Origin of the sequence: Streptomyces sp. NPDC004542 (genome assembly GCF_040610035.1) — a bacterium.
Taxonomy (GTDB): domain Bacteria; phylum Actinomycetota; class Actinomycetes; order Streptomycetales; family Streptomycetaceae; genus Streptomyces.
Genome location: NZ_JBEXLP010000057.1, coordinates 1 through 48107, shown reverse-complemented (window position 1 = coordinate 48107; position 48107 = coordinate 1). Strand labels below are relative to the sequence as shown.

The following is a 48107-nucleotide window of genomic DNA, read 5'->3' as shown; positions in this document are numbered from 1 at the left end:
GCCGTCGTCGAGACCAAGACCTACGGCTGCACGTACCTCTTCCTCGGCTCCCCCAGCCTTCGGCCGGGGGGACCCCCAGAGCACGCACCTGACGCCGCGCGGCCGCCCTCCGGGCGACGACGGGAAGGGTCAGACAGGCCCTAGGACCCTGGGGGCCCGGCGGTTCACCGACCGGCAGACGTGACAGGGGCGACCACCTCCCGGTGGCCGCCCCTCGCGCATGCCGCGAAGCCCGTGCCCCGTACCCGCCGCAGGGGCTCAGCCCTGCCCGCCCGACGCCCCGCGCGGCGCGGGCCGGGCCGCCGCCATCCGCGCGCCGAGCGACGCCCACCAGGCCGAAGCCGCCCACAGCACCCGTACGGCCGAGCGCGGCAGGAACAGTGCCCGCAACCGCGTACGCCCGCTCACCGTGCTCTCCAGCGCCGCGCTCACCCGGCGCACGTCCTCCGCCAGCCCCGCCGCCGGGCGCGGCCGGGGGGCGTAGAGGACCTGCTCCACCGCGTCCGCCACCCGGTGCACCGCCGCCCCCGCCACCGGGTCCAGCCGCCCGAGCCGGACGATCCGGGCGGCCGCCCTGCGCGGGGTCTGCGACTCGTCGGGCAGGATGCCGAAGTCCCATGCGGTGTCGGTCAGTTCCTGCCAGGCCGCCAGCGTGTGCGCCGCCGCGCCCTCCTCGGTACGGGCATGCGCCCCCAGCCGTACCCCGCGCAGGCGGGCCCGCCACAGCATCGGCGTGAACGGGACCAGCGCGACGGCGAGCCCGCCGAACACCCACAGCGCGTACGCCCACCACGGCCGGGAACGCGGTTGCCCCTGCGGCACGGCCTGCGCGGCCGGGCCGCCGCACCCCTCGAGCTTGCGTTCCTGGACCGTGCAGCTCTCGCTCGGGGAGACCGGCGCGGCGGGTGCCGCGCTCTCCGTCCGCGAGGGCCGCACCTGGTCCGGAAGACTGCTGCCGGGCGTGTCCGAGACGGTGTACGACGGTGTCGTGCCCCGGGTCGGGGTCGGCTCGAAACGGGTCCAGCCCACGCCTTCGAAGTACAGCTCCGGCCAGGCGTGCGCGTCCTTCAGGCCGACCGACACCGAGCCGTCCGCCTGCGGGGACCCGGGCGCGAAGCCCACCGCCACCCGGGCCGGGATACCCAGCGTGCGGGCCATCGCGGCCATCGCGAAGGAGAAGTGCACGCAGAAGCCCTGCTTCTGCTCCAGGAACTTCGCTATGGCGTTCGGGCCCCGTCCGACCTCCACCCGGGTGTCGTACTGGAAGCCGCCGTTCACCGAGAAGTAGTCCTGGAGCTTGACCGCCTCCTCGTAGTGGCTCGACGCGCCCTCGGTGACCTCCTCGGCGGTCCTCGCCACCACCTTGGGCAGCGAGGACGGCACCTTGGTGTACTCCCGCAGCAGGGCCGCCGGCGGTTGTCCGGCCGCGGTCAGCTGCTCGGCCGTCGGCTGCACGTCCACGCTGGTCACCGCGTACGTCGCGCCGCGCGTGGTCTGACCGTGGTCGCCGACGAGCGTCATACCGACCGGCTCGTACCGCCAGTTGCCGCCGATCCGCACGCTGCTCGGCGGGTACGGCATCGGCAGCCAGTCCTGGGCGTACCAGTCCGCCGCCGTGATCGTGGTCCGGACACTGCCGCGCCTGATCCCGGGACCGAGGCCGACCGGCGTGGGGAACTGGTCCGGCACGCCGACGATGTGCCGCTGGGACGGCTTCCAGGTGGTGCCGTCGAAGTCGTCCAGGGAGACGATCCGCAGGTACAGGTCCGAGACGTCGTTCGTGCTCGTCCTCACCGACAGCACCTGGCGGTCCTGGTCCACGTTCAGACTGTCGCGCAACGACACCAGCGGATTCACCGCGGAGATCGTGCCGCCGGACCCGTTGCCCGCCCCGATGCCCGTCCCGGCGGCGTCCAGCAGGCCGCCGCTCATCTCGGGCAGGGTCCACGGCACCAGCAGCGCCACGCCCAGCGCGACCACGCCGATGCGGTGCCCCGTGCGGACCGGCGCCACCGCCCGGTCCCGCGCCTGACCGGGGGTACGCGGCACGCCGCCGAAGAACCGGCCCCACTGCGAGAGCCGGTCGCGGCTCTCGGCGAGCAGCAGCAGCAGATAGCCCGCCGCGGCGATCACGAACCACAGCCCCTCGGCGCCGCCGTCGGACAGGCCGGCGGCGACCGAGTACAGGGCGAGCAGCGGCAGACCCGCCGGGGCCGCGCTGCGGAAGGACACCGCCAGGGTGTCCACCAGCAGACCGATGACCAGGACGCCGGCGACCAGCATCAGCCGGATCCCGTCGGTCAGCGGCGCCGGTATCGCATACCGGCTGACGTCGTCCGAGCCCTGCTGGAGCAGGCCGGCCAGATACCGGAAGGCCTCGGGTCCGGGTATCAGCCCGGCGAACGCCTGCTGACGGGCGAAGACCAGGGTCAGCAGCAGCAGCGAAACCAGGGCCTGCGCCGCCATGGTCAGCGGCCGGGCCAGCGGCACCCGCCGGGTCGCCGCGCCGACGCCCGTCTGCACCGCCACCAGGAAGGCCGCCTGGGGCAGCCACGTCGTCCCGTCCACCAGGGGCAGCAGCGCGCACGACGTCATCAGCGTGGCCGCCGCGGCGAACAGGGCCAGCCGGGAGCGCCCGCTCATGACAGTTCCTCCCCGCCGGTCCTCACAGTGCCTCCCCGCCGCCCACCGCGGCCGCGTCCCGGCGGTCGTGGTCCGCCTGGCGCCACAGGTCGTCCAGACCGGCGCCGCGCGGCGCGCTCACGGTGGTCCAGCCGGCCTCGCGCAGCATCCGCAGGCTCTCACCGTGCGGATCCGCCGGGCCGGGGACGTCGGTCGGCTCGCGCAGCCAGGTGTCGCCGTCCAGCAGGAAGGCGATCGCGCCACCGCTGCGCCGGCGCATCTTGGCGACCACCGTGGCCTGTTCCTCGTCGATGTCGCCCAGGAACGCCACCAGCAGCCCTTCGCTGCCGCCGCGCAGCACGTCGTAAGCGCGGGACAGGCCCCCGCCGTCCGAGTGGTCGATCACCGCGAGCGTGTCCATCATCAGCCCGGCCGCGTCCGCCGTCTCCTGGCTCGCTCCGGCGAACCCGTCGGCGCCTTCACCGGGGACCACGCTGCCGGTGTCCGTCAGCAGCCGTACCGAGAAGCCGCGTTCGAGCATGTGCACCAGCACGGACGCCGCGCCGGCCACCGCCCACTCGAAGGCAGAGTCCGGGCCGGCGCCCGCATAGGCGATGCCCCGGGTGTCCAGCAGCACCGTGCAGCGGGAGCGCTGCGGCTGCTCCTCTCGGCGTACCATCAGCTCGCCGTAGCGGGCGGTGGAGCGCCAGTGCACACGGCGCAGGTCGTCACCGTGGCGGTATCCGCGCGGGATCACGTCGTCCTCGCCCGCCAGCGCCGGCGAGCGCTGCCGGCCGTCGCCGTAGCCCTTGGCCTCGCCGCTCAGCCGCACCGGCGGCAGCGGCTCGACGCGCGGGATCACCGTCAGGGTGTCGTACGAGGAGAAGGAGCGAGTGAGTTCGCACATCCCGAAGGGGTCCGTCAGGCGCAGTTGCAGCGGGCCCAGCGGATAGCGGCCGCGCAGGTCCGAGCGGACCCGGTAGGACACCTCGCGCCGGCCACCCGGCTCCAGCCGGTCCAGGACGAAGCGCGGCCGCGGCCCCAGGACGTACGGCACCCGGTCCTGGAGCATCAGCAGACCGGTGGGCAGCCGTGAGACGTTGTCCACCCGCAGATGCACCCGGGCCTCGCTGCCGGCGGGCACCCGCGAGGGGGCGAGCCGGCGGCTGCCCGCGACCCGGTAGCGCGTGCGGTGCAGGACGGCCACGCAGATCAGCGGCAGGACGGCCAGCAGCACCCCGACCCGGAGCAGGTCGCTCTGGCCGAGCACGAACGCGCAGATCACCGCGGCGACACCGGCGGCCAGGAAGGACCGGCCGCGCGTGGTCAGCCCGGCCAGGGCCGTACGGATGCCGCCCCGCTCCCCGCGGTCCGCCTCCGTCTGCCCCGCCCCCCCGGCGGTCATCACAGCCTCCGCGGGGGCTGCGAGGGATAGGCCGGCACTCCCCGGCCGAGTCCGAGGCCGCCCTGCGGCGCCGCCGTGGGCACCGGCGTGCCCTGCAGGATCTCCTGCACGACCTGCTCCGAGGTGCGCCGGTTGAGCTGGGCCTGCGCCGTGGGCAGCAGCCGGTGGGCCAGCACGGCCACGGCGAGGGCCTGCACGTCGTCCGGGAGGGCGTACTCCCGCCCGCTGAGGGCGGCGGACGCCTTCGCCGCGCGCAGCAGGTGCAGCGTCGCGCGCGGGGAGGCCCCGAGTCTGAGGTCGGTGTGGGTGCGGGTGGCGGCGACCAGGTCGACCGCGTACCGCCGGACCGGTTCGGCGACGTGGACGTTGCGCACCGCCTCGATCAGCTTGAGGATCTCGTGCGCGTGCGCGACCGGCTGGAGGTCCTCCAGCGGTGAGATCCCGCCGTGCACGTCGAGCATCTGCAGCTCGGCCTCGGCGCTGGGGTAACCGACGGAGACACGGGCCATGAAGCGGTCGCGCTGGGCCTCGGGCAGCGGGTAGGTGCCCTCCATCTCGACCGGGTTCTGGGTGGCCACCACCATGAAGGGGCTGGGCAGTTCGTAGGTCTGCCCGTCGATCGTGACCTGCCGCTCCTCCATCGACTCCAGCAGGGCGGACTGGGTCTTCGGCGAAGCGCGGTTGATCTCGTCGCCGATCACGATCTGCGCGAAGACGGCACCCGGCTTGAACTCGAAGTCGCGTCGCTGCTGGTCCCAGATGGACACGCCGGTGATGTCCGAGGGCAGCAGGTCGGGTGTGAACTGGATGCGCCGTACCGAACAGTCGATGGACCGTGCCAGCGCCTTGGCGAGCATCGTCTTGCCCACCCCGGGAACGTCCTCGATCAGAAGATGCCCCTCGGCGAGCAGTACGGTCAGCGAAAGCCGTACGACCTCGGGCTTGCCCTCGATCACTCCTTCCACCGAACTGCGGATCCGCTCCACGGTGGCGGTCAGATCTGTAAGGCTCGCTCGATCGTCATAGGTCGTCACCCGGCCCTCCTCGGCCCGTTCTTACAAGGACCGACGCGCTGCGTGGCCCACCCCGAAACACGGACACCGCGCGGGGGTCCCGCGCGACGTCGCACCCCGCATTCTTGCCGCCGTTACCGTTTCGTGTCACTCGCCTGTGGACAACTGCCCGCACTATGTCGGCCTTGCGGTCTTTTCAGCCAGATTTTCGAGGTCGGGCGACGGGGTGGTTCCGGGGCGGGCGGTCCGGTCAGGCCGCGTCGACCTCGCGCAGCAGGCCCGTCCTGACGTCGAAGACGAAGCCCCGCACGTCGTCGGTGTGCAGCAGGAACGGTGAGGTGCGCACCCGCTGCATCGACTGCCGTACGTCCTGGTCGACGTCCCGGAAGGACTCCACCGCCCACGCCGGGCGCTGGCCGACCTCCAGCTCCAGCTCGTTGCGGAAGTCCTCGGTGAGGGACTCCAGGCCGCAGTTGGTGTGGTGGATGAGGACGATGCTGCGCGTCCCCAGCTTGCGCTGGCTGATGGTGAGGGACCGGATCACGTCGTCGGTGACCACACCGCCCGCGTTGCGGATGGTGTGACAGTCGCCGAGTTCGAGGCCGAGCGCGGCGTGCAGATCGAGCCGGGCGTCCATGCAGGCCACCACGGCGACGTGCAGGACCGGCTGGGCGTCCATGCCGGGATCCGTGAAAGCGGAGGCGTACCGCTTGTTGGCCCCGACGAGGCGGTCGGTGACCCTGCCGCCTTCCCTCATGGCGCCTTCGGATCCAGTGTGAGCTGCTGCGGAAGTCGTCATAGTCACGACGTTACAAGTGCGGAGCTCGGGTGGCCTGCTGTGCAACGGCACAAAGAACGTCATCGTGGCTTGTTGTGAGCTAACCCACACGGAGGGCAAAACGGGGCCGGACGGGTGATTCCCGTCGAATTGTGCCCCGGTCCGGGATGCGGTACGCGACGCGCAGGCCGGTTGATTGACCGCGAGACACGGTGGACTAAAGTGACGCGAAGCGGGAGGCGACGCACTCCCTGCTGGATCGACTTACCCGCGCGGCCCGTACGCACGGCCCGGCCTCCTCCCGCTCCCGGTCGGCTGACGCCTCCGGCGCCGGCAGGCCTCCCCTTCACGAGCGGGCGGGGACCCGGCGGTGCGTGCGGCCGCGCCGCACAGGAGAGGCCCTCGGAATGAATGGGCGCGAAGCGCTTCCGCAGAAGGGTGGTGGCGGGCGACGGGAGGGCCACAGTCGACACGTCCCCGTGATGCTCCAGCGGTGCCTGGACCTGCTGGCGCCCGCCCTGGAGCGGCCGGGAGCGGTGGTCGTCGACTGCACCCTCGGGCTCGGTGGCCACAGCGAGGCCCTGCTGACCAGGTTCCCCGAGGCCCGGCTCGTCGCCCTCGACCGCGACAAGGAGGCCCTGCGCCTGTCCGGCGAGCGGCTGGCGCCCTACGGGGACCGGGCCACGCTGGTCCACGCCGTGTACGACGAGCTGCCCGACGTGCTCGACCGGCTCGGCGTCCCGCGCGTCCAGGGCGTGCTGTTCGACCTCGGTGTCTCCTCCATGCAGCTCGACGAGGCCGACCGCGGCTTCGCCTACGCCCAGGACGCCCCGCTGGACATGCGCATGGACCAGACGACCGGCCTGAGCGCCGCCGAGGTCCTCAACACCTACCCGGCCGGCGAACTCGTGCGGATCCTGCGCGCTTACGGCGAGGAGAAGCAGGCCAAACGGATCGTCTCCGCCATCGTCCGCGAGCGCGAGAAGGAGCCGTTCAGCAACAGCGCGCGGCTGGTGGAACTGATCCGCGACGCCCTGCCGCAGGCCGCCAAGCGCACCGGCGGCAACCCGGCCAAGCGCACCTTCCAGGCCCTGCGCATCGAGGTCAACGGCGAACTCGCCGTGCTGGAGCGGGCCGTCCCGGGCGCGGTGAAAGCCCTCGCGGTGGGCGGCCGGATCGCCGTCCTGTCGTACCACTCGCTCGAGGACCGCCTGGTCAAGCAGGTGTTCGCGGCCGGCGCCGCCACCACCGCGCCGCCCGGCCTGCCGGTCGTCCCCGAGCGCTACCAGCCGCGGCTCAAGCTGCTCACGCGCGGTGCCGAACTTCCCACCGAGGAAGAGATCGCCGAGAACCGCCGCGCCGCTCCGGCACGGCTGCGCGGGGCCGAGCGCATCAGGGAGGACGTCGAGTGAGCGAGCCGGGTCGGTCGGTTCCCCGGACTCACCGGAGGGCAAGTGAGTAGGAAACCGGAACTGAGGGGGCGGGCGGCCCGGCTCGCACAGCTTTTCCCGGCCGGCCCGGGACAGGCGGCGCGCACCCCGTTCGTGCTCCTCGTCGTCCTGCTCCTCGGCGGCGGCCTCATCGGTCTGCTCGTGCTGAACTCCGCGCTCAGCGAGGGATCGTTCAAGCTCGACGACCTGGAGAAGCAGACCAAGAACCTCACCGACCAGCAACAGGCCCTCCAACGGGACATCGACGCCTACTCCGCCCCCGACGCCCTCCAGCGCCGCGCCCGTGAACTCGGCATGGTGCCCGGCGGAGACCCGGCGTTCCTCGATCCCGACGGCACCGTCAAGGGCGTCCCCAGCCCGGCCGCCGCGGACGTGTCCGCCGATCCCGCCCTCCTGCTGCCGGCCGACCCCACCGCCGCGTCCGCCTCCGGCTCCCCGCCCCCCGCGACGACCCGGCCCCCGGCACAGGCCCAGCCCGCCCCCCAGTCCCCGGCCTCGGTACCGGCAGTCCTCCAGCCCGCCTCGACCTCGACCCCCGGCAGGTGACGGAAGTGTCCGACAGGGAACCCCCGCGCCGCCGCGTGCCCGGTCCCGTGAAGCCGCCCGGCCCCCGCAAGGCCGGTGGCGTGAGCGGGGCGGGGCGTCCGGGACCCGGCGCCCGTCCGGTCCGCCGCCCGCCCCGGGCCGGCCGGCCCAAGCCGCCGGCCCCGCACACCATCCGGCTCGGCAGCCCGCGCCCCCGCCTGCGCATGATGAGCCTCGCGCTCACCCTGGTGCTGACCGCCTTCGTCGTACGCCTGCTCCAGGTGCAGGGCGTCGAGGCGAGCGCGTACACCGCCAAGGCCGAGCAGAACCGCTACGTCGTGCACACCCTGGCCGCCGAGCGCGGCGGGATCACCGACCGCAACGGGGTGGCCCTGGCGATCAGCGAGGACGCCTACGACATCACGGCCGACCCCACGATGTTCACCCGCAAGCAGCTGAAGATCGGCGACGGTCCGGAACAGGCGGCCGCCCTGCTGGCCCCGATCCTCGGCCAGGACCAGGCCGACCTGGTGCGCAAGCTGCGGCCCGCGAACAAGAACCTGCGCTATGTGAAGCTGGCGAGCCGTCAGACCCCGGAGGTCTGGAACCAGATCAAGGACATCAGGTCCGCGCTCACCGACAAGGCGGCCGAGGACCACTCCACCGTCAACGTCCTCGCCGGCGTCTTCTCCGACCCCAGCAGCAAGCGCGTGTACCCCAACGGCGACCTGGCCGCCGGGATACTGGGCTGGGTCAATGCCGACGGCAAGGGTGGCGGAGGCGTCGAGCAGCAGCTGAACGAGGCGCTCACCGGCAAGGACGGCAAGGTCCGCTACGCCCAGTCCGGCGGCCGCCAGATCCCCACCGCGGGCTCCACCGAGACGCCCGCCGTGCCCGGCGCCGACGTCGAGCTCACCATCGACCGCGACATCCAGTGGGCCGCCCAGAACGCCATCACCGAGCAGGTGAAGAAGTCCGGGGCCGACCGCGGCTACGTGATCGTCCAGGACACCCGCACCGGCGAGATCCTGGCCATGGCCAACGCTCCCGGTTTCGACCCCAACGACCTGGCGAAGGCCGACGGCGCAGCGATGGGCAACGCGGCCGTCCAGGACGTCTACGAGCCCGGCTCCACCGCCAAGATCATGTCGATGGCGGCCATCCTGGAGGAGAACGCCGCCACCCCGCTGACCCACGTCGTCGTGCCCAACCGGCTGCACCGCGGCGACCGGCTCTTCTCGGACGACATGGACCACCCGACCTGGTACCTCACGCTCAACGGCGTACTGGCCAGGTCCAGCAACATCGGCACCATCCTGGCCACCGGCCAGCTCGGCAGGACCCAGCCGCAGGCCAACAAGGTCCTCTACTCCTATCTGCGCAAATTCGGCATCGGCGGCGCCACCGGACTCGGCTTCCCCGGCGAGACCAAGGGCATCCTGGCCCCGGCCGGCACGTGGTCGACGTCGCAGCAGTACACGATTCCCTTCGGCCAGGGCTTCTCCCTCAGCGCCATGCAGGCCGCCTCCGTCTACTCGACCATCGCCAACGGCGGCGTCCGCGTCCAGCCGACCCTGGTGCGCGGCGAGAAGGGCGCCGACGGCCGCTTCACCCCCGCGCAGAAGCCCAAGAAGAGCCGGGTGATCAGCGAGAAGACCGCCAAGACCCTTGCCCGGATGCTGGAGTCGGTCGTGGACGACGAGCACGGCACCGGCATCAGGGCCCGGATCCCGGGGTACCGGGTGGCCGGCAAGACCGGCACGGCCAACCGTGTCGATCCGGCCACCGGAAGGTACCGCGGCTACACCTCGTCGTTCGCCGGATTCGCACCCGCGGACAACCCGCGCATCACCGTCTACTGCGCGATCCAGAACGCCACTAAGGGCAGCTACTTCGGCGGTCAGATCTGCGGCCCGATCTACAAGCAGGTGATGGAGTTCGCGCTCAAGACCCTGCAGGTCCCGCCGACCGGAGCCAAGCCCGCGAACCTGCCCGTCGACTTCAAGCCCTGATCAGGAACGATTCCCGTGAAACCGATCACTCCCGGCCCCGGGAGCCCCGATGCCTCCCCGCCCTCGCCCGCCCGTCTCCCGTCACCGCCCTCGCCGGACCGCGCTGCGCGCGGGCTCCCCTTTGGCTCCGGAGCGGGTACGCCCGGTACGCTCACCGCCGTGCCACACGCTGATCAGTCCCAAACCACCCAGAAGGGCGCTTCCGTGACCTATCCGGGACCGCCGCGACCGGTTCAGGTCTCCGCCACACCCCTCGCGGAGCTCGCCGATCAGCTGGGTGTCGAACGCCCGGAGAGCGCCGCGCGGGTCACGGGCATCACCCACGACTCGCGCGCCGTCCGCCCCGGCGACCTGTACGCCGCCCGACCCGGCGAGCGCGTGCACGGCGCCGACTTCGTCACCCAGGCCGCCGGCCTGGGCGCAGTCGCGGTCCTGACCGACCCGACCGGCGCCGAGCGCGCCGCGGCGACCGGACTGCCGGTCCTGGTCGTGGACGACCCGCGGGCGTGCACGGGCGAACTGGCGGCCACGATCTACGGCCACCCCGGCCGGGACCTGCTCCAGATCGGCATCACCGGCACCTCCGGCAAGACCACCACCGCCTACCTCGTCGAGGGCGGTCTGAAGACGGTGCGGTCCACCGGGCTGATCGGCACGGTCGAGATGCGCATCGGCGACGAACGCATCAAGTCCGAGCGCACCACCCCCGAGGCCACCGACCTCCAGGCACTGTTCGCGGTGATGCGCGAGCGGGGTGTCGAGGCGGTCGCCATGGAGGTCTCCAGCCACGCCCTGGTCCTCGGCCGGGTCGACGGCTGCGTGTTCGACATCGCCGTCTTCACCAACCTCAGCCCGGAGCACATGGAGTTCCACTCCGGCATGGAGGACTACTTCCAGGCCAAGGCGCAGCTCTTCACGCCGGAACGCAGCAGGCTCGGCGTGGTCAACGCCGACGACGAGTACGGCCGCCGGCTCGTCCGGGAGGCGACCGTCCCGGTGGTCACCTTCTCCGCCGAGGGCCACCCCGACGCCGACTGGCGCGCCGAGGACGTCCAGGTCGGCCCGCTGGACTCGACGTTCACCGTGCTCGGCCCGAACGGCGAGCGGATCGCCGCCAGGTCGCCGCTGCCGGGGCCCTTCAACGTGGCGAACACCCTCGCCGCCGTCGTCGCCCTCGCCGCCGCCGGCCTGGACCCGCAGGCCGCCGCCGACGGCATCGCCGCCGTGCCGGGCGTGCCGGGCCGTCTGGAACGGGTGGACGCCGGACAGCCGTACCTGGCGGTCGTCGACTACGCCCACAAGACCGACGCGGTCGAGTCGGTGCTCAAGGCCCTGCGCAAGGTCACCAAGGGCCAGTTGCACGTCGTCCTCGGCTGCGGCGGCGACCGGGACACCACCAAACGCGCCCCGATGGGCGCCGCCGTCGCCCGGCTCTCCGACACCGCCGTACTCACCTCCGACAACCCCCGCTCCGAGGACCCGCTCGCGATCCTGGCCACCATGCTCCAGGGCGCGGCCTCCGTGCCCGCGCACCAGCGCGGCGAGGTGCTGCTCTTCGAGGACCGAGCCGCCGCGATCGCCGCCGCCGTCGGCCGGGCGCGGCCCGGGGACACCGTGCTGGTCGCCGGCAAGGGCCACGAGCAGGGCCAGGACATCGCCGGCGTGATCCGTCCCTTCGACGACCGCCAGGTGCTTCGCGAAGCTATCCAGAAGACCCAGGGATGAACTTGTGATCGCCCTCTCCCTCGCCGAGATCGCAGCAGTCGTCGGCGGGCAGACGCACGACATACCGGATCCATCCGTCCAGGTCACCGGGCCAGTGGTCCGGGACTCCAGGGAGGCGGTCCCGGGCAGCCTGTTCGTCGCCTTCGTCGGCGAGCGCGTCGACGGCCACGACTTCGCCGCGCAGGTCGTGGCCGCGGGCTCGGTCGCCGTCCTGGCGTCCCGGCCCGTCGGGGTGCCCTCGATCGTCGTCGAGGACGTGCAGACCGCCCTCGGCGCCCTCGCCCGGCACGTCGTACGCCGGCTCGGCGCGACCCTCGTCGCCCTCACCGGCTCCGCGGGCAAGACCAGCACCAAGGACCTCATCGCCCAGGTGCTCCGGCGCAAGGCGCCGACGGTGTTCACCCCGGGCTCGCTCAACAACGAGATCGGGCTGCCCCTGACCGCCCTGTCCGCCACCGAGGAGACGCGCTTCCTGGTGCTGGAGATGGGCGCCCGGGGCATCGGCCACATCCGCTACCTCACCGAGCTCACCCCGCCGCGGATCGGCCTCGTACTCAACGTCGGCACCGCCCACATCGGCGAGTTCGGCGGCCGTGAGCAGATCGCGCAGGCCAAGGGCGAACTCGTCGAGGCCCTGCCCGCCGCCGGGGACGGCGGGGTCGCGGTCCTCAACGCCGACGATCCGTTGGTCCGGGCCATGGCCTCCCGTACCCAGGCGAAGGTGATCCTTTTCGGAGAGTCGGCCGAAGCGGACGTACGGGCCGAGAACGTGCGACTCACGGACAGCGGACAGCCCGCATTCAGGCTTCACACACCCTCCGGTGCAAGCGATGTGACCATGCGCCTGTACGGTGAGCATCACGTGTCGAACGCGCTCGCCGCGGCCGCCGTCGCCCATGAGCTGGGCATGTCCGCGGAAGAGATCGCCACCGCGCTCTCCGAGGCGGGCTCCCTCTCCCGCTGGCGCATGGAGGTCACCGAGCGCCCGGACGGCGTGACCATCGTCAACGACGCCTACAACGCCAACCCCGAGTCCATGCGGGCCGCGCTGCGCGCGCTCGCGGCCATGGGCCAGGGGCGGCGGACCTGGGCGGTGCTCGGCAAGATGGCCGAGCTCGGGGACGAGGCGCTTGCCGAGCACGACGCGGTCGGACGGCTCGCCGTCCGGCTCAACGTCAGCAAGCTCGTCGCGGTCGGGGGGATCGAAGCCTCCTGGTTGCAACTGGGCGCATATAACGAGGGTTCGTGGGGTGAGGAGTCGGTGCACGTGTCCGACGCACAGGCGGCGGTCGACCTGTTGCGCAGCGAGTTGCGCCCGGGGGACGTCGTGCTCGTGAAGGCGTCCCGTTCGGTGGGGCTGGAGGGCGTTGCCCAGGCACTGCTCGAGGCCGGTGCCGAGGGTGAGGTTGCCGCCCGATGATGAAGCAGATCCTGTTCGCAGGTGTCATTGGCCTCTTCCTGACCCTGATCGGCACCCCGCTGCTGATCAAGCTGCTGGCCCGCAAGGGCTACGGCCAGTACATCCGCGACGACGGCCCGCGCGAGCACGCCAGCAAGCGCGGTACGCCGACCATGGGTGGTATCGCGTTCATCCTGGCGACGATCGCCGCGTACTTCCTGTCGAAGCTGATCACCGGGTACCCGCCCACCTACTCGGGTCTGCTGGTCCTCGGCCTGATGTTCGGCATGGGCCTGGTGGGCTTCCTCGACGACTACATCAAGATCGTCAAGCGGCGTTCCCTGGGCCTGCGGGCCAAGGCGAAGATGGCGGGCCAGCTGCTCGGCGGCATCGCCTTCGCCGTGCTCTCGCTCCAGTTCTCCGACTCCCGCGGCAACACCCCGGCCTCCACCAAGCTGTCGTTCATCACCGACTTCGGCTGGTCGATCGGCCCGGTGCTGTTCGTGGTCTGGGCGCTGTTCATGATCCTCGCGATGTCGAACGGCGTGAACCTCACCGACGGTCTGGACGGTCTGGCCACCGGCGCCTCCGTGCTCGTCTTCGGCGCGTACACGTTCATCGGCGTGTGGCAGTTCCAGGAGTCCTGCGCCAACGCGACGACGCTGACCAACCCGGGCGCCTGCTACGAGGTGCGCGACCCGCTCGACCTGGCGGTGGTCTCCTCCGCGCTGATGGGCGCCTGCCTGGGCTTCCTGTGGTGGAACACCTCACCGGCGAAGATCTTCATGGGTGACACCGGCTCGCTCGCCCTCGGCGGTGTGCTCGCGGGTCTGGCCATCTGCTCCCGCACGGAGCTGCTGCTGGCCATCCTGGGCGGCCTGTTCGTCCTCATCACCATGTCGGTGGTCATCCAGGTCGGCTCCTTCCGGCTGACCGGCAAGCGCGTCTTCCGGATGGCGCCACTCCAGCACCACTTCGAACTCAAGGGCTGGTCCGAAGTCCTTGTGGTGGTCCGATTCTGGATCATCCAGGGCATCTGTGTGATTGTCGGATTGGGCCTCTTCTACGCGGGATGGGCAGCGGACAAGTGACCGACTCCTCGGAGCCCTTCGACTGGCAGGGCAAGAACGTCACCGTCGCCGGACTCGGCGTCTCCGGCGTGCCGGCGGCCAAGGTGCTGCACGGGCTCGGCGCGGTCGTGACCGTCGTCAACGACGGCGACGACGACCGTGCGCGGGCCCAGGCGGCCGAGCTGGAGGCGCTCGGTGTCACCGTGCGCCTCGGCGACGGCGATTCCCTGCCCGAGGGCACCGAGCTGATCGTCACCGCGCCCGGCTGGAAGCCGGACAAGCCGCTGTTCAGCGCCGCCGGGCAGGCCGGCGTCCCCGTCTGGGGCGACGTCGAGCTGGCCTGGCGGCTGCGCGGACGGGACGGCAGGAAGGCCGCCCCCTGGCTCGCCGTCACCGGCACCAACGGCAAGACCACCACCGTCCGGATGCTCGCCTCCATCCTGAAGGCGGCGGGCCTGCGCACGGCGGCCGTCGGCAACATCGGCGTCTCGCTGCTGGACGCCGTGCTCGGCGACGAGGAGTACGACGTCCTCGCCGTGGAGCTGTCCAGCTACCAGCTGCACTGGGCGCCCTCCCTGCGCGCGCACTCGGCCGCGGTGCTGAACCTCGCCCCCGACCACCTCGACTGGCACGGCTCCATGGAGGCCTACGCCGCCGACAAGGGCCGCGTCTACGAGGGCAACCAGGTCGCCTGCGTCTACAACGTCGCCGACAAGCTCACCGAGGACCTGGTGCGCGAGGCGGACGTCGAGGAGGGCTGCCGGGCCATCGGCTTCACCCTCGGCACCCCCGCGCCCTCCCAACTCGGCGTGGTGGACGGGATCCTGGTCGACCGTGCCTTCGTCGAGAACCGGCAGAAGAACGCCCAGGAGCTCGCCGAGGTATCCGACGTCGACCCGCCCGCACCGCACAACATCGCCAACGCCCTTGCCGCGGCCGCCCTCGCGCGCGCCTACGGTGTGCCTCCGCAGGCCGTACGGGACGGCCTGCGGGCCTTCACCCCGGACGCCCACCGCATCGCGAAGGTGGCGGAGTGGGAGGGCGTGACCTGGGTCGACGACTCGAAGGCCACCAACACCCACGCGGCGGAGGCCTCGTTGGCGTCGTACGAGTCGATCGTGTGGATCGCGGGCGGCCTGGCGAAGGGCGCCACCTTCGACGAACTGGTCGCCAAGTCGGCAAAGCGACTTCGCGCCGCCGTCCTCATCGGCGCGGACCGCGCCCTGATCCGCGACGCCCTCGCGCGACACGCCCCGGAAGTACCCGTCGTCGACCTCGACCGGACCGACACTGGGGCGATGCTCCAGGCGGTGACGGAAGCCAAGCGGCTGGCGGTCGCCGGCGACACGGTGTTGCTGGCGCCGGCCTGTGCCTCGATGGACATGTTCACCAACTACAACCAGCGCGGTGACGCGTTCGCGGCGGCGGTCCGCGAACTCGGCGCGGGCGCCTGACGACGGGTCCCGTCTCCAGCGGGCTTCGGGGCCCCAGGAGGGACGCGTGACTCGGATGCGGCCGAAGGTCGGGAGGAGCCGGTGATGTCCGGTAGCCGTACGGGCCGTCCTCCGGTGCAGCGAGCCGTCAGACGGCCCCCGTCCCCCCGGCCGCCCCGTGACAACCCGGTACGACGGCTCTGCACGCGCGCGCGGAAGGCCTGGGACCGGCCGCTGACCGCCTACTACCTGATCCTCGGTGGCAGCGTGCTGATCACCGTGCTGGGGCTGGTGATGGTCTACTCGGCCTCCCAGATCACCGCTCTCCAGCTGTCGCTGCCGGGGTCGTACTTCTTCCGCAAGCAGTTCCTGGCCGCGGCCATCGGCGGCGGGCTGATGTTCGCCGCCTCCCGGATGCCGGTGAAGCTGCACCGGGCGCTGGCCTACCCGATCCTCGCGGGCGCCGTCTTCCTGATGGCCCTGGTCCAGGTGCCGGGGATAGGGATGTCGGTCAACGGCAACCAGAACTGGATCTCACTGGGCGGCTCCTTCCAGATCCAGCCCAGCGAGTTCGGCAAGCTCGCACTGGTGCTGTGGGGCGCCGACCTGATCGCGCGCAAGCACGACAGGAAGCTGCTCACCCAGTGGAAGCACATGCTGGTGCCGCTCGTGCCGGTCGCCTTCCTGCTGCTCGGGCTGATCATGCTCGGCGGCGACATGGGCACCGCGATCATCCTCACCGCGATCCTCTTCGGGCTGCTGTGGCTGGCGGGGGCGCCGACCCGGCTGTTCGTCGGCGTCCTGTCGATCGCCGGCCTGATCGGTGTGGTCCTGATCAAGACCAGCCCCAACCGGATGGCCCGCCTCGCCTGCATCGGCGCCACCGAGCCCCGCTCCGGGGTCGCGGACTGCTGGCAGGCCGTGCACGGGATCTACGCCCTCGCCAGCGGCGGGCTCTTCGGTTCCGGGCTGGGCGCGAGTGTGGAAAAATGGGGCCAACTCCCCGAAGCCCACACCGACTTCATCTTCGCCGTCACCGGTGAGGAACTGGGCCTGGCGGGGACGCTGTCGGTGCTCGCCCTCTTCGCGGCTCTAGGCTATGCGGGTATCCGCGTGGCCGGACGCACGGAGGATCCCTTCGTGAGGTACGCCGCGGGAGGCGTGACCACCTGGATCACCGCCCAGGCAGTGATCAACATCGGTGCGGTGCTCGGTCTGCTGCCGATCGCCGGCGTCCCCCTCCCGCTGTTCTCCTACGGAGGGTCCGCCCTGCTGCCGACCATGTTCGCCATCGGGCTGCTGATCGCCTTCGCGCGCGACGAGCCCGCTGCGCGGGCGGCGCTTGCGATGCGGCAACCCCGCTTTGGTAGAAAGCGGGGGGCTGGGGGTTCCGCGTTCGATCGGGGGCCCCGGAGATGGAACACGATGCGACGGCGCGCCTCGGCGGCGCGTTCGTCCGGAGAGCGGTGAATTTCGGTGCATGTCGTACTCGCCGGTGGGGGGACCGCCGGCCACATCGAGCCCGCGCTCGCCCTCGCGGACGCCCTGCGCAGGCAGGACCCGACCGTGGGGATCACGGCCCTGGGCACGGAGCGGGGACTGGAGACCCGGCTCGTTCCGGAGCGCGGCTACGAACTCGCCCTGATCCCGGCGGTGCCGCTGCCCCGCAAGCCCACCCCCGAGCTGATCACCGTTCCGGGCCGGCTGCGCGGCACGATCAAGGCCGCCGAGCAGATCCTGGAGCGCACCAAGGCGGACTGCGTCGTCGGCTTCGGCGGTTACGTCGCGCTGCCCGGCTATCTGGCCGCCAAGCGCCTCGGCGTGCCCATCGTGATCCACGAGGCGAACGCCCGCCCCGGCCTGGCCAACAAGATCGGCTCGCGGTACGCCGCCCGGGTCGCCGTCTCCACGCCCGACAGCAAGCTGCGCGACTCCCGCTACATCGGCATCCCGCTGCGCCGCTCCATCGCCACCCTGGACCGCGCGGCGGTCCGTCCGGAGGCCCGCGCGCGCTTCGGTCTCGACCCGAACCTGCCCACGCTGCTCGTCTCCGGCGGCTCGCAGGGCGCCCGCCGCCTCAACGAGGTGGTCCAGCAGGTCGCCCCCTGGCTCCAGCAGGCCGGCATCCAGATCCTGCACGCGGTCGGCCCGAAGAACGAACTGCCGCAGGTGCACCAGATGCCGGGGATGCCCCCCTACATCCCGGTAAGTTACCTGGACCGGATGGACCTCGCGTACGCCGCGGCCGACATGATGCTCTGCCGCGCGGGCGCGATGACCGTCGCCGAACTCTCCGCCGTCGGGCTCCCGGCCGCCTACGTCCCGCTGCCCATCGGCAACGGCGAACAGCGGCTGAACGCCCAGCCGGTGGTCAAGGCCGGCGGCGGCCTCCTGGTCGACGACGCGGAACTGACACCCGAGTGGGTGCAGCAGAACGTCCTGCCCGTGCTCGCCGACCCGCACCGGCTGTACGAGATGTCCCGTGCCGCCGGTGAGTTCGGCCGCCGGGACGCCGACGACCTGCTCGTCGGGATGGTGTACGAGGCGATCGCCTCTCGCCGATAGGACGATATGCACGGAGGGCAGTGAGCGTGGCCGGACCGACGACCGCCGAGCGCGGTGATCGCCAGCAGAAGTCGTCCGGCCCGCCGCCGGGAAGGCGGTGGGGGAGGCTCCACCTTCCCCGACTGCGCGGAGTCGTCGTCCTGGCCGCCGCCCTCGTGCTCCTCGTCTCCGGCGTGGTCTGGCTGCTGTACGGCTCCACGTGGCTGCGGGTGGAGCGCGTCTCGGTGGCCGGGACCGTGGTCCTGACGCCCGCACAGGTCCGCGAGGCCGCCCGCGTGCCGGTCGGGGAGCCGCTGATCTCCGTCGACACGGACGCCATCGAGGCCCGGCTGCACCGGAGACTGCCCCGGATCGACACGGTCCGGGTGGTCCGGTCCTGGCCTCATGGAATCGGTCTGAAAGTCGTCGAACGCGTCCCGGTGCTCCTCATGCGAAAAGGCGGGAATTTCATCGAAGTGGACGACGAAGGTGTCCGCTTCGCCACGGTTTCGCAGGCTCCGAACGGCGTTCCGACCCTGGAATTGGATCCTTCCCGCTCCGGTTCCGCCGCCGCGAGCCTGCGCCGCTTCCCGGAGGCCCGTCTGGTGCGGGAGGCCGTGGGGGTGGCCGGTGACATTCCGGCCATCATCGCGCGCGAGACGCGGGTCGTCAGGGTCCGTTCCCACGACGACATCTCGCTGGAGCTGACCGGCGGGCGCACGGTGCAGTGGGGCAGCGAGGAGAACGGCCGCGCCAAGGCCCGTGCCCTCAACGCTCTCATGAAAGCAGCCGCGCGTGCACGGCACTTCGACGTCAGCGTCCCCACCGCGCCCGCGTCATCAGGGAGTTGACGCACATCCGCGCAGGCCAGCACCCTGGTTGGGCACCGCTATGCCTGATCACATAGGGTGAAAAGAAAAACGGGAGGTTCGGCGTGTTCGTTGAACGGGCGCCACTTGTCGACTTAGTGTCCTGTTCAGAAGACTTCAAGGAACAGGCACACTGGTAACCCTAAACTTCAGGGTTAGGGTTCGGGTCGGCACTACGGACCGTCCCATTCGGCATCAGTCGTCGGACCGCGGGGAACCGCGAGCCGGCGACACGTAACTCGAGGCGAGAGGCCTTCGACGTGGCAGCACCGCAGAACTACCTCGCAGTCATCAAAGTCATCGGTGTCGGCGGCGGTGGTGTCAATGCCATCAACCGGATGATCGAGGTCGGTCTCAAGGGCGTCGAGTTCATCGCCATCAACACCGACGCACAGGCGCTGTTGATGAGCGACGCCGACGTCAAGCTCGACGTCGGCCGCGAACTCACCCGCGGACTCGGCGCCGGAGCCAACCCGGCCGTCGGCCGCAAGGCCGCCGAGGATCACCGCGAGGAGATCGAGGAGGTCCTCAAGGGGGCCGACATGGTCTTCGTGACGGCCGGTGAAGGCGGCGGCACCGGCACCGGCGGCGCGCCGGTCGTGGCCAACATCGCCCGCTCCCTGGGCGCCCTCACCATCGGCGTGGTCACCCGCCCGTTCACCTTCGAGGGGCGGCGCCGCGCCAACCAGGCCGAGGACGGCATCGCGGAACTGCGCGAAGAGGTCGACACCCTCATCGTGATCCCCAACGACCGGCTGCTGTCCATCTCGGACCGCCAGGTCTCGGTCCTGGACGCCTTCAAGTCGGCCGACCAGGTCCTGCTCTCCGGTGTCCAGGGCATCACCGACCTCATCACCACCCCCGGTCTCATCAACCTCGACTTCGCCGACGTCAAGTCGGTCATGTCCGAGGCGGGTTCGGCCCTCATGGGCATCGGCTCGGCCCGCGGCGACGACCGCGCGGTGGCCGCCGCCGAGATGGCGATCTCCTCGCCGCTCCTCGAGGCCTCCATCGATGGCGCCCGGGGTGTCCTGCTCTCCATCTCCGGCGGTTCCGACCTCGGCCTGTTCGAGATCAACGAGGCCGCCCAGCTCGTGAGCGAGGCCGCCCACCCCGAGGCCAACATCATCTTCGGCGCGGTGATCGACGACGCCCTCGGCGACGAGGTCCGGGTCACGGTCATCGCGGCCGGCTTCGACGGGGGCCAGCCGCCGGCCCGCCGGGACACCGTCCTGGGGTCGTCCTCGGCCCCGGCGCGCCGCGAGGAGCCGGCCCCGGTACGGCAGCCCGAGAGCCGCCCGTCCTTCGGTTCGCTCGGCAGCGTCACGCCGAAGGAGGAGCCGGAGCCCGCCGCTCCGGAGCCGGTGGCCGAGATCCCGGTCACGCCGCAGGTTCCGCCGCCGCCGCGGACCTACTCGGACAGCGCCGCCGAGGAGCTGGACGTACCGGACTTCCTCAAGTGATGCTCCTGACGTGATAGGACGGCACGACATCGTGAACGGCGCGCACTTCGCCTTCACCGACCGGTGGGGCGGGGTGAGCGCCGTTCCGTACGAGGAGCTCAACCTCGGCGGCGCGGTCGGCGACGACCCCGACGCCGTGCGGAACAACCGCGGCCTGGCCGCGAAGTCCCTGGGCCTGGACCCGGCCCGGGTGGTCTGGATGAACCAGGTGCACGGGGCGGACGTGGCCGTGGTCGACGGGCCCTGGGGCGCGGGGGACCCGGTGCCCGGGGTCGACGCGATCGTCACGGCACGGCGGGGGCTCGCCCTCGCGGTGCTCACCGCCGACTGCACCCCGGTGCTGCTGGCCGACCCGGTCGCCGGGATCGCCGCCGCGGTCCACGCGGGCCGGCCGGGCATGGTCGCCGGGGTCGTCCCCGCCGCCGTGCGGGCCATGGCCGAACTCGGTGCCGTGCCGGACCGGATCATCGCCCGCACCGGGCCGGCCGTCTGCGGCCGGTGCTACGAGGTGCCGGAGGCGATGCGTGCCGAGGTGGCCGCCGTGGAGCCGGCGGCGTACGCCGAGACGAGTTGGGGCACTCCGGCGGTCGACGTGAGCGCCGGAGTGCACGCGCAGCTCGAGCGCCTCGGGGTGCGCGACCGGGAGCAGTCGCCGGTGTGCACGCTCGAATCGCGCGATCACTTCTCGTACCGCCGCGACCGCACCACCGGGCGGCTCGCGGGCTATGTGTGGTGGGACTGATCGGACATGACGGACCGCAAGGAAGAACTCGCCACCAACCTGGCGAAGGTCGAGGAGCGCATCATCGCCGCCTGCGCCGCCGCCGGACGCAAGCGGGAGGAGGTGACCCTGATCGTGGTCACCAAGACCTACCCGGCGAGCGATGTGCGGATCCTGTCGGGGCTCGGGGTGCGCCACGTCGCCGAGAATCGCGACCAGGACGCGGCCCCCAAGGCCGCTGCCTGCTCGGATCTGCCGCTTTCCTGGCACTTCGTCGGCCAGTTGCAGACCAACAAGGTGCGATCCGTGGTCGGTTATGCCGATGTCGTGCAGTCCGTCGACCGTGCCAAGCTCGTCACGGCTCTGTCGAGGGAGGCCGCCCGGGCCGGGCGCGAGGTGGGGTGCCTCATCCAGGTCGCGCTCGACGCGGGCGAGAGCGCCAGGGGCGAGCGCGGTGGCGTGGCGCCCGGCGGAATCGAAGAGTTGGCCGGCCTCGTCGCCGGCGCTCCCGGGCTGCGGCTCGACGGGCTGATGACCGTCGCGCCGCTCACCGGGGAGTACGCGGGCCGTCAACGGGCCGCGTTCGAGCGGATGATGGATTTGTCGACCGACCTGCGCCGAGCCCATCCGGCTGCGAACATGGTGTCCGCGGGGATGAGTGCGGACCTCGAGGACGCCGTGGCCGCCGGAGCGACACATGTACGCATCGGCACTGCGGTACTCGGAGTACGCCCCAGGCTCGGGTAACGTCGCCAAGAAGTCGGACCACAGCAGAAAATATGGTCAATGTCGCCTCAAGGCGACAGAACGACCTCGTGGATCGCGGGCACTTGGCGGTCGTCAGCGGATCCACCACAGAGCGGAGGACTCAGAGCATGGCCGGCGCGATGCGCAAGATGGCGGTCTACCTCGGCCTCGTGGAGGACGATGGGTATGACGGCCGCGGTTTCGACCCCGACGACGACTTCGAGCCCGAGCTGGACCCGGAGCCCGAGCGGGACCACCGACGGCACGAGCCGTCACACCAGTCGCATCAGTCCCAAAGGGATGAATCGGTACGAGTCGTGCAGCCTCCCGCGCCGCGCGACCCGGTTCCTCATGCCGCTTCGCTCCCCGCGGAATCGGGACGCCCGGCGCGGATCGCGCCCGTGGCGTCCATCACACAAGAACGTCAGTCCCTGGAGAAGAACGCACCGGTGATCATGCCCAAGGTCGTGTCGGAACGAGAGCCTTACCGGATCACCACGCTTCACCCCCGGACCTACAACGAGGCCCGTACCATCGGGGAACACTTCCGTGAGGGCACGCCGGTGATCATGAATCTGACTGAGATGGACGACACAGACGCGAAGCGACTTGTCGACTTTGCGGCCGGTTTGGTGTTTGGTCTTCACGGCAGCATCGAGCGGGTGACGCAGAAGGTGTTCCTGTTGTCTCCTGCTAACGTCGATGTCACGGCGGAGGACAAGGCCCGCATCGCAGAGGGCGGGTTCTTCAACCAGAGCTGAGAAGTACGACCGGAACGAAGCACGAAGCAGGGGAGAGGGAAGCACAATCCATGAGCGTGTTCGCGCAGGTGATCTACATCGCGCTGATGGTGTTCCTCATCGTGCTCATCTTCCGGCTGGTCATGGACTATGTCTTCCAGTTCGCCCGCTCGTGGCAACCCGGCAAGGCCATGGTGGTCGTACTGGAGGCCACCTACACTGTCACCGATCCACCGCTGAAGCTTCTGCGGCGGTTCATCCCGCCGCTGCGTCTCGGGGGCGTGGCGCTCGACCTGTCCTTCTTCGTACTGATGATCATCGTCTACATCCTGATCTCCATCGTGGGAAATCTGGTGGGGTGAACTGTGGACGATACGGTCTTGCCGACTGCCGATGACTACGTTGAGGTGAAGAGATGCCGTTGACCCCCGAGGACGTGCGGAACAAGCAGTTCACGACCGTCCGCCTCCGAGAAGGCTATGACGAGGACGAGGTCGATGCCTTCCTCGACGAGGTCGAAGCCGAACTGACCCGTCTGCTGCGCGAGAACGAGGACCTGCGCGCCAAGCTGGCCGCCGCCACGCGCGCGGCCGCGCAGAACCAGCAGAACATGCGCAAGCCCCCGGAGCAGGACCAGCAGCAGGGCATGCCTCAGGGCGGCATGCAGCAGGGCGGGATGCAGCAGGGCATGCCTCAGGGCGGCATGCCTCAGGGCGGCATGCCTCAGGGCGGGATGCAGCAGGGCGGGATGCCGCAGCAGGGCATGCGAGGTCCCGGCGCTCCGGTGCCCGCCGGGATATCGGGCCCGCCGCAGCAGCAGATGGGCGGCCCCATGGGTGGCCCGCCCCAGCTGCCGAGCGGTGCCCCGCAGCTGCCCGCCGGCCCCGGCGGTCAGGGTCCGGGTCCGCAGGGTCCCGGTCCGATGGGCCAGGGTCCGATGGGCCAGGGTCCGATGGGTGGTCAGCCCCCCATGCAGCAGCAGATGGGCGGTCCGATGGGCGGCCCCATGGGCGGTCCGATGGGCGGCCCCGGTCAGGGCCCTGGTGGCGACAGCGCCGCCCGAGTCCTCTCGCTGGCTCAGCAGACCGCCGACCAGGCGATCGCAGAGGCCCGCTCCGAGGCCAACAAGATCGTCGGCGAGGCCCGCAGCCGCGCCGAGGGTCTCGAGCGTGACGCGCGCGCCAAGGCCGACGCGCTCGAGCGGGACGCGCAGGAGAAGCACCGCGTCGCCATGGGCTCCCTGGAGTCCGCGCGCGCCACGCTGGAGCGCAAGGTCGAGGACCTGCGTGGCTTCGAGCGCGAGTACCGCACGCGCCTGAAGTCGTACCTCGAGTCCCAGCTGCGCCAGCTGGAGACCCAGGCCGACGACTCGCTGGCCCCGCCGCGCACCCCGGCCACGGCCTCCCTCCCGCCGTCCCCGGCGCCCTCCATGGCTCCGGCCGGCGCGAGCGCCCCGTCCTACGGCGGCAACCAGCCCATGGGCGGTGCGCCGAGCCCCGCTGCCCCGTCCTACGGCGGCCAGCAGCAGATGACCCCGGCGATGACCCAGCCGATGGCCCCGGTCCGGCCGCAGGGTCCGTCGCCGATGGGCCAGGCTCCCTCGCCCATGCGCGGGTTCCTGATCGACGAGGACGACAACTGAGGGCCGGCACGGTCAGTAGTACGCCGTAGGCGTCGGCAGCGTTCAGGGCGGGGCCCCGGACTTCGGTCCGGGGCCCCGCCCTTTTTACGCGTGTTGACGCCGAAGGCCCGGCCCCCTTCCGGGGACCGGGCCTTCGTGATGCCGCTGCCTAGGCCTTGCGCAGGCGGAAGGCGAGGGACAGGCCCTCGTCGGTGAACGGCTCGCCGTAGGAGCCGTCCGCCTCGCCCTGCTCGAAGTCCGTGGCCAGGACCTCGTCGGCGATCAGGGGCGCGTGTTCGGTCAGGGCCGCGACGACCGCCGGGTCCGTGGCGGTCCAGCGCAGCGCGATGCGGTCGGCCACGTCGAGGCCGCTGTTCTTGCGGGCCTCCTGGATCAGCCGGATCGCGTCACGGGCCAGGCCCGCCTGCCGCAGCTCCTCGGTGATCTCCAGGTCGAGCGCCACCGTGGCGCCGGAGTCGGAGGCCACCGACCAGCCCTCGCGCGGGGTTTCGGTGATGATCACCTCGTCGGGGGCGAGGGTGATCGTCTCCCCGTCGACCTCCACCGAAGCGGTGCCCTCGCGCAGCGCCAGGGAGAGCGCGGGGGCGTCGGCCGCGGCGATCGCCTTCGCCACCTCCTGGACGCGCTTGCCGAACCGCTTGCCCAGCGCGCGGAAGTTGGCCTTCGCCGTCGTGTCGACCAGCGAGCCGCCGACCTCGCTCAGCGAGGCGAGCGCCTCGACGTTCAGCTCTTCGGTGATCTGCGCGTGCAGCTCGGTGTCGAGGGCGTCGAAGCCGGTCGCCGCGACGAGAGCGCGCTTCAGCGGCTGGCGTGTCTTCACGCCCGACTCCGCGCGCGTGGCGCGGCCCAGCTCCACCAGCCGGCGGACCAGGACCATCTGCCTGGACAGCTCCGGGTCGATGGCCGACAGGTCCGCCTCGGGCCAGGAGGCCAGATGGACGGACTCGGAAGCGCCGGGGGAGACCGGCACCACCAGGTCCTGCCAGACCCGCTCGGTGATGAACGGTGTCAGCGGGGCCATCAGCTTGGTGACCGTCTCGACGACCTCGTGCAGGGTGCGCAGCGCCGCCTTGTCGCCCTGCCAGAAGCGCCGGCGGGAGCGGCGGACGTACCAGTTCGACAGATCGTCGACGAACGCCGACAGCAGCTTGCCGGCCCGCTGGGTGTCGTACGCCTCCAGGGACTGCGTGACCTGGTCGACCAGCGCGTGCAGCTCGGACAGCAGCCAGCGGTCCAGCAGGGGCCGGTCGGCCGGGGCCGGGTCGGCCGCACCGGGCGCCCACTGCGAGGTCCGGGCGTACAGCGCCTGGAAGGCCACCGTGTTCCAGTAGGTCAGCAGCGTCTTGCGGACGACCTCCTGGATGGTGCCGTGACCGACGCGCCGCGCCGCCCACGGGGACCCGCCCGCCGCCATGAACCAGCGCACCGCGTCCGCGCCGTGCTGGTCCATGAGCGGGATCGGCTGGAGGATGTTGCCCAGGTGCTTGGACATCTTGCGGCCGTCCTCGGCCAGGATGTGCCCGAGGCAGACGACGTTCTCGTACGACGACTTGTCGAACACCAGCGTGCCGACCGCCATCAGCGTGTAGAACCAGCCGCGGGTCTGGTCGATCGCCTCGGAGATGAACTGGGCCGGGTACCGGCTCTCGAACAGCTCCTTGTTCTTGTACGGGTAGCCCCACTGCGCGAACGGCATGGAGCCCGAGTCGTACCAGGCGTCGATGACCTCCGGTACGCGCGTGGCCGTCTTTCCGCAGCCCTCGTGCGGGCAGGCGAAGGCGACCTCGTCGATGTACGGGCGGTGCGGGTCGAGCCCCGACTGGTCGGTGCCGGTCAGCTCCGTCAGCTCCGCGCGGGAGCCGACGCAGGTGAGGTGGTCGTCCTCGCAGCGCCAGATCGGCAGCGGGGTGCCCCAGTAGCGGTTGCGGGACAGCGCCCAGTCGATGTTGTTGTTCAGCCAGTCGCCGAACCGGCCGTGCTTGACCGTCTCCGGGTACCAGTTGGTCTTCTCGTTCTCCTGGATCAGGCGGTCCTTGATCGCCGTGGTGCGGATGTACCAGGAGGGCTGCGCGTAGTACAGCAGCGCGGTGTGGCAGCGCCAGCAGTGCGGGTAGCTGTGCTCGTACGGCAGGTGCTTGAAGAGCAGGCCGCGCTGCTGGAGGTCCTCGGTGAGTTTTTCGTCGGCCTTCTTGAAGAAGACGCCGCCGACCAGCGGGACGTCCGCCTCGAAGGTGCCGTCGGGGCGGACCGGGTTCACGACCGGCAGGCCGTAGGCGCGGCAGACCTTGAGGTCGTCCTCACCGAAGGCGGGGGACTGGTGGACCAGACCCGTACCGTCCTCGGTGGTGACGTACTCGGCGTTCACGACGAAGTGCGCCGGCTCCGTGAACTCCACCAGTTCGAACGGGCGCCGGTACGTCCAGCGCTCCATCTCGGCGCCGGTGAAGGTCTCGCCGGTGGTCTCCCAGCCCTCGCCGAGCGCCTTGGCGACGAGCGGCTCGGCGACGACGAGCTTCTCCGTGCCGTCGGTGGCGACGACGTACCTGACCTCCGGGTGGACGGCGACCGCCGTGTTGGACACCAGCGTCCAGGGGGTCGTCGTCCACACCAGGAGCGCGGCCTCGCCGGCGAGCGGACCGGAGGTGAGCGGGAAACGGACGTACACGGACGGGTCCACGACCGTCTCGTAGCCCTGCGCCAGCTCGTGGTCGGACAGGCCGGTGCCGCAGCGGGGGCACCAGGGGGCGACGCGGTGGTCCTGGACCAGCAGACCCTTGCCGAAGATCTCCTTCAGTGACCACCAGACCGACTCCACGTACTCGGGGTCCATGGTCCGGTAGGCGTCGTCCAGGTCGACCCAGTAGCCCATGCGGGTCGTCAGCTCGGCGAAAGCGTCGGTGTGCCGGGTCACGGACTCGCGGCACTTGGCGTTGAACTCGGCGATGCCGTACGCCTCGATGTCCTGCTTGCCGGAGAAGCCCAGCTCCTTCTCGACCGCCAGCTCCACCGGGAGGCCGTGGCAGTCCCAGCCGGCCTTGCGGGCCACGTGGTAGCCGCGCATGGTGCGGAAGCGGGGGAAGACGTCCTTGAAGACGCGGGCCTCGATGTGGTGGGCGCCGGGCATGCCGTTGGCTGTGGGCGGGCCCTCGTAGAACACCCACTCCGGGCGGCCCTCGGACTGCTCCAGACTCTTGGCGAAGATCTTCTGCTCGCGCCAGAAGTCGAGCACCGCGTGCTCGAGCGCGGGCAGGTCGACCTGGGCGGGTACCTGGCGGTACGTCGGCGCTGTCATCAGCGAGCTTCCTCCAACGGACTTGCTGCCTTCCGTCGGAGGGACGAGAGCCGTATGTGCTACGTGCGCCGTGTGCGGCGCGCTCCCGCGGTACCACCCTCCTTGGCTCCCCGAGCGCCGTATCCGCCGGTGAGCCCCCTCATTGGGGTCGCGAAGCCGGTTCTACCGACCGCTGCTGCGGCTTTCTTCCGGCGGCTCCGGGGTGATCTTCACGACGCGCTCGCCCCCGGGCTCCCACCGTCCCCGGGTCGCTCTGCGCTGCGTACGCCGCTACTCGTCCCCATCCACGCTTCTCGCTCCGCCCAGTGTACGGCGCGCCGGGGACAGCGGCAGACCGATTTCGGGTGCGGGGAGGTGGGTGACGGGGAATGGGGAATATGTCCTGAATGTGACCCTAATGGCGAGGTACGCGTGTTCGGATCCTGGGATGCCCTGCTTGGCGGATTACCCGGCGGGGAGCTGGGCACAACGCATGCAGGCTTGTCGCGCGGGGGGCGCGGGGCGGGCGAATCGCGCGGCGTGCCCCGTTGCCGCGGGACTCCAGTCGATTTATCGTCCCAGCACGATTCGCGAGCAAGATCACAATATGTGAAGGGGCCGCGGCCATGGTGGCGAAGAAGACCGCCGTACAGCAGTCGGCGGCGCCCGGCAGGGCCAGGGGAGCGGTCGCGGGCGCCTCGGGTGGGACGAAGGCCTCCGCCGGTGCGGCCGCGGCCAGGAAGCGCGCGGGCGGGGCGGGGAAGAAGCCGGCCGCCGGGAACGCCGTCGCGGACGGCGGCGCGGTGGACGAGGAGACTGCCACGGCGAAGACCACTGCCAGGAAGGCCGCCGCCGGCAAGGCGGTGGCCCAGGAGACCGGTGCCGGGAAGCCGAAGGCCAAGGGGACCGCGGGCGGCAGGCCGTCGGCCAAGGGGCCCGGCACCGCGGGAGCGGCGGCCAGGGCCGGTTCCGGGAAGACCGCGCCCCCGGCCGGGGAGCCCGTCCCGCGCAAGGCCGCGGGCAGGACGAAGGGGACCGGCAAGACGACGGCCCGGAAGACGGACGCCGGGGAGACCCCGGCGAAAGGAGCGGACGGCAGGACTTCCCGGGCCGGAACGACGGGCGGTGGGGAGGCCGTGTCGGAGGAGGCCGGTGCCGGGGGCCGTCATGCGGAGCGAGCGGGTGGGAAGGCCTCCCGGGGCGGGGCGCCGGGTGGTGGGGAGGCCGGCGTCGAGCAGCGGCGCGGTGGGAGGGCCGGACCCGTGGCGCCGGGTGGCGGGGAACCCGGGGCCGGTGCGGGAAGGGGCGGTGCCGCGGAAGCGGGTGCCGCGGGGACGGCAGGGCAGCAGGCGGGCACCGAGGAGGCGGTGGCCGGGAAGAGTTCGTCCAAGAAGGCGGGCGCGGCGCGGGCCGCGAAGCAGACGGGAGCCACGACAGTGGTTGCGAAGAAGACTCCTGGCACGGCCACGACGGCGCAGACCGCCGTTCCCAAGGCACGCCTCGCCGCGGTGGACCCCGGCGATCTCGCGGTGCGCCCCGGTGAGGACCCATGGACCTCCGAGGAGGTCGAGGAGGCACGCGCCGAGCTGCAGTCCGAGGAGGCGCGGCTCGGCGCCGAGATCACCGCCTCGGAGCAGTCCCTCGTGGGGCTCATGCGGGACTCCGGGGACGGCGCCGGCGACGACCAGGCCGACACCGGCACCAAGAACATCACGCGCGAGCACGAGATGGCGCTGGCCGCCAACGCGCGCGAGATGCTGATCCAGACCGAGCGTGCCCTGGAACGGCTGGACGCGGGCACGTACGGTCTGTGCGAGAACTGCGGCAACCCCATCGGCAAGGCCCGCATGCAGGCCTTCCCGAGGGCCACCCTGTGCGTGGAGTGCAAGCAGAAGCAGGAACGCCGGTACTGAACCGGTGCCGACCGGCACGGGGGTCCAGCGGGGCGTGCCGTAGTCTCGTGTGCAGTCAGGTACCTAGGTCGAAGGACTGAAGTGGCAGAGGCGGAACACACCATCGGTACGCCGGACACCTCGGACGCCGCGGGAGCGGGCCCCGATGAGACCGCGGCGTCAGCGGCGTCAACGGCGACCGCGGCCGAGCGGCCCCGGGGACGGCGCCGGATCGCGGTGCTGTTCTCGGTGGCCGCCTTCGCCTACGCCCTCGACCTGGCCAGCAAGCTGATCGTGGTGGCGAAGCTGGAGCACCACGCGCCGGTCAAGGTGTTCGGGGAGTGGCTGGAGTTCACCGCCATCCGCAACGCGGGCGCGGCCTTCAGCTTCGGTCAGGCCTACACGGTCATCTTCACGGTCATCGCGGCGGCCGTGATCGTGGTGATCGTGCGCCTGGCCCGCAAGCTCTACAGCCTGCCCTGGGCGATCGCGCTGGGCCTGCTGCTGGGCGGCGCGCTGGGCAACCTCACCGACCGGGTCTTCCGCTCGCCGGGGATCTTCCAGGGCGAGGTCATCGACTTCATCGCGCCCAAGGGCTTCGCGGTGTTCAACCTGGCCGACTCGGCGATCGTCTGCGGCGGCGTCCTGATCGTGCTGCTGTCCTTCCGCGGCCTGGACCCGGACGGCACGGTCCACAAGGACTGAGCACCGGGGCACGGGCTCGTTCGGGGCCCTCGGACCCGTCCGGCATACTCGTCGGGTGAGCACCCTTCCCGAGATCCGTACCCTGCCCGTGCCCGACGGCCTGGAGGGCGAGCGCGTCGACGCCGCCATCTCGCGCATGTTCGGCTTCTCCCGTACCAAGGCGGCGGAGCTGGCCGCCGCGGGCAAGGTCCAGGTCGACGGCGCGGTGGTCGGCAAGTCCGAGCGGGTCAGCGGCGGCGCCTGGCTCGAGGTCGAGATGCCGCAGGCGCCCGCGCCGGTGCAGGTGGTCGCCGAGCCCGTCGAGGGCATGGAGATCGTGCACGACGACGACGACGTGGTCGTGATCGTCAAGCCCGTGGGCGTGGCCGCGCACCCGTCGCCGGGCTGGACCGGCCCGACCGTGATCGGCGGCCTCGCGGCCGCCGGCTACCGCGTCTCCACCTCCGGGGCCGCCGAGCGCCAGGGCATCGTGCACCGCCTCGACGTGGGCACGTCCGGCCTGATGGTGGTCGCCAAGTCCGAGCGCGCGTACACCTCGCTCAAGCGCCAGTTCAAGGAGCGCACGGTCGACAAGCGGTACCACACGCTCGTCCAGGGCCACCCGGACCCGACCAGCGGCACCATCGACGCCCCCATCGGCCGCCACCCCCAGCACGACTACAAGTGGGCCGTCACCGCGGAGGGCAAGCCGTCCGTGACCCACTACGACCTCATCGAGGCCTTCCGCGCCGCCTCCCTGCTGGACGTGAAGCTGGAGACCGGCCGCACCCACCAGATCCGCGTCCACATGTCCGCCCACCGCCACCCGTGCGTCGGCGACCTGACCTACGGCGCCGACCCCACGCTCGCCAAGCGGCTGCACCTGACCCGCCAGTGGCTGCACGCCGTACGGCTCGGCTTCGAGCACCCCGCGGACGGCCGGTGGGTGGAGTTCGCGTGCGACTACCCCGAGGACCTGCAGCAGGCGCTGGACCAGGTCCGTGCGGAGACCTACGGATGACCGGCACCCCGTACACCGTGCGGATCGCCGCGGAGCCGGCCGACCGGGAGGCGTGCTTCGCGGTGCGCAAGAAGGTCTTCGTCGGCGAGCAGGGCGTCCCCGAGGACATCGAGTACGACGTCCACGACGCCACCGCCGTGCACGTCCTGGCGGTCCGGGAGGACGGCAGGCCGCTGGGCACCGGGCGGCTGCTGTCCGGCGCGGCGGCCGCCGCGAAGACCGGTGGCGACCCCTCGGTGGGGTCCCTGGGCCGGCTCGCCGTCGTCCGGGAGGCGCGCGGACTGGGCGTCGGCGTGGCCCTGGTGCGGGCCATCGAGGACGCGGCACGCGCGCGCGGGCTGACGGCCGTCGACCTGCACGCGCAGACCCACGCGCTGGGCTTCTACGAGCGGCTCGGGTACGAGGCGTACGGGCCGGAGTACCCGGAGGCGGGCATCGCGCACCGGGCGATGCGGCGCGCGCTGTAGCCCAGGTCACGGCGGCCCCGGAGCACTCTGCCCGCAGTGACATGGCACGCTTGGGAGCACCTGTGTGACATCGACCTCCCGGAGCGCTGGCCGTGGATCAGTTGGCCCTGTTGTTCGTGCTGCTCCTCGGGGCCCTGGTCAGTGTCCCGGTGGGGGACCGGCTGGGACTGCCCGCACCGGTGCTGATGACGCTCCTCGGCATCGTGCTCGCGGTCGCCGACTTCGTGCCGAACGTGAACATCCCCCCGGAGCTGATCCTGCCCGCCCTGCTGCCGCCGCTGCTGTACGCGGCGGTGCGGCGGACGTCCTGGCGGCAGTTCGCGGCCAACAAACGGCCGATCTTCCTGCTCGCCGTGGCCCTGGTGTTCGTCACCATGGCGTGCGTCGCCGCCGTCGCCTCCGCGATCGTGCCGGGACTGCCGGTCGCCGCCGCCGTCGCGCTGGGCGCGTTGATCGCCCCGCCCGACCCGGTCGCCGCGACCGCCGTCGCCGGGCAGCTCGGGCTGCCGCGCCGGCTGGTGTCGATCCTGGAGGGCGAAGGGCTGTTCAACGACGTCACGGCCATCGTGCTCTACCACGTGGCGATCGCCGCCGTGGTCAGCGGGAGCTTCTCGCCCTGGCGGGCCGGCCTGGACTTCGTCCTGTCCGCGGTGGTCGCGGTCGCCGTGGGCCTGGCGCTCGGCTGGGGCGCGAACCGGCTGATGGACCTGCTCGGGGACGCGACCCTGCAGATCGGGCTGACCCTGCTGGTGCCGTACGCCTCCTACGTGCTCGCGGAGGAGCTGCACGGGTCCGGCGTGCTCGCCGTGCTCACCACCGCGCTCTTCCTCGCCGAGTACGCCTCCGACCCGGACGACGTGATGACGCGGCTCGCCGGGCACACCTTCTGGGACATCGTCGACACGCTCGTCACGGGGGTGGCGTTCGGGCTGACCGGCCTGGAGCTGCACAACGCGATCCGCACGGCGTCCGGCCGGTGGGGCGAGCTGCTCGGCTGGGCCGCGGCCGTCGTGGCCGTGGTGATCGTGGTCCGTCTGCTGTGGCTGCTCCCGGCGACCTGGCTGACCAAGCGGCTGCACGCGAAACGGGACCACGACGAGGACATCCCGGTGAGCTGGCGGGAGACCGTCGTGATGTGGTGGTCCGGGATGCGGGGGGTGGCGTCGGTGGCGCTGGTACTGGCCATCCCGCTCAAGACCGACGACGGGTCGGCCTTTCCGGACCGGGACGAGATCGTGTTCATCGCCTTCGGGGTGATCATGGCGACGCTGGTGCTCCAGGGGCTCACCCTGCCGTGGCTGGTGAAGCGGCTGGGGGTGCGGGCGGACACGGAGCGGGAGAAGGAGCTCGAGAAGGAACTGGCCGTGCGGGCGTCGAAGGCGGCGAAGCGGCGGCTGAAGGAGATCGAGGCGGTCGAGGAGCTGCCGGAGGAGCTGTCCGAGCAGATGGCGCGGCGCGCGTTCGACATCGGGCTGCGGATCAGCCCGTACGTGGGGGAGGACGAGCGGCTGGAGGCGTACGACAAGCGGGTGGGCAGGCTCAGGCGGGTGCGGCGGATCCAGGGGGAGATGCTGAGCGCCGCGCGGCACGAGGTGATGGCCGCGCGGAGCGAGCCCGGGGCGGACCCGGAGATCGTGGACCGGGTGCTGCGCCACCTGGACGTGCGCAGCATGCGGTGACGGGTGCCACGTCCGACGGTGCGCGGGCGGTCTCCCGCCCGCGCACCGTTCGTCAGCCCTTGCCCGTACCCGGGGTCTCGTACGCGCGGCGGCGGAAGCCGTCCTGGGAGGGGACGCGCGGGCTGTGCGGCGCCGGGACCGCCTCGGCCGTGTTGACGCGGGGCAGGGCGTACGGGTGCTCCGCGCAGAGCCAGGTGATCATCTCCTCGCGGACCGTGACCCGTACCGTCCAGATGTCGTCGGCGTCCTTCGCGGTCATCAGGGCGCGGACCTGGATCGTGTTGGGCGTCGAGTCCGTGACCTGAAGGCCGTGGGCGCGGCCGTCCCAGGCCGGGCTCTGGCGCAGGATGTCCCGCAGCTTCTCGCGCATCGCCTCGATCGGGGCGCTGTGGTCGAGGTGCCAGTAGACGATGCCGGTCATCTGCGGGGTGCCGCGCGACCAGTTCTCGAACGGGTTCGACGTGAAGTACGACACGGGCATGGTGATCCGGCGCTCGTCCCAGGTCCGCACCGTCAGGAAGGTCAGCGTGATCTCCTCGACGGTGCCCCACTCGCCGTCCACCACCACGGTGTCCCCGATCCGCACCATGTCGCCGAAGGCGATCTGCAGCCCGGCGAACATGTTGCTCAGCGTGGACTGCGCGGCGACACCGGCGACGATGCCGAGGATGCCTGCCGAGGCGAGCAGCGAGGCGCCGGCCGCGCGCATGGCCGGGAACGTCAGCAGCATCGAGGCGATGGCCACCACGATGACGATCGCCGAGACCACCCGCATGATCAGTTCGACCTGGGTGCGCACCCGGCGCACCCTGGCCGCGTCCCGGTGCACGCGGGCGTACCGGCTGTACGAGGTCTCGACCACGGCCCCGGCGATCCGGATCACCAGCCAGGCGGCGGAGCCGATCAGCACCAGTGTCAGGGCCCGGCCGATGCCGGCCTGGTGCTGCTCCAGCAGTTTCGCCTGGTCGTAGGAGCCTCTGAGCAGGGCGGCGCACAGCACGAGCTGGTAGGGGATGCGGCCGCGCCGCAGCAGCCCCCACAGGGGCGTGTCGCGGTCACGTTCGTCTGCCTTGCCCAGCAGCCGGTCGGTGGCCCAGCCGATGGCCAGGGTCAGCGCGACCGAGCTGCCGATGACGATCAGGGGGCGGAGCACGTTCTCCATGAATCGGCTCCTAACCGCCGGCCGGCGACGATGAACATGTGACTTCGCCGCGTTCCTGGGTATAAGGGCGCGCCGTCACGGTCCGCCACTGTCGTACCCGGCTGGCACCATGGCCTCATGAACATCATGCTCTTTCACTCGACCTACGGCCTCAGGCCCGCGGTGTCCGAGGCCGCGGACCGGCTGCGCGGCGCGGGGCACGAGGTGTGGACGCCGGACCTCTTCGAAGGGCGTACGTTCGGCACCGTCGAGGAAGGCATGGCCTTCAAGGACGAGGTCGGCAAGGACGAGCTGCTCAAGCGGGCCGTCCTGACCGCCGCCCCGTATTCCGACCGGGGGCTGGTGTACGCGGGGTTCTCGCTCGGCGCCTCCGTCGCGCAGACCCTCGCACTGGGCGACGAGAGGGCGCGCGGGCTGCTGCTCCTGCACGGCACGTCGGACCTCGCGCCGAACGCCTTCGTGGACGAGCTGCCGGTGCAGTTGCACGTCGCCGAGCCGGACCCGTTCGAGACGGACGACTGGCTGAGCGCCTGGTACCTGCAGATGGGCAGAGCCGGCGCCGACGTCGAGGTGTACCGGTACGCCGGGGCCGGTCACCTCTACACCGACCCCGGCCTGCCGGACTACGACGAGGAGGCCGCCGAGGCCACCTGGCGGGTGGCGCTCGGCTTCCTCGCATCGCTCGGGGAATCGCCTCGGCGGGCGGACTACACCGGGTCGTAGGTCCGCTCGACCCGCTGCGTGCCGCTGCGCGTGCGGTACGAACGCGCCCAGGTGGACGTGGCGTTCGCGTCCGTGCGGTCGGACAGCACGTAGTAGTCCATCTGTGCGCGGTCGGCGGTGACGTCCAGCACCCCGTAGCCGTGACGGTCGGTGTCGACCCAGTGGACGTGCCGGTTGGCGGCCCTGATGACCGGCGCGGCGATGGCGGAGACCGTTCCCTCGGGGACCTTGACGATGTCGTCGAGGTTGTCGGAGGTGAGCGAGGTGACGACGAACTCGGTGGCGGCCGACGCGGACAGCGGGTAGGTCCCGGCGTCCACGGGCACGTCGTTGGCCCACGCCATGTGGATGTCGCCGGTCAGGAAGACGGTGTTGCCGATGGCGTTGGAGCGCAGGTGGGCCAGCAGCTCGCGGCGGTCGTCGGTGTAGCCGTCCCACTGGTCGGTGTTGAGGGCGAGCCCCTCCTGCGGCAGCCCCAGCAGCTTCGCGAGCGGCGTGAGCAGGTCGGCGGGGAGGGAGCCGACGGCGAACGGCGAGATCATCACCGAGTTGCCGACGAGCCGCCACTTGGTGTCGGAGGCCTTCAACCCGGCCTTCAGCCAGTCGAGCTGGGCGCGACCGGTGATCGTGCGGTCCGGGTCGTCCACGGAGCCGTTGCCGACCTTGACCTGTTGCGAGCGGAACGAGCGCAGGTCCAGCAGGGAGAGGTCGGCGAGCTTGCCGAAGCGCAGGCGGCGGTAGGTGGTGCCGGCGATCGCCGGACGGACCGGCATCCACTCGAAGTAGGCCTGCCGGGCCGCCGCCTGACGGGCCGCCCAGGTGCCCTCGGCGCCCTCGGTGTGGTTCTCGGCGCCGCCCGACCAGGAGTCGTTGGCGAACTCGTGGTCGTCCCAGATCGCGATGACCGGCGCCTTGGCGTGCAGGGCCTGGAGGTCGGGGTCGGTCTTGTACCTGCCGTGCCGGGTGCGGTAGTCGGCGAGCGTGAGGATCTCGTGGGCGGGCGCGTGCGGCCGCACGACGGTCCCGCGCGTGCCGTACTCGCCGGTGCCGTACTCGTATATGTAGTCCCCGAGGTGCAGCCACGCGTCCAGGTCGCCCCGGGCCGCGAGGTGCCGGTAGGAGGAGAAGTAGCCGGCCTCCCAGTCGGCGCAGGAGACCACGCCGAAGCGCAGTCCCGCCACGCTCGCGTCCGCCGCCGGGGCGGTACGGGTGCGCGCCACCGGGGAGTCGGTGCCGCCGGCCGAGAAGCGGAACCAGTAGTCGGTGGCGGGCTCCAGGCCGCGGATGTCGGCCTTGACCGTGTGGTCGGCGGCGGCCGTCGCGGTGGTGGACCCCTCGGCGACGACGGCGGTGAACGCCCTGTCCTTCGCCACCGTCCAGCTCACCTCGGTGTCCGGGCCCAGCCCGGAACCCGGTATCGCCTCGGCGGTGGGCGTCACCCGGGTCCACAGCAGGACGCCGTCCGGCAGCGGGTCACCGGAGGCGACGCCGTGCAGGAAGGCGGGCGTCCCCGCCGCGGCCCTGGCGGGCAGCGCGGCGGCGAGCGGACCGGCCAGGACAGCGGTGGCCGCCGCGGCCTTGACGACCGTACGGCGGCGGGGTGAGAGGGAAGCGGGGCTTTCGGATGCGTCGGATGATCTGTATCGACTGGTCACGACCGGTCAGGTTACTGACCAGTATGCGAAAAGGGCTGGCGAACTCCCAAAGTTCGCCCGCCCTTCACGCGAGTGCTGGGGCCTCTCGTTCGGATCATGCCGGGCTCGCGGGGTCCGGCCTGATCCGAACGGAAGAGCCTAGCCCTTGAGCGCCGCGCCCACCACGGAGTTGAACTGCTCCACGGTCATGGGCGCGTTGCCCTGGCTGTCGGCGGTGAGCTTCTTGCCGTCCATGACGAAGCTCGGGGTGCCGTTCACGCCGTCCTTGTTGGTGTCGAAGGTCTTCGACATGGCCATCGCCCAGGCGTCGTAGGTGCCCTTCTTGACCGCGTTCTGGAACGCGGTGTTGTTCTTCAGCGCGGGCACGGTGTCGGCGACCTTGATGAGGTAGGCGTCGTCCTTGAACGTGTCGGTCGTCTCCTCCGGGTGCCACTTCGTCGAGTACAGCGCCGTCTTGTACTCGAGGAACGCCTCCGGGCTGACGTTCAGGGCGGCGCCCATCGCGCTCAGGGCGTTCTTGGAGCCCTGGCCGTTGTCGTGGTTGTCGATGAACGTGCCGCCGATGAACTGGATCTTGAACTTGCCGTCGTCGATGTCCTTCTTCACCGTCGCGCCGACGGTCTGCTCGAACTGGGCGCAGACCGGGCAGCGCGGGTCCTCGTAGACCTTGAGGGTCTTCTTCGCGCCGGTCTTGCCGATGACGACGGTGGTGCCCTTCGTGCCCGTGGTGTTGGCCGGGGCGACGACCTTGGCGTCCTTCAGGCCCTCCCAGTAGCTGGGCTTGTTGGCCTGGACGACGGCGTAGCCTATGCCGCCGGCCGCCGCCAGGACGGCCACGACCGAGCCGGCCACGATGACCTGGCGCTTGACCTTGTCGCGCTTGGCCTGACGCTCGCGCTCCTGGCGCAGCCGCTCCCGGGCCGCCGTCTTCGCCGACTGGCTGTTCCGCTTGCTCATGTTGGTGATCTCCGTGTGGGACGCGCACATGCCGTACGCGGGATACGTGTGGGGGTCTGCTGGTACTCAGCCGTGGTTCACGCGAACGCGAGCGAGCGCGGCGGTCCCCGCCGTCCCAGGGAGTGCACGAGGAGCCGGTCCCGGGCGACGGCCGGACGGGCGTGCGCGACCCGGACCGGCCGCACCGGCGGATCCGGCCGGACGGCCACCGCGGCCACCGCCAGCCGCAGCGGCCGGAACGTCGTCGCGGTCACCGCCCGCACCAGCTGGGCCAGCGCCCGCTCGCCCCGGCGCAACCAGGCGGCGGCCAGCAGCCCGACGCCGACGTGCGCGGCCAGCAGCAGCCAGGCGGTCGCCGGATCGGCGTGGGCGAGCAGGGCGGCGAGCCGGTCGGTGTCGGTGCCCGTGACATGGGCCAGGGGAGTGCCCACGCCGGCGCCGTTGCCGCACAGCACGTCCCAGCCGACCGAACGCAGCGGGCCCGCCACCGGACCGCCGGCCCGGCCGTAGCAGACGTGCTGGCCGGTGGTGAAGACGGTGTCGGCGGTCAGTTCCAGCGGGATCAGCAGGGCGGCGATCCGGCCGTAGCCGCGCTCGCGGCCCGCGAGGGCGTACGCGAGGAGGAACACGGCGACCGCGACGGCGGCCACCGTGTTCACCGGCAGCGGGACCCGGGACAGCAGCACGTGCGACGCGCTGCTGAGCGTCACGACCACTGCCGTGAACAGTGCCGCGCGTACGGCTCTGAGCGGGATCCCGGATATGTCCATAGCGGAGAGAGTGTGTCATGTGCCGCTGTAAGAGACCCCTAAGAGGTACCTGTGAGCGGCAGGCCGGTCACAGACCCGGAATGCGGCCGTTGCGGAACAGGTCGACGAAGATCTGGTGGTCGGCACGCGCGCGTGCGCCGTAGCCGTGCGCGAAGTCGGTCAGCAGGTCCGCGAAGCCCTCCTCGTCGGCCGCGATCGCCGCGTCGATGGCCCGCTCGGTGGAGAACGGCACCAGGGACTCGCCGGAGGTGTCGTCCGCCGCCGCGTGCATGGTGGCGGTGGCCCGGCCCAGGTCGGCGACGACGGCCGCGATCTCCTCCGGGTCGTCGATGTCGCTCCAGTCCAGGTCCACGGCGTACGGCGACACCTCGGCGACCAGCTGGCCCGCCCCGTCGAGCTCCGTCCAGCCCAGCCATGGATCGGCGTGCTGCTGCAGGGCGCGCTGGGAGATCACCGTGCGGTGGCCCTCGTGCTGGAAGTAGTCCCGGATCGCCGGGTCCGTGATGTGGCGGGAGACGGCCGGGGTCTGGGCCTGCTTGATGTAGATCACGACGTCGTTCTCCAGGGCGTCGCTGTGGCCCTCCAGCAGAATGTTGTACGACGGCAGCCCGGCCGACCCGATGCCGATGCCGCGCCGCCCGACGACGTCCTTCACCCGGTAGGAGTCGGGGCGCGCCAGCGAGGTCTCCGGCAACGTCTCCAGGTAGCCGTCGAAGGCCGCCAGCACCTTGTAGCGGGTCGCCGCGTCCAGCTCGATGGAGCCGCCGCCCGGGGCGAAGCGGCGCTCGAAGTCCCGGATCTCGGTCATCGAGTCCAGCAGCCCGAAGCGGGTGAGGGAGCGGGCGTCGCGCAGCGCGTCCAGCAGGGCACCCTGCGCGGTGTCCAGCGTGAAGGGCGGCACCTCGTCGCTCTTGGCGCCGGTGGCCAGGGCGTGGATGCGCTCCCGGTAGGCGGCCGCGTAGACCTCGACCAGCTCGGTGATCTGCTCGTCGCCGAGCGCCTTCGCGTACCCGATGAGGGCGATGGAGGCGGCGAAGCGCTTCAGGTCCCAGGTGAAGGGGCCGACGTACGCCTCGTCGAAGTCGTTGACGTTGAAGATCAGCCGGCCGTTCGCGTCCATGTACGTGCCGAAGTTCTCGGCGTGCAGGTCGCCGTGGATCCAGACCCGGGAGGTGCGCTCGTCGAGGTAGGGCCCGCCCCGCTTCTCGGCCTCGAGGTCGTGGTAGAAGAGGCACGCCGTGCCCCGGTAGAACGCGAAGGCCGAGGCCGCCATCTTCCGGAACTTCACGCGGAACGCGGCCGGGTCGGCGGCGAGGAGCTGGCCGAAGGCGGTGTCGAAGACGGCGAGGATCTCCTCGCCGCGCTGCTCGTCGTTGAGCTGGGGTGCCGACATCGCTGGGTGCCTCCTGGTGCATCTTCGGGTGCGACGGCGCTGCTGCCGTCTCCAACGCATGAAGGTACGCGGGAGTGCCCGACGAGTGTCAGTGGCGGGGCATAGACTTCGACGCTGTCCCCCAGACTGTCCGCAGTCGGTCCGCAGCCGGTCGGAAGATCGTCGACGCAAGTTCTCCTCGGAGGCCGAAACCGTGTCAAAGCCGCCCTTCACGCACCTGCACGTCCACACCCAGTACTCGCTGCTGGACGGTGCCGCGCGGCTCAAGGACATGTTCAACGCCTGCAACGAGATGGGCATGACGCACATCGCCATGTCCGACCACGGCAACCTCCACGGGGCGTACGACTTCTTCCATTCCGCGAAGAAGGCCGGAATCACCCCGATCATCGGTATCGAGGCCTATGTCGCCCCCGAGTCGCGCCGCAACAAGCGCAAGATCCAGTGGGGCCAGCCGCACCAGAAGAGGGACGACGTCTCCGGTTCCGGCGGTTACACCCACAAGACCATGTGGGCGGTGAACAGGACGGGCCTGCACAACCTCTTCCGGCTCTCCTCGGACGCCTACGCGGAGGGCTGGCTGCAGAAGTGGCCCCGGATGGACAAGGAGACCATCGCCCGGTGGTCCGAGGGGATCGTCGCCTCGACCGGCTGCCCCTCCGGCGAGGTCCAGACCCGGCTGCGCCTGGGCCAGGAGGAGGAGGCGCTCAAGGCGGCGGCGGACTACCAGGACATCTTCGGCAAGGACCGCTACTTCCTGGAGCTGATGGACCACGGCATCGAGATCGAGCACCGGGTCCGCAAGGGCCTGCTGGAGATCGGCAAGAAGCTCGGCATCCCGCCGCTGGTCACCAACGACTCCCACTACACGTACGCGCACGAGGCCGGCGCCCACGACGCCCTGCTGTGCATCCAGACCGGCAAGAACCTCTCCGACCCGGACCGCTTCAAGTTCGACGGCACCGGCTACTACCTGAAGTCCACGGACGAGATGTACGCCATCGACTCCTCGGACGCCTGGCAGGAGGGCTGCGCCAACACGCTCCTCGTCGCCGAGATGGTCGACACCACCGGCATGTTCGAGGCGAAGAACCTCATGCCGAAGTTCGACATCCCGGAGGGCTACACCGAGGTCAGCTGGTTCAAGGAGGAGGTCCGCCGCGGCATGGAGCGCCGCTTCCCCGGCGGCATCCCCGAGGACCGCCAGAAGCAGGCCGAGTACGAGATGGACGTCATCATCCAGATGGGGTTCCCGGGCTACTTCCTCGTGGTCGCCGACTTCATCATGTGGGCCAAGAACAACGGCATCGCGGTCGGCCCCGGCCGGGGTTCCGCGGCCGGCTCGATCGTCGCCTACGCCATGGGCATCACCGACCTCGACCCGATCCCGCACGGTCTGATCTTCGAGCGGTTCCTCAACCCCGAGCGGGTCTCCATGCCCGACGTCGACATCGACTTCGACGAGCGCAGGCGCGTCGAGGTCATCCGGTACGTGACGGAGAAGTACGGCGCCGACAAGGTCGCCATGATCGGCACGTACGGCAAGATCAAGGCGAAGAACGCGATCAAGGACTCGGCGCGCGTACTGGGCTACCCGTACGCGATGGGCGACCGTCTCACCAAGGCGATGCCCGCCGACGTCCTCGGCAAGGGCATCGACCTGAACGGCATCACGGACCCCTCGCACCCCCGCTACAGCGAGGCGGGCGAGATCCGCTCGATGTACGAGAACGAACCGGACGTGAAGAAGGTCATCGACACCGCCAAGGGCGTCGAGGGCCTGGTCCGGCAGATGGGTGTGCACGCGGCCGGCGTGATCATGTCCAGCGAGACCATCACCGAGCACGTCCCGGTCTGGGTGAGGCACACCGACAACGTCACCATCACGCAGTGGGACTATCCGAGCTGTGAGTCGCTCGGCCTGCTGAAGATGGACTTCCTGGGCCTGCGCAACCTCACGATCATGGACGACGCCGTCAAGATGGTGAAGGCCAACAAGGGGATCGACATCGATCTCCTGGGCCTCCCGCTCGACGACCCCACGACCTTCGAGCTGCTCCAGCGCGGCGACACCCTCGGCGTCTTCCAGTTCGACGGCGGCCCCATGCGTTCGCTGCTGCGCCTGATGAAGCCCGACAACTTCGAAGACATCTCCGCCGTGTCGGCGCTCTACCGTCCGGGCCCGATGGGCATGGACTCGCACACCAACTACGCGCTGCGCAAGAACAAGCTCCAGGAGATCACGCCGATCCACAAGGAGCTCGAAGAGCCCCTCAGGGAGGTCCTGGACGTCACCTACGGCCTGATCGTCTACCAGGAGCAGGTGCAGAAGGCCGCCCAGATCATCGCCGGCTACTCCCTCGGCGAGGCCGACATCCTCCGCCGCGTCATGGGCAAGAAGAAGCCCGACGAACTGGCGAAGAACTTCACCATCTTCCAGGCCGGCGCCCAGAAGAACGGCTACAGCGACGAGGCCATCCAGGCCCTGTGGGACGTGCTGGTCCCGTTCGCCGGCTACGCGTTCAACAAGGCGCACTCCGCCGCGTACGGCCTGGTCTCGTACTGGACCGCCTACCTCAAGGCGAACTACCCGGCCGAGTACATGGCCGCCCTGCTGACCTCCGTCAAGGACGACAAGGACAAGTCGGCGATCTACCTCAACGAGTGCCGCCGCATGGGCATCAAGGTGCTCCCGCCGAACGTCAACGAGTCCGAGTCGAACTTCGCGGCCCAGGGCGACGACGTGATCCTCTTCGGCCTCTCCGCCGTGCGCAACGTCGGTACGAACGTCGTCGAGTCGATCATCAAGTGCCGCAAGGCCAAGGGGAAGTACGCGTCCTTCCCCGACTACCTCGACAAGGTCGACGCGGTGGTCTGCAACAAGCGCACCACGGAATCGCTGATCAAGGCCGGCGCCTTCGACTCCATGGGCCACACCCGCAAGGGCCTCACCGCCCAGTACGAGCCGATGATCGACAACGTGGTCGCGGTCAAGCGCAAGGAGGCCGAGGGCCAGTTCGACCTCTTCGGCGGCATGGGCGAGGAGACCGGTGACGAGCCAGGCTTCGGCCTCGACGTGGAGTTCACCACCGAGGAGTGGGACAAGACCTATCTGCTCGCCCAGGAGCGGGAGATGCTCGGTCTGTACGTTTCCGACCACCCGCTCTTCGGCCTGGAACACGTGCTGTCCGACAAGGCCGACGCGGGCATCGCCCAGCTCACCGGCGGCGAACACGCGGACGGCGCGGTCGTCACCATCGGCGGCATCATCTCGGGCCTGCAGCGCAAGATGACCAAGCAGGGCAACGCCTGGGCGATCGCCACCGTGGAGGACCTCGCAGGGTCCATCGAGTGCATGTTCTTCCCGGCGACCTACCAGCTCGTGTCGACCCAACTCGTCGAGGACGCCGTCGTCTTCGTCAAGGGCCGCCTCGACAAGCGCGAGGACGTGCCGCGGCTCGTCGCGATGGAGCTGATGGTCCCGGACCTCTCCAACGCGGGCACCAACGCACCCGTGATCCTCACCATCCCGGCCACCCGGGTCACCCCGCCGATGGTCAGCCGCCTCGGCGAGATCCTCAGCCACCACAAGGGTGACAGCGAGGTCCGCATCAAGCTCCAGGGCCCGCGCAAGACCACGGTCCTGCGCCTGGACCGGCACCGCGTCAAGCCGGACCCGGCCCTCTTCGGCGACCTCAAGGTGCTGCTGGGCCCGTCCTGCCTGGCGGGCTGAGCGGCCCGGCGGCCGACGTGGACGAGGGGCGTATCCGCGACCGGATACGCCCCTCGTCAGTGCCGGGGCTCAACGGCCCGCGCGCTGGTCTCAGTTGTGGCCGAAGCGCTTGTGCTGCTTACGAGCAACATCCGCCGGGCTGCCCGGTACGTGCGCCATCTCGGGCTCGTGCCCCTCCGGGGCGCGCTGCGTGTGCTCCTGCGGCTGCTCGGCCTGCGAGGAACGGTTCTTCGGGCCTGCCTGCTTGCGGTTGTTCTTGTTCTTGGCCATGGTGATCTGCCTCCTGAAGGGGGTCTAGGGGCCAGGGCCGCCATCAGATTCACATAGGCTGACAATGAACGCATTCCGGATAATTACCGTCTGTGACAGGCTTGTCGGGGTGCCCGGCCCCGAAACGCCACGCCGAAGATCGAGTTCGAGCCGTTAACCCCCGTACCGTCGGGCAGACTCGAAGGAAGCCGCAAGCAAACAACCTCCCCGGAAGAGGGTGAGTCGCGTGGACCGCTGCGTCGTCCTGGTGGACGCCGGGTACTTGCTGGGGGCCGCCGCCAGCCTCCTCGCCGGAGAGCCCTCACGGTCCCGGATCACCGTCGATCACACCGCCCTCATCCAGGCGCTGCGCGAGCGCGCCGAGGCCGACACCGAACGCCCCCTGCTCCGCATCTACTGGTTCGACGGTGCCCCCGACCGCGTTCCCCAGCCGGAGCACCGCCGGCTGCGCGTGATGCCCCGGGTCACCGTCCGGCTCGGCGCGCTGACCCGCAGCGACGGGCGCTGGGCGCAGAAGGGCGTGGACGCCGCCATGCACGCCGAGCTCACCGAGCTGGCCCGCAACCGGGCCTGCTCCGACGTCGTCCTGGTCACCGGGGACGGCGACCTGCTGCCGGGCATGATGGCCGCCAAGGAGCACGGCGTCGCCGTCCACCTGTGGGCCGTACAGGCCGCCGACGGCGACTACAACCAGTCCGAGGACCTGGTCGCCGAGGCCGACGAGCGGCGCGTGCTGGACCGCGCCTGGATCACGCAGGCGGTACGGGCCAAGGAGCTCACCGGACCCTGTGCGCCGCCGCCCGCGCCCCGCCCGGAGATCGCCGCGATCCTCTCCGCCCCGCTGCCCGAGTCCGCGCCGGCCACCGCGGCCGAGCGGCCCGCCGAGGAGGGCGAGCGCGCGGCGACCGCGCCCGCCGCGCAGAACGGCGCGCAGGAGCGGGTGCCCGCGGCCAAGGGCGTACCCACCCCCAAGGACCTCGCCGCGCTGCGCGCGCACGGTGCCCAGACCGCGCAGCATCCGCCCACGGCCACCCTGCGCTGGTCCTCCGACAAGGGCTGGGTGGACCGGCCGGGCGTGGTGGCCGAGCCGCCGGAGGTCGCGTCCATGCCGACGCTGGCCCAGCTGACCACGGCCGAGCAGCGGTGGGCCGACCGCGAGGAGGACATCACCACGGTCGGCGGGGACCCGTACGAGGTCGGGCAGGTCTTCGCCCGGCGGTGGATCTCCCGTCTGGGCGACCAGAACCACCTGCAGAAGCTCTCCACGATGTACCCGCGCATCCCGCACCGCATCGACGGCGAGCTGCTGCGCTACGCGGCCCGCTTCGGCCTCCTCGCCCACAAGGACGACCAGATCGACGAGCACGACCGCTACGCCATTCGGGCGGGGTTCTGGCGGGAGATCGACGTCCCCTCGGCGACGGAGCACGCGCCCGCGTCGGAGTGAGCGCGGCGCTGCCCCCGGTCGGCGGGCCCCAAAGGCGAGTAAAGGGCCCGGACGGCGTAGTCTCGTCCCTTGTGAGTACGCGCGTGGCACAGGCACTTCGGCATCCCGGTGACGTGGTGTGCGCCGTGCGCGGACTGACCAAGACCTACCCGGCCGTGCGCGGACGGCGCGGCGCGCCCGGGACCCCGCAGGTCCGGGCCACCGACGACGTGGCGCTCGACGTCCGCCGCGGTGAGATCTTCGGACTGCTCGGACCGAACGGCGCCGGCAAGTCCACCCTGGTGCGGCAGCTCACCGGGCTGCTGCGGCCGGACGCCGGCACCGTGGAACTGCTCGGCCACGACATCGTGCGGCATCCGGAGCGGGCCTCGCGCATCCTCGCCTACCTCGGCCAGGAGTCGACCGCCCTGGACGAACTGACCGTCTCCCTCGCCGTGGAGACCACCGGGCGCCTGCGCGGCCTGGACGTGACGCGGGCGCGGGCCGAGCGGGACGCCGTGCTGGAGGAGCTGGGGCTCGCCCCGATCGCCGGGCGGGCCCTGAAGAAGCTGTCCGGCGGCCAGCGGCGGCTCGCCTGCTTCGCCACCGCCCTGGTCGGCGAGCGCCCGCTGCTGGTGCTCGACGAGCCGACCACCGGCATGGACCCGGTGGCGCGGCGCGCGGTGTGGGGCGCCGTCGACCGGCGGCGGGCCGAGCGGGGCACGACCGTGCTGCTCGTCACCCACAACGTCATCGAGGCCGAGACCGTCCTGGACCGGGTCGCCGTACTGGACCAGGGCCGGGTGATCGCCTGCGACACCCCCGCCGGGCTCAAGGAACGGGTGGCGGGCGAGGTGCGGGTGGAACTGGTGTGGCGGGAGCAGGCGCCCCTGGAGGTGCCGGAGGTCGCGATGCTGCGCGAGCGGGCCGTGGAGGCCGGCCGCCGCTGGACCCTGCGGCTCGCGCCCGAGGAGGCCCGCGCGACCGTCGCCACGGTCACCGGCGGGGCCGCCTTCGCCGCGCTCGACGACTTCACGCTCGCCACGCCCAGCCTGGAGGACGTGTACCTGGCGCTGGGCGGTGCCGCGCGGCAGGGTCTGGTGAAGGCGTGAGCGCGCGGGGCGTCGCATCCGTACGGTCCTTCGGGGACGGCTCGGCCGCCGCAGGGAAGAGGAGCAGCTCGACGTGAGTGCCGTATCCGCGCAGTCTCCCGCGGGGAGGGCCGTGCCCGTGCCGGAGACGGCGCAGGGCGCGGCCGAGCTGGGGCCGCGCGCGCGGCTGTGGCCGGCGCTGGCCGCCGTGTACCGGGCGCAGCTGTCCCGGGCCCGGGTGGCGCGGATCCCGCTGCTGTTCGTGGCGACCTTCCAGTCCGTCGGCATCATGATCCTGATGCGTGGGGTGGTGGACACCCGGGGCGAGGCCCAGTCCGTGGTGGCGGGGTCGTCGGTCGTCGTCGTGGCCTTCGTCGCGCTGAACCTGCTGGCGCAGTACTTCGGGCAGCTGCGGGCCGGCGGTGGGCTCGACCACTACGCCACGCTGCCGGTGCCGCCGGCGGCGGTGGTGCTGGGGGCGGCGGGGGCGTACGCGTCCTTCACCGTGCCGGGCACCCTGGTGACCGCCGTGTTCGGCTGCGTCCTGTTCGGGCTGCCGCTGGGCAACCTGTGGATCCTCGTCGCGGTGATCCCGCTCGCGGGCGCCGCGCTCGCCGGGCTGGGCGCGGCCTGCGGGCTGCTGGCGCCCCGGCCCGAACTGGCCACGCTCCTGGGCCAGCTCGGCATGTCGGCCGCGCTGCTCCTCGGCGTGGTGCCGCCGGACCGGATGCCGGAGCCCGTGCGGCTGGCCCGTGACCTGCTGCCGTCCACGTACGGGGTGGAGGCCTACGCGCGGACGTTCGGGGCGCGTCCCCACTGGGCGTTCGTCGTCGGTGACCTGGGCGTGTGCGCCGTGGTCGGGGTGGTGTCGCTGGCCGTGGCGACCTGGGCGTACCGCCGGGCCGCCGTCCGGTGACGCGTCGCACGGGGCGACCTGGCACGATGTCAGGGTGACCGCACCGCTGACTCCGCCTCCGCCGCACGAACCGTCCCCGCACCAGGCCTGGCAGGCGCCGCAGCCCGCCGGGCCCGCGGGAGGAGCCCACGAACAGGACGGCCCCGGGATGAAGACCGAAGTGCGGGAAGCCGCCGTGATCACGGCGGCGATGGCGCTCGGCGGGGTGCTGCTCGGGCTGCTGTGGCTGTGGCTCGCGCCGCGCGTGCCGCTGGTCGGTGACGTGAGCGGAAAGAACTGGATCGTCTACATCAAGGACACCGAGGGAGAGCAGGCGATCGGCGTCGACGGAACGTTCACGCTGCTGGCGCTGGCCTTCGGGGCGGTCAGCGCGGTCGTCGTGTTCCTGCTGCGGCGGCGCGGGGGTGTGCCGCTGGTGGTCGCGCTGACCGTCGGGGGCGTGCTGGGGTCGCTGCTGGCGTGGCGGGTCGGGGTGTGGCTCGGGCCGGAGAAGGACGTCCTCGCCCATGCCCGGGCGGTGGGCAAGGGGGTGACCTTCCCGGCGCCGCTGAAGCTGGGGGCGAAGGGGGCGTTGCTGGCGTGGTCGGTGGCCGCGCTGCTGGTCCATCTGGGGCTGGCGGCGCTGTTCGGCCCGCGCGACCCCGACCCCTACCAGGAGGGCCCGTACGGGGCGCCGCCGGCCTAGGGCCTGTCTGGCCCTTCCCGTCGTCGCCCGGAGGGCGGCCGCGCGGCGTCAGGTGCGTGCTCTGGGGGTCCCCCCGGCCGAAGGCTGGGGGAGTGCCGGGCATGCACCCACGTACGGGATGTACCTGGGTGTGTGCCCGGTGCGGCGAGTGGG

Annotated in this window: 38 protein-coding genes; 27 read left to right on the top strand and 11 right to left on the bottom strand. The window is 71.4% G+C overall.

Annotated elements, in window-relative coordinates; all coding sequences use genetic code 11:
• Positions 1 to 258: 258 nt before the first annotated feature.
• The 4 genes from ABZX30_RS26220 to ABZX30_RS26205 all read right to left on the bottom strand — a co-directional run bounded on the left by ABZX30_RS26220 (position 259) and on the right by ABZX30_RS26205 (position 5839).
• The gene (locus tag ABZX30_RS26220) at positions 259 to 2643 is read right to left on the bottom strand and encodes a DUF3488 and transglutaminase-like domain-containing protein (RefSeq protein WP_355937601.1); all 2385 of its coding nucleotides are present in this window, start codon (positions 2641 to 2643) and stop codon (positions 259 to 261) included.
• A 22-nt stretch (positions 2644 to 2665) separates the two neighbouring features.
• A complete protein-coding gene (locus tag ABZX30_RS26215; RefSeq protein ID WP_355937599.1) occupies positions 2666 to 4027 on the bottom strand; it encodes a DUF58 domain-containing protein in 1362 nt (453 codons plus the stop codon).
• A complete protein-coding gene (locus ABZX30_RS26210; RefSeq protein ID WP_355937597.1) occupies positions 4027 to 5061 on the bottom strand; it encodes a MoxR family ATPase in 1035 nt (344 codons plus the stop codon). Before ABZX30_RS26210 ends, ABZX30_RS26215 begins: the two co-directional genes overlap by 1 nt.
• A gap of 229 nt (positions 5062 to 5290) precedes the next feature.
• The gene (locus tag ABZX30_RS26205; protein ID WP_355937595.1) at positions 5291 to 5839 is read right to left on the bottom strand and encodes a carbonic anhydrase; all 549 of its coding nucleotides are present in this window, start codon (positions 5837 to 5839) and stop codon (positions 5291 to 5293) included.
• A 386-nt stretch (positions 5840 to 6225) separates the two neighbouring features.
• Between ABZX30_RS26205 and rsmH the strand changes: the two genes are divergently transcribed.
• From rsmH to ABZX30_RS26125, 16 genes are all read left to right on the top strand, one after another.
• Positions 6226 to 7230 (top strand): 16S rRNA (cytosine(1402)-N(4))-methyltransferase RsmH, encoded by a 1005-nt coding sequence (rsmH, locus tag ABZX30_RS26200; RefSeq protein WP_355937593.1) that lies wholly within the window; start codon positions 6226 to 6228, stop codon positions 7228 to 7230.
• 42 nt (positions 7231 to 7272) lie between these two features.
• Positions 7273 to 7815 (top strand): septum formation initiator family protein, encoded by a 543-nt coding sequence (locus tag ABZX30_RS26195; RefSeq protein ID WP_355937591.1) that lies wholly within the window; start codon positions 7273 to 7275, stop codon positions 7813 to 7815.
• A gap of 5 nt (positions 7816 to 7820) precedes the next feature.
• Entirely contained in the window at positions 7821 to 9806 is a 1986-nt protein-coding gene (locus ABZX30_RS26190) for a penicillin-binding protein 2 (RefSeq protein ID WP_355937589.1), read from the top strand.
• Between the two features lie 204 nt (positions 9807 to 10010).
• Positions 10011 to 11531 carry a UDP-N-acetylmuramoyl-L-alanyl-D-glutamate--2,6-diaminopimelate ligase gene (locus ABZX30_RS26185; protein WP_355937587.1) on the top strand — a complete coding sequence of 507 codons (1521 nt, stop codon included), beginning with the start codon at positions 10011 to 10013 and terminating at the stop codon, positions 11529 to 11531.
• A gap of 4 nt (positions 11532 to 11535) precedes the next feature.
• Positions 11536 to 12951 carry a UDP-N-acetylmuramoyl-tripeptide--D-alanyl-D-alanine ligase gene (gene murF, locus ABZX30_RS26180; RefSeq protein WP_355937586.1) on the top strand — a complete coding sequence of 472 codons (1416 nt, stop codon included), beginning with the start codon at positions 11536 to 11538 and terminating at the stop codon, positions 12949 to 12951.
• Entirely contained in the window at positions 12951 to 14021 is a 1071-nt protein-coding gene (mraY, locus tag ABZX30_RS26175; protein WP_355937605.1) for a phospho-N-acetylmuramoyl-pentapeptide-transferase, read from the top strand. Before murF ends, mraY begins: the two co-directional genes overlap by 1 nt.
• Positions 14003 to 15454, top strand: a complete 1452-nt coding sequence (gene murD / locus ABZX30_RS26170) for a UDP-N-acetylmuramoyl-L-alanine--D-glutamate ligase (protein WP_355937584.1) — start codon at positions 14003 to 14005, stop codon at positions 15452 to 15454. Before mraY ends, murD begins: the two co-directional genes overlap by 19 nt.
• A gap of 84 nt (positions 15455 to 15538) precedes the next feature.
• Entirely contained in the window at positions 15539 to 16903 is a 1365-nt protein-coding gene (gene ftsW / locus ABZX30_RS26165) for a putative lipid II flippase FtsW (protein ID WP_355937582.1), read from the top strand.
• Positions 16904 to 16909: 6 nt separating this feature from the next.
• On the top strand, positions 16910 to 17998 hold the full coding sequence (gene murG, locus ABZX30_RS26160; protein ID WP_355937580.1) for an undecaprenyldiphospho-muramoylpentapeptide beta-N-acetylglucosaminyltransferase: 1089 nt from the start codon (positions 16910 to 16912) through the stop codon (positions 17996 to 17998).
• A 26-nt stretch (positions 17999 to 18024) separates the two neighbouring features.
• A complete protein-coding gene (locus tag ABZX30_RS26155) occupies positions 18025 to 18828 on the top strand; it encodes an FtsQ-type POTRA domain-containing protein (RefSeq protein WP_355937578.1) in 804 nt (267 codons plus the stop codon).
• Between the two features lie 278 nt (positions 18829 to 19106).
• Entirely contained in the window at positions 19107 to 20309 is a 1203-nt protein-coding gene (ftsZ, locus tag ABZX30_RS26150) for a cell division protein FtsZ (RefSeq protein ID WP_355937576.1), read from the top strand.
• A 10-nt stretch (positions 20310 to 20319) separates the two neighbouring features.
• Positions 20320 to 21051, top strand: a complete 732-nt coding sequence (gene pgeF / locus ABZX30_RS26145; protein WP_355937574.1) for a peptidoglycan editing factor PgeF — start codon at positions 20320 to 20322, stop codon at positions 21049 to 21051.
• A 6-nt stretch (positions 21052 to 21057) separates the two neighbouring features.
• Positions 21058 to 21777 (top strand): YggS family pyridoxal phosphate-dependent enzyme, encoded by a 720-nt coding sequence (locus tag ABZX30_RS26140; RefSeq protein ID WP_355937573.1) that lies wholly within the window; start codon positions 21058 to 21060, stop codon positions 21775 to 21777.
• Positions 21778 to 21905: 128 nt separating this feature from the next.
• Positions 21906 to 22538, top strand: a complete 633-nt coding sequence (sepF, locus tag ABZX30_RS26135; RefSeq protein ID WP_132854347.1) for a cell division protein SepF — start codon at positions 21906 to 21908, stop codon at positions 22536 to 22538.
• Between the two features lie 50 nt (positions 22539 to 22588).
• Positions 22589 to 22879 carry a YggT family protein gene (locus ABZX30_RS26130; protein WP_132854348.1) on the top strand — a complete coding sequence of 97 codons (291 nt, stop codon included), beginning with the start codon at positions 22589 to 22591 and terminating at the stop codon, positions 22877 to 22879.
• Positions 22880 to 22932: 53 nt separating this feature from the next.
• Positions 22933 to 24159, top strand: a complete 1227-nt coding sequence (locus tag ABZX30_RS26125) for a DivIVA domain-containing protein (protein ID WP_355937571.1) — start codon at positions 22933 to 22935, stop codon at positions 24157 to 24159.
• A gap of 148 nt (positions 24160 to 24307) precedes the next feature.
• On the opposite strand, the gene ileS is transcribed toward ABZX30_RS26125, so the two are convergent.
• Complete coding sequence (ileS, locus tag ABZX30_RS26120; RefSeq protein WP_355937569.1) at positions 24308 to 27451, bottom strand: isoleucine--tRNA ligase; 3144 nt, start codon at positions 27449 to 27451, stop codon at positions 24308 to 24310.
• A 605-nt stretch (positions 27452 to 28056) separates the two neighbouring features.
• Here ileS and ABZX30_RS26115 point away from each other — a divergent pair.
• From ABZX30_RS26115 to ABZX30_RS26095, 5 genes are all read left to right on the top strand, one after another.
• The gene (locus ABZX30_RS26115; RefSeq protein ID WP_355937567.1) at positions 28057 to 29343 is read left to right on the top strand and encodes a TraR/DksA family transcriptional regulator; all 1287 of its coding nucleotides are present in this window, start codon (positions 28057 to 28059) and stop codon (positions 29341 to 29343) included.
• Positions 29344 to 29424: 81 nt separating this feature from the next.
• The gene (lspA, locus tag ABZX30_RS26110) at positions 29425 to 30027 is read left to right on the top strand and encodes a signal peptidase II (protein WP_355937565.1); all 603 of its coding nucleotides are present in this window, start codon (positions 29425 to 29427) and stop codon (positions 30025 to 30027) included.
• A gap of 55 nt (positions 30028 to 30082) precedes the next feature.
• The gene (locus tag ABZX30_RS26105; protein ID WP_355937563.1) at positions 30083 to 31027 is read left to right on the top strand and encodes an RluA family pseudouridine synthase; all 945 of its coding nucleotides are present in this window, start codon (positions 30083 to 30085) and stop codon (positions 31025 to 31027) included.
• Entirely contained in the window at positions 31024 to 31494 is a 471-nt protein-coding gene (locus ABZX30_RS26100; protein ID WP_355937561.1) for a GNAT family N-acetyltransferase, read from the top strand. The genes ABZX30_RS26105 and ABZX30_RS26100 overlap by 4 nt, the downstream gene beginning before the upstream one ends.
• A gap of 92 nt (positions 31495 to 31586) precedes the next feature.
• Positions 31587 to 33173: a Na+/H+ antiporter gene (locus ABZX30_RS26095; protein ID WP_355937560.1), complete on the top strand. Its 1587-nt coding sequence runs from the start codon at positions 31587 to 31589 to the stop codon at positions 33171 to 33173.
• Positions 33174 to 33225: 52 nt separating this feature from the next.
• Here ABZX30_RS26095 and ABZX30_RS26090 read toward each other — a convergent pair whose 3' ends face one another.
• A complete protein-coding gene (locus ABZX30_RS26090; protein ID WP_355937558.1) occupies positions 33226 to 34335 on the bottom strand; it encodes a mechanosensitive ion channel domain-containing protein in 1110 nt (369 codons plus the stop codon).
• Between the two features lie 117 nt (positions 34336 to 34452).
• On the opposite strand from ABZX30_RS26090, the gene ABZX30_RS26085 reads away from it, so the two are divergent.
• Entirely contained in the window at positions 34453 to 35058 is a 606-nt protein-coding gene (locus ABZX30_RS26085; RefSeq protein WP_355937556.1) for a dienelactone hydrolase family protein, read from the top strand.
• Here the strand turns inward: ABZX30_RS26085 and ABZX30_RS26080 are convergent.
• From ABZX30_RS26080 to ABZX30_RS26065, 4 genes are all read right to left on the bottom strand, one after another.
• Positions 35043 to 36713, bottom strand: coding sequence for an alkaline phosphatase D family protein (locus tag ABZX30_RS26080; protein WP_355937554.1), 1671 nt, complete (start codon positions 36711 to 36713; stop codon positions 35043 to 35045). The two genes, ABZX30_RS26085 and ABZX30_RS26080, sit on opposite strands and share 16 nt — an antisense overlap.
• A gap of 138 nt (positions 36714 to 36851) precedes the next feature.
• Complete coding sequence (locus tag ABZX30_RS26075; protein ID WP_355937552.1) at positions 36852 to 37670, bottom strand: thioredoxin domain-containing protein; 819 nt, start codon at positions 37668 to 37670, stop codon at positions 36852 to 36854.
• Positions 37671 to 37747: 77 nt separating this feature from the next.
• Positions 37748 to 38440 (bottom strand): hypothetical protein, encoded by a 693-nt coding sequence (locus ABZX30_RS26070; protein WP_355937550.1) that lies wholly within the window; start codon positions 38438 to 38440, stop codon positions 37748 to 37750.
• A gap of 67 nt (positions 38441 to 38507) precedes the next feature.
• Positions 38508 to 39833, bottom strand: coding sequence for a DUF2252 domain-containing protein (locus ABZX30_RS26065; protein WP_355937548.1), 1326 nt, complete (start codon positions 39831 to 39833; stop codon positions 38508 to 38510).
• A gap of 193 nt (positions 39834 to 40026) precedes the next feature.
• Between ABZX30_RS26065 and dnaE the strand changes: the two genes are divergently transcribed.
• A complete protein-coding gene (dnaE, locus tag ABZX30_RS26060) occupies positions 40027 to 43566 on the top strand; it encodes a DNA polymerase III subunit alpha (RefSeq protein WP_355937546.1) in 3540 nt (1179 codons plus the stop codon).
• Between the two features lie 90 nt (positions 43567 to 43656).
• On the opposite strand, the gene ABZX30_RS26055 is transcribed toward dnaE, so the two are convergent.
• On the bottom strand, positions 43657 to 43836 hold the full coding sequence (locus ABZX30_RS26055; RefSeq protein ID WP_355937544.1) for a hypothetical protein: 180 nt from the start codon (positions 43834 to 43836) through the stop codon (positions 43657 to 43659).
• Positions 43837 to 44062: 226 nt separating this feature from the next.
• Here ABZX30_RS26055 and ABZX30_RS26050 point away from each other — a divergent pair, with 226 nt between their 5' ends.
• The 4 genes from ABZX30_RS26050 to ABZX30_RS26035 all read left to right on the top strand — a co-directional run bounded on the left by ABZX30_RS26050 (position 44063) and on the right by ABZX30_RS26035 (position 47954).
• On the top strand, positions 44063 to 45283 hold the full coding sequence (locus tag ABZX30_RS26050) for an NYN domain-containing protein (RefSeq protein WP_355937542.1): 1221 nt from the start codon (positions 44063 to 44065) through the stop codon (positions 45281 to 45283).
• A 116-nt stretch (positions 45284 to 45399) separates the two neighbouring features.
• Positions 45400 to 46374, top strand: coding sequence for an ABC transporter ATP-binding protein (locus ABZX30_RS26045; RefSeq protein ID WP_355937603.1), 975 nt, complete (start codon positions 45400 to 45402; stop codon positions 46372 to 46374).
• A gap of 73 nt (positions 46375 to 46447) precedes the next feature.
• Positions 46448 to 47269, top strand: a complete 822-nt coding sequence (locus tag ABZX30_RS26040) for an ABC transporter permease (protein WP_355937540.1) — start codon at positions 46448 to 46450, stop codon at positions 47267 to 47269.
• 34 nt (positions 47270 to 47303) lie between these two features.
• The gene (locus ABZX30_RS26035) at positions 47304 to 47954 is read left to right on the top strand and encodes an AAA family ATPase (RefSeq protein WP_355937538.1); all 651 of its coding nucleotides are present in this window, start codon (positions 47304 to 47306) and stop codon (positions 47952 to 47954) included.
• The last annotated feature ends 153 nt before the right edge of the window (positions 47955 to 48107 follow it).

What these genes read in the sequence shown, in the direction of transcription:
- ABZX30_RS26065 (WP_355937548.1), bottom strand. Translation starts at nt 39,833, where the DNA reads ATGTCGGCACCCCAGCTCAACGACGAGCAGCGCGGCGAGGAGATCCTC.
- ABZX30_RS26055 (WP_355937544.1), bottom strand. Translation starts at nt 43,836, where the DNA reads ATGGCCAAGAACAAGAACAACCGCAAGCAGGCAGGCCCGAAGAACCGT.
- ABZX30_RS26090 (WP_355937558.1), bottom strand. Translation starts at nt 34,335, where the DNA reads ATGGAGAACGTGCTCCGCCCCCTGATCGTCATCGGCAGCTCGGTCGCG.
- ABZX30_RS26205 (WP_355937595.1), bottom strand. Translation starts at nt 5,839, where the DNA reads ATGACGACTTCCGCAGCAGCTCACACTGGATCCGAAGGCGCCATGAGG.
- ABZX30_RS26125 (WP_355937571.1), top strand. Translation starts at nt 22,933, where the DNA reads ATGCCGTTGACCCCCGAGGACGTGCGGAACAAGCAGTTCACGACCGTC.
- murD (WP_355937584.1), top strand. Translation starts at nt 14,003, where the DNA reads ATGGGCAGCGGACAAGTGACCGACTCCTCGGAGCCCTTCGACTGGCAG.
- ABZX30_RS26070 (WP_355937550.1), bottom strand. Translation starts at nt 38,440, where the DNA reads ATGGACATATCCGGGATCCCGCTCAGAGCCGTACGCGCGGCACTGTTC.
- ABZX30_RS26215 (WP_355937599.1), bottom strand. Translation starts at nt 4,027, where the DNA reads ATGACCGCCGGGGGGGCGGGGCAGACGGAGGCGGACCGCGGGGAGCGG.
- ABZX30_RS26100 (WP_355937561.1), top strand. Translation starts at nt 31,024, where the DNA reads ATGACCGGCACCCCGTACACCGTGCGGATCGCCGCGGAGCCGGCCGAC.
- ftsW (WP_355937582.1), top strand. Translation starts at nt 15,539, where the DNA reads ATGTCCGGTAGCCGTACGGGCCGTCCTCCGGTGCAGCGAGCCGTCAGA.
- ABZX30_RS26220 (WP_355937601.1), bottom strand. Translation starts at nt 2,643, where the DNA reads ATGAGCGGGCGCTCCCGGCTGGCCCTGTTCGCCGCGGCGGCCACGCTG.
- ABZX30_RS26085 (WP_355937556.1), top strand. Translation starts at nt 34,453, where the DNA reads ATGAACATCATGCTCTTTCACTCGACCTACGGCCTCAGGCCCGCGGTG.
- ABZX30_RS26130 (WP_132854348.1), top strand. Translation starts at nt 22,589, where the DNA reads ATGAGCGTGTTCGCGCAGGTGATCTACATCGCGCTGATGGTGTTCCTC.
- sepF (WP_132854347.1), top strand. Translation starts at nt 21,906, where the DNA reads ATGGCCGGCGCGATGCGCAAGATGGCGGTCTACCTCGGCCTCGTGGAG.
- ABZX30_RS26115 (WP_355937567.1), top strand. Translation starts at nt 28,057, where the DNA reads ATGGTGGCGAAGAAGACCGCCGTACAGCAGTCGGCGGCGCCCGGCAGG.
- ABZX30_RS26075 (WP_355937552.1), bottom strand. Translation starts at nt 37,670, where the DNA reads ATGAGCAAGCGGAACAGCCAGTCGGCGAAGACGGCGGCCCGGGAGCGG.
- ABZX30_RS26140 (WP_355937573.1), top strand. Translation starts at nt 21,058, where the DNA reads ATGACGGACCGCAAGGAAGAACTCGCCACCAACCTGGCGAAGGTCGAG.
- ileS (WP_355937569.1), bottom strand. Translation starts at nt 27,451, where the DNA reads ATGACAGCGCCGACGTACCGCCAGGTACCCGCCCAGGTCGACCTGCCC.
- mraY (WP_355937605.1), top strand. Translation starts at nt 12,951, where the DNA reads ATGAAGCAGATCCTGTTCGCAGGTGTCATTGGCCTCTTCCTGACCCTG.
- rsmH (WP_355937593.1), top strand. Translation starts at nt 6,226, where the DNA reads ATGAATGGGCGCGAAGCGCTTCCGCAGAAGGGTGGTGGCGGGCGACGG.